Below are 48170 nucleotides of genomic sequence, written 5' to 3' on the forward strand. Positions count from 1 at the left end.
ATCTCGTGGCCAGAAAGCAGGGTTGGGCTTTCCCATTTGTCGTTTGGTAGGAATCATTTGCCTGTCCAGTGGTGCCGTTTTAGACGCCTCACTGGGGCGCTTTCGAGGCAAAGGTGGCGATGAGCAGACGTTACTCAGAACGATGCTCGATACACTGAATCGAGGCGATATTGTGCTGGGCGATGCCTACTACGCGACATACTTTTTGCTGTGCGAACTGCGACGTCGCGGGATTGACGGCGTGTTTGAACAATACGGCGCCAGACGGCGCAGTACGGACTTTCGGCTCGGGCAATCGCTTGGGTCGGAGGATCATTTGGTTGAGCTGAAAAAGCCCAAGAAGCGACCTTCTTGGATGAGCCAGGCTTCTTACGAAGAAGCGCCTGAAACACTGACAGTACGTGAACTGAAAACCGATGGAAAAATCCTGGTAACCACTTTGAACTGCCCGCAACAAGTGCCTAAAGCCGGGCTAAAATCATTGTACAAAGACCGTTGGCATGTTGAATTGGATCTGCGCAATATCAAGACAACGCTGGGTCTTGAAACGCTGAGCTGCAAGACGCCTGGCATGGCTGTAAAAGAATTATGGGTGTATCTGCTAGCGCATAATTTGATTCGGATGATCATGGCCCAATCAGCGCTGTTAGCGGATTGTTTGCCACGCGAGCTTAGCTTTAAACATAGCCTCCAATTATGCCTTGCGATGCAGCAGTACGGTGCCGACGAACAAGACGATGGGGTACCGAATTTACTCAGGTTGATCGCCAGGAAACGTGTCGGAAACCGGCCGGGACGGATTGAGCCTCGCGCCATAAAACGAAGGCCCAAGCCTTACCCGATGCTGATGCAGACGCGCTCGACGGCTAGGGCCGAGGTCAGGAGAAATGGACACCCGAAGAAGGTTAAGTAAGTGCCATTCGGGACAGATTTATTTAATAGGTTTTTTACTGCCACCTAAAATAAATTCGTACCATTTTCAGCCCCCTTTTCTGTTCCAAATTCATTCCAACAAATTATAAACAAACAAATAAAATGTATCACATAACTTTTTAACACTCATATCTGCAGAGTCTATTTCCACTACAGCCCATTTATCATTTTTATCAAAACCGACACATCGTCCCTGCATATCATCGCCAAAAATCATGACACCTTCAAATTGCGCCGCAGTCTCCTCATCAAAAATATCACTTGCCTCTATAAGGCCGTTGTAGAGCATGAATCCGACTGTTTCAATTTCCCCACTTCCGAACTCCTGCAAAAACTCTAAGTAATCATCAGGAGCATTTTTCTGCCCTGCCCTTATTGCATTAAGACTCGCATCATCTACAGCAGCCAAGCCATCGAGCAAATGCTCTTCTTTCTTACTCTTTAAAAAAGCTTTAATATCCATCTTCACCCCCTACTTTTTGTCGGAAAAAATCTCTCTGGCCACACCTCCGGCACGGTGTATTCCACCCTGATGCTGATCCGGAAATCTGGCAGGATGCATATTCCACCATTCGTTAGGTCCGCCAAAGCTATTTTCAATAATATGATGTGCGTCAAACGGCTGTCCGGCTTTTCGCGAAATTGTCACCCCGTTTTTTGCGACAACATCCTCCGTGTAGCGCGGCCACACTTGCCCAGTATTTACCTCCCATTGATTTATCAGATCATTTTTTACCTTGTTAAATTCCTTCCTATTGATGTCAGATAACTCTGGAGAAAGCTTGGAGAATTCCTGCTGACGCAGCGTGTTTGCTAAATTTGCTCTCTGCTCATCTGTAACTTTGAAACCCGTTTGCGCCTCGAGATCTTTCAAATAACGCCGAGCCTGACTCGAAAGATCCGTAAATCCTTGTGCCGCTGTATTATCAGGACGTAAAGGATTATCACCGTTAAGCTGGGTTGGCTTTAGATTTGGCGGTTCAATATTGCCCGCGGTCCTACTTACCCAACGCCCACCAATCCACTCAACTGCCTTGCCGCCCACGCCCGCGGTAATTGCCCCCGTGGCTGCATCAAACACAATTCCGCCAAGCTTATCCGGGGTTGCAAAAATCAGCTCGTCGCCGGCCCGCTCGAGGCTCTGTGCTGGTATGGGGCTATTGATCCAATTGACGCCATCCTTACCAGCCTGAAGTAGATTTGCCGGGATGTCTGTCAGATGAGTGATCGTGTCATAGACCTTACTTGGCCAATCTACAGCCCTATCAACAAACCCAGACCCCATCTCGCCAGCGATATATCCCAACTCGTGAGCGGGTTCATAGCCAGTCCAGACTAGCTCGCTTCTATCGATTCCATTCCAATAAGAATCCAAGGCATCCTTGTACTCTCCAGGCGTCATTCCTTCTTGATAGTTGGCTAATTCCACCTGACGAATTTGATCAGCTCGCTCCATATCTCGAGCTTTATCAAGACTGTCCATCGCTTGCGTGATACTTCGCTTACAACCGGCGACGTCTCCTCCACGTGCATTACATCCTTCACGCGCTTTGTCCGCCGCTTCTATCTCCCCATGCAATAGCCAGTTGTACTGAGTAGCGTTGCCCGCCACCCATGCTCCAGTTTGCAAACTCTCACCGTCAGCATCACTGTCCACCGACGCCGCAAGCACACCAATCAACTGCGAGCTCATCACCAGCAAGCTCTTTCTCTTATCCTCCGGCATGCTGGCGTACTGTTTGGCGAGGCTGTCTACCAGGGCTTCGTTCACACCTGCTGCCAACGCACCAGTACGGAAATCGCCGCCAGCAGCTTCAGCTGCCAGCCCGCCCATCAACGCATGCAGCCCAATCTTGGTGATACCGCCGTCGGCGAACCGATTCTTGGAGACATCACCAATCATGTTGAAGCCATAGGCAGCAAATGCATTGGCAAGGCTGCTTTGCAATGCATCCCCGAAGCTGGCTTCTCCTCCCAGCGCTTTAGTCAGGATGGCCGATGTGCCGTTTTGCAGAACCTGATTCGCAGTAAATTGACCAACACCTTGCCAGGTACTCAATGGGCTCGCAGATGTCACTGCGCCCGAGTTAGGCAGCGCAGTAGTAGTGCCTGTCTGCGTGCTGGTCCAGTCGTCGTAGAACCCTGCGGTCAGCCCCGCGGTAACACCCGAGACAACATAGCCCCGCATCGCATCGCTGGAGGTTACGTCCTTGACCACTGCGCCTAAATTGCCACGGTTATTGATTGTGCTGATAGCACCATTGCTGGCCATGCCGGCAAGCACAACGCTGCCCGCAGCATTGGCCCAGCCTGCGGCAGATGTGGCTGTGGCAGCAGCCGTCGCCCCAGCCATCGAGGTACCCGTCCCAGCGGCGGCGATTGCGCCGCTTGCTGCCCCCATCGTGAAGTAGGTAACAATGATCGCTATGACAATTTGCGCGCCGGCGCCCAGGCCGGAATTACTGTATTTGAAGCTGTCGTGCAGCTCTTTGACCTCGCGCCAGTCAACATCGCCACGCTGCTCCATTTGCTTGATCCAGGCGAGGCTTGGGTCCGCCTGGACCATCGCGTCGATGGTCTGGCTTACCGTGTTCTGGTTAACCTGCCTTACATCAATCTTCAAGCCGTCCACGGCCTTGATCGCCAGCTCGCCCTGCGCCACCAACTCACTCTGACGCAATGTCTCGTCGGTATTCCCCTTACCCTTGGCGCTGGTCCACGCCAAGTCACCCTTGCTCTTCTCGTGGCTCTCCTGGTGCAGGTCTTTGACCGCCTCGAAGGTCACTGCGCCGCCACTGGTGATGGCCAGGTCCTTACCACTCTCAAGCTTGGCCCGCTGATACAACTGATCACCGCCACTGACCAGCGACAGATCACCACCAGTCTTGATCTCAGTCCCCACATTCGTGACGTGGGTCACCTCATCACGTTTGGTCTTCTTCGCGCCCCAGCCACCCTTCTCCTTCATGTCGTAAAGGCTGTAGGTGCTGTTCTGCGCCGCCAACAGACTCAACTTATCCCCGCTATACAGATAAGCCTCATTCCCCGCACTGATCCTGCTCGCCACAATCGTGGTATCACGCCCCGCCTGGCTGACAAAATCCCCACCCGCCGTCAGCACGCTCGCCACTTGAGTGGTCTGGTCGTCCGAGGTCTTGATGCGTTTTTTGCCGTCCTTTTCCTTGCCCTCGACGTTGTGCATGTCGCTGACCGAGGCGACGTTGAGGTCGCGGCCGGCAGCGATGGTGAGGTCTTTGCCGGCGGTGGCATTGCTGCCAATGATGTTGACGTCTTGGCCGGCCTGCATGTTGAGGTTGCCGCCCGCCGTGACGCTGGCGGCGAGGTTTTTGACGTCGGTGGTGATGCTGGATTTCTCGCCGCCGTCGCGGCTCTCGTGTTTGACGCTGGTGTCGCTGGCGGCGATGAGGTTGAGGTCGCGGCCGGCGGTTAAGTTAGCGTCCTTGCCAGCGGTGAGGGCGCCTCGGTTGGTGAGGTCGCGGCCGGCGTCGATGGCGAGGTTTTCGCGGGCGACGATGGTGCCGGCGCTGGTGTCGGTGAGGGTGCGCATACCGGCGCCGTCACGCACCTGGATGGCGGTGGTTTCGTTGGTGATGTCGCCTTTGAGCGCCGTAAGGCTGACTTGTTTGCCGCGGATTTCGCCGGCCATGGCGTTGCGGATGCTGTCCTGGGCCAGCAGGTTGAGGTTGTTGCCGGCTTCGACCAGGCCACCGGTGTAGATACTGCCGCTGCTGATGGCGGAGAGGTTGTTGCTGGCGCGCAGGGTGCCGACGTTGATCAGGTCGCCGCCGGTGACCAGGTTGAGGTCGCGGCCCTGGATGAGGCTGTTGCCGCGCACGTTGCGCGAGTCGGCCTGGGCCAGGTACAGCACCGGCACGAGCACGGTCTGGCCGTCGATGACGCGGTTTTCCATCCACACGATGTCGTGGGTCAGGGCGCCGACTTGCTGGTCGGTGAGGGCCACGCCCAGGCTCAGGCGCAGGGCGTCTTTGCTGGCAAGGCCGTTGTCCATCAGGTAGCGGAACTGGTCGGCGTCGCTGTACAGGCCGCCGGCGAGGAAGCGTTGGCCGGTTTGCGCGAGGACGGCGTCGCGGATCAGGCGGGTTTCGTACTGGCCGTCACCGAGGCGGCGCCAGGCATTGTCGGAATTGAAACCGAGTTTGCCGAGCATGTAGTCGGAGCTGAAGAAGCCCGACGTCGAGGTGAATTCGGGGTTGGTCTCGATCAGGTAGTGGCTGGTGGGGTCGGCGTTTTTGACGAACAGGCCGTACTCGCCCTTGGGCAGTTGGAAGGTCGGCGAGCTGGTGGGGTCGACCGGCGCGAAGGCGGTGCCGGTGTAGTCCACCGGTACGAAGCCGCCACCGGGGGCCACGCCCACCACGGGCAGTACGCTGCCGGGCGCCTGGGCGCTCGGGTCGTTGGCGTGTTTGCTCAGGTTGATGTTGATGCCGCCGACGGGGATGCCGGTCTGGTCGTCGCCGAGGGTGCCGGTCAACTGCGCCAGGGTGTTGTTGTGCAGCGTGCCGTTTTGCAGGGTGCGGGCGACGTTGAGGTTGACCGTGCCGCCGGCTTGCAGGGTGGCGTCGTAGCCGGGGCCGCTGTTGTTGGTCCAGGTGGTGACGTCACTTGCGTAGGCGAACGGCAGGCTATTGGGTGAGCGGCTTTTGAGTTCTTCGAAGCGCGCCTTGTCGAAATTCCCGGCCGCCGTGGCCGCATTGAACGCGGGCACGTCGACATATTGCATGCGTTCAAACAAATCGTCGGAGACGTGACCTGGGGTGCCGATGACAAGCTTGCGCTGGCCCGTGCGCGTGGCGGCGCCCTGATTGAGCAGGTCACCGGCAGTAATGCTCAGGTCGCCATTGGCGGCCATCAGGCTGTAGCGGTTCTGCACATTGTCGCCTTGCAGCAACATGTTTTTGCCAGCCACCAGGCGTGCCGCTACCGAGTCCTTGGTCGCCGCCTCAAGGTACGTTTCGTAGATGGTGATCTCGCCGCGTTCCCAGTTGTCGCTCTCGCCGCAGTGCTGGCCACAGATCCAACTCAAGCTGCCGGTGGTCAGCGTTTGCCCGAGTTCGAATGCGTCTTTGGCGTTTTCGATAAAGCCTGCATTGATGCCGATCGAGCCTTCGCTTTCCACGGTGCCGGAACGGTTGCTGAACAGCACGGCACGCCCGCCATCGCGGGCGGCGAAGCTCAGGTTGCCTTTGCTGTAGACATCGCCATAGCTGTTGCTGAAGCCATTGCTGCGCAAGGTCATGTCGCCGCCGCTGAACAGCAGCGTATCGGCAGCATTGGTAATGCCGTTGACCGCCGTGAGGTTCACCGCGCCCTGGGCACCGAGGGTGCCACGGTTGTTGATTTGCGCGGCGGCGATATCCAGTTGCTGGCGGGCGGTGAGGAAGCCGAGGTTGTCCAGAGTGCCGCCTAGGGTCAGGCGGGTATTGTTGGCCGCCAGGCGGCCGCCGTTCTGGCTGAGGTTGTTGGCGGCGACGGTGAGTGTTTGCAGGGCCGAGACGCGGCCGCTGTTGGTGATATCGCCGGTGGTGATGCTGATGTCACCGTCGCTGAGCAGTTCGCCGCCGTTGTCCAGGCTGGCCACGTTGAGGATCAAGCCCTTGGCGCTGGCCATGCGGTCGCCGGCCTTGAGGGCCAGCCCCTGGTCGCTCTTGTAGGTGAGCACGTCGTTGAGTTGCACACGGCCCAGGCCATCGACGTTGCCGAATGCCCAGTCGGCGCTGCCCATGCCCTGGATATTGCCCTGGCTGCCGGAGAGGCTGGCGGTGTTGAGGTGGAACAGGCCGGTGCCGGCGTGTTGCAGCATGCCGTTCTGGTTGTTGACGCTGGCGGCGTCAAGGCTGAAGGCCTGGCTGCCGAATTCGAGGGTGCCGTTCTGGTTGTTCAACGCACCGCTGAGGTTGACGCGGCTGCTGGCGCCGCCCAGGGCACGCAGTTGCCCGTTGGCGCTGTTATCGAGGTTGCCGCCAGTGAGGGCCAGGCCCTGGTTGGCTTCGACCAAACCGCCCTGGTTGGTGAGGGTGTCGCGTGAGGTCAGGTTGATCTGATTGCCGCTGATCTGGCCCGCGCTGTTGTCGAGGGTGGCGCCGCTGACGGTCACTTGTTCTTTGCCGAACAGTTTGCCGCCACGGTTGGCCAGGGCTTCGACGGTCAGTTGCAGGTTGCCGACCAGGCTTGCCATCAGGCCGCCGCTGGCGTTGTCGACGCTGTTGGCGGTGACGGTCAGGCTGTCGCCTTGCACGGTGCCGCCCTGGTTATCCAGGCGGGTGGTATTCAACTCGGTGAGGGCGCCGCCGCTGAGGATCAGGCCCTTGCGGTTGCTCACATCCTGGCCGCTGTAGCTCAGGCCTTCGGCGCCGGCCAGCAGTTGGCCGTTGTCGTTGTTCAGGTGCTGGGCGGCGATGTCCAGGCGCTTGCCGCGCAGGGTGCCGCCGTCGTTGTTGAGGGTGGTGAGTTGCTTGACCAGCACGCTGCGTTCGCCCGCGTCGATCTGGCCGCCGACGTTGGTCAGCAGGTCGCTGACCTTGAGCACCACGTCGCCGCCATCGCTGACCAGCGCGCCTTTGTTGCTGTTGGTGAAGGTCTGCGCGGTGACGTCGACGGTCTGCCCCAGCAGGATGCCGGCGCTGTTGTCGAAGCGCTCGCCTTGCAATTGCAGCAGGCCCTCGCTCTGGATGCGGCCCTGGGCGTTGAGCAACTGACCCGGGCCCTTGAGCAGCAGGCTTACGCCCTGGGCGCCACCGGCGAGCAGGCCGGCGTTGCGATTGTCGAGGCCCGAGGCGCGCACGTCGAGGTGGTCGCCCAACACGCGCCCGGCGCGGTTGTCGATATCGCCGCCGGCCACGTCGAGCAGCAGTTGCTTGCCGACAATCGTGCCGCTCTGGTTATCCAGGTTGGCGGCGTGCAGTTCGATATCGCCCTGCCCGGCCTGCAAGCGGCCCTGGGCGTTGTTGAGCTGTTGCGCGGCGGTGAGGGTGAGCTTGCCGGTGTCGGCGCTCAGTACGCCGCCTGCGTTGCTGCTGAGGGTACCGGCAGTAACGTTCAGATCGGTGCTGGCCTGGGCGAAACCCTGATTGTTGTTGAAGGTGTTGGAAACGGCTAGGTTGAGTGCGCCACCGTCGGCCTGGATCAAGCCCTTGAGGCTGTTGTCGAGTTCGCTGGCATTGACGGTGGCGGTCTTGGCCACCAGCACGCCGTTCTGGTTATTGAGCTTGCCAGCGTTGACCGTCAGGTCGTTGGCGATAACTTGCCCGCCGCTGTTGTTCAGATCGGCACTGGCGAGCACCAGGCTGCCGCCGGCCATTTCGATACGGCCCTGGCGGTTGTCCAGCGATGCGCTGTTGAGCGTGGCGGCCTGGCCTTCGCCGAAGCGGATCAAGCCGCCGAGGTTGACGATGGCCGGCGAGTTGATCGCCAGGCTCTGCTCGCCGAACAGGCGGGCGCTGGCGCCCTGGTTAGTGAGTTTGGCACTGCCGACCTCGACGGTCTTGGCCTGGATGATCGCGCCCTGGTTGGTCAGCGCTTGCGCGGCGGTAATCGCCAGGGCACGGCTGGCCAGCAGGTTGCCGCTGGTGGTGACGGTTTGCGCGTTCACCACCAGATCGCCGGTGGTGTTGCGGCTGTTATCGGCGGCGACGCCGGCTTCGATGATGCCGGGGTTGTTTACGCTGGCCGCGTTGATCTCGATGCGCTGGCCGGCGGCGATGCTCTTGCGGTTGACCAGCGCCTGGGCACTGGTGACCTGCACATTGCCGTTGGCGTAGACCTTGTCGGTGAGGTCGATGTTTTGCGCGGTGACTTTGACGTTACCGGTCGCTGCCGCCTGCGCCATGCTCAGGCGCCCGTTGGCGTCGAGCTGAATATCGCCGCCACTGGCGGCCAGGGTGCCGTCGAGCTTCACGCCCACACCGGCTTCAGTGCCCACCAGTTTGATCGCGCCGGCATACATGCCACCCAGGGCTGAGGAGTCGATCGCCAGCTCGGGCTTGGCGCTGCCGTCATCGGCGCGGGCGGTGGTTTTCAGGCTTTGCGCATCGACCTCGTTGCGCCCGGCGATCACGTTGAGTTCGCGGGCGTTGATTTGTGCGTTGATCTTGGCCGAGCGGGTAATGATGTCGAAGCGTTCGACGTTGCTGGCGTTCAAGCCCTGGCCGTCGATGGTCACGGCGCCGCCGTCCACTTCATAGCGCTGCAACTGGCCGCTTGCGTCGAGCACCGGTTTGCCGGTGGTGAGGGTGACGTTGGGGGTGTTGATAAAGCCGCAACCGCTGCACGTCACGCCGTACGGGTTGGCCACGATGACCTTGGCCGACTGCCCCGCCACTTCGGTGTAGCCGCGCAACTGGCTGGGGCTGCCGCCGTTGACTTCGTTGAGGATGACGTTCGCCGCGCCGCCCTTGAGGTTGGGGTTGCCGACAATGATCCCGCCCAGTTGGGTGTTGACCATGGCGCCGTTGCCGTTGTTGAGGATCACGCCGTTGGGCCCGACGTTGTAGTCCTTGAACTGGTTATGAGACAAGCCCGCGCCATTGGGGGTGGCGATGTTCACCACCGGCACGCCATTGCCCGCCGCGCCTACGGTGGTGCCCGGCGCACTGACCACAATGCCCTCGGCCTGGGCCAGCAGCGGCTGCCAGAACAATGCGTTGGCGAGGATCAACGCCAGCCCGCGCTTGGGCAGGCCGAAGAACGCGTCCCGGCGCTTCAGGGCGGCAGAAGGTTGGCGGGCCAGGAAGGCGAATTGGCGAACATCCATTGTCAGGCTCTCATGCAGCGGGGCGTTGAATTACAGGAAAAAATCCATGCGGAAGTAGATCGGCGCTTCGCGCTCGGTGACTACACCGGGTCTTTCTAACGAATGAGCAAAGGTCACGCTGGTGCTCACGTGTTTGCCACGGGCGAACAGCTCCAGGGAGTTGCTGGACACCCGGCCATGAACGTTGTCGTTGTAGCGGTCGTTGCGGATCACGCCCTGGTCGTAGCCAACGCTGGCGCCGTATTCGAAGAAGGCCGGGCGCATCCAGTCGAGGGTCACCGGGCGTGCCCAGCGCACTTCGTTGCGCCAGTAGCCGCCGCTGTCGCCGGTCAGCAATTGGTCCTTGAAACCGCGCACCGAGGCCGAGCCGCCGAGGCTCATGCGTTGCGGCGAAAACAGCGGGTCTTCACTGCGCTGCCCGGTGGCCAGGCTGCTGAAGCTGAACGACTCGCCCCACAGGCTGAACGGTTGCAGGTAGCTGACCGTGGCGGTGTATTTGCGGTAGCGCGAGTTCGGTTGGCGACGGCCCGCAGGGTCACGCTCGTCTTGGGCCTGGGCGTCGAGCAGGCCGATGCCGCTTTGCATGCCCAGGTCCAGGTTGACGAAGGCACTGCCAATGCGCCGCCCGTGGTTGACGCCCAGTTGCAGTTCGCTGAGGCGGTTGCTGCTGGGTGCGGTGCGCACGTCGAGGATGTAGTTGTTGGTGCGCAGGTGCGCCAGGCCGACGTTGACCGAGGTCTTGCTGACGTCGTCGCGATGGATCACCCGCTCGGCGCGCAGTTGGTGGTTCTGGTTGTCGCCGTCCTGCTTGTATTTGAAGCCGTCGGCGATGCCGTAGGTGCGGTAGTCGCTCTCGCTGTAGGTGTAGCTGAAGTTCCACCAGCCCCAGGGCACGTTGTAGTAGAGCATGGTGTTCTTCGAGGTTTTCTGGTGGTCGCTGATGGCGTCGTGGCCGCCGCGCAGCATCAGTTGGTCGCCCAGGCCGAGTGGGCTGTCCCACTCCAGGCCAGCGCCCCATTGCTGTTCGCCGGTGCTTTTCTGCCCGTCGTTGTTGCGCGACAGGCTGGCGCGCCAGGGCTTTTGCGCGGAGTTCTTGACCACCACGTCGCTACCGCCGATCTGCTTGCCGGGGGTGAGCTCCATCTGTGCTTGTTTGGACGGCAGGCGGTTGAGCTGGTCCACCAATTGCTCGATTTCACGCAGGTTCAGCGCTTCACCGACCTTGCCGGGAAAGGCCATGGCCAGTTCGCGGTCGGTCACTGTGCTGCCTTCGGCGCTGCGCAAGGCTTCGAGTTTGCCTTCCACCACCAGCACTTGCAGGTGGCCGGTGGAAAGGTCCTGTTGCGGCAGGTAGGCACGGCTGGTAACGCGGCCTTTGCCGAGGTAGTAGTCGGTGATGGTTTTGAGCAAATCGTTAAGCTGCGACACGCCCAGGCATTGGCCGATGTAGGGCTTGAGCAGGCGCTCGCGCTCGGGCGCCGGCAGGCTGTCGGCGCCTTTGAGTTCGATGGTTTTGATCGGGAAGCACCGAGTGTCGGCAGGGCTTGCCGGGGCTTGGGGCTTTTCCGCTTTGCCGGGCAGGTCCTGGAGTTCCTGCAGACGCCGCTGTTGCTCTTCAAGCAAGCGATTCTGCCGGTCGCGGATCAAGTCCTGATCGCCAGGCGTGGGGGCGGCGGATGCACTGTTCAGGCTCAGGCAGGTGAGCAGGAACGTGCAGAGAAGAAACCGAGTCCGTGGCAATAACGAAGACATGTTCGATCCATCGAAAATCAAGGGCCGCGAAACTAACATCGAACTTCCAGCTAGCCTAGAAACGGGCGAAGTTGGGCCGTTCGCTGAAATAGTCTTCAAGCTATTGATTAATAGAGATAAATTTTCATCAAAAGGGCCAAGCCTTTTCACCGGAAGTGATTATTCCGACAAGTGGCAGCGATTTTGATGGCAATTCGACGAAGGGTTTTTTGATTGCCATTATTTAGCCATCAAGTTTCGTCGAGTTAGGTTAGTACCGAGGAAAGGAGAAAAGTTCGCGGGGGTTTTGTGAATTGGATCCCATTTATCGGAATTCCAAGGAGAGGGTTGAACCACTGCAATCTAAAGGATGGGAAATAACCAATGTGGGAGCAAGCCCCCTCCCACATTGTGTACTCGCAGCATTGAGGATGTCAGCCAATGCCCTTGTCTTTGTCGGCCCCGGGCACCAGGGCCAGGCCAGGGCGTTCGACATCGCGGGAGACGTGGGACTTCACTTCTTCGACGCCGCCCTCTTCATCGTTGTGGATCACCAGTACGCCAGGGCGGCGCAGTTGTTCCAGGTCGCCATCGCCCAGGTTGAAGCTTTCACTCAGGTGCTTGTCACTCAGGGCATTGGCCTCTGCGCGGCGCTGGGCAAACTGGCGGCCGCGGCGCTGTTGATAGCGCGCCCAGCCGATCAGGATCAACGCGTTGAACAAGGCGATCCACAGGTAGATCTGCAAGGTGTTGAGCGCGGCAAAGATCGGCGCCTCGATGCGTGGGCCGCCATGGGTCTCGAGCATGGCGCCGATGCCACGTGCCAGCAGCCAGACCAGCCCGCCCCAGGCCAGCAGGGTCAGCAACACATCGATGATCCACATCACAGGGCTCTGGCGAGTTCTGACCAGTTTCATGCTCACGCCTCCTCTCCGGCAGGTTTAATTCCGCGATCCGGGCTGACCCAGCGTGCGCGCTTCTGATGCTGGTTGAACAACACCTTGGGAAAGCTCACCAGCGTGGTGAACAGGCTCACCAGCCAGAACACCATCGGGTACCACACGGTCCAGAACAGGGTTTTCCACAGGTCTTTTTCGTAGCGCCGGTCAATCAGGATGCTGACCGCAAACTGCAGCAGGCACACCATCGCCAGCACCAGGCCGGTAAACGCGGGTGGCACCAACGAGTCCACGGTAATCGCCGCCGGCAGCGTGACGAATTTACCCACGGCCCAGAAGATCACCGACAGCAGGAAGGTGAAGGCCCAACCGGTGGACAGGCAGTATTCGAACAGCAGCGGCCACAGGTAGCGATGGCGCCATTGCCAGATGCCGCGAATATTCTTGAACAGCACTTCGGCGCCGCCCTGGGCCCAGCGCAGGCGCTGTTTCCACAGGCCGCCGACGGTCTCGGGCATGAGGATCCAGCACAGGGCACGCGGCTCGTAGAAGATCGACCAATGATCCAGTTGCAGCTTCCAACTGACATCGATGTCTTCGGTGATCATGTCGGTGCTCCAGTAGTCGATGCGGTCCAGCGCCTTCTTGCGAAACGCCACCACCACACCCGAGACCGTGAAGATCCGTCCGAACCCCCGCTGGGTGCGCTTGATCAAGCCGATGATCGAGGAGAACTCGCCGACTTGAACCCGCCCGATCAGGGTGGAGCGGGTACGGATGCGCGGGTTGCCGGTGACGGCGCCCAGGCGCGGGTTGTCGAGCATCGGCGCGACCATGTAGGCCGCCGCGTTCTTGTCGAGCAACGCATCGCCGTCTATGCACACCAGGTATTCGCTGCGGGCGGCCACCGCCCCCATGCGCAGGGCCACGGCCTTGCCCTGGTTCTGCGCCAGGTGCAGCACGCGCAGGCGTGGGTGTTGCAGTGCCAGGGCATCGAGTACCGCTGCGGTGTTGTCGCTGGAGCCGTCGTTGACCGCGATCACTTCGATGTTTGTGTACACCTGGGCCAATGCGGCCGCCATGGTGTCAGCGACGTTATCGCCTTCGTTGTAGCAAGGGATGATGATCGAAATCAGCGGGTTACCGGCCAGGGTCGGCGCCGGGGTGTCTTCCTCCCACGGCCAATGGCGCTCCCAGTGCAGCCAGAAGTACAGGCCGCCGGCGATCCACAGCGCCGACATGAACAGCGGGTAGAAGAACACGAAGTCCATCAGGAACTGCCCGGTGATCAGGAAGATCAGGCCCAGAGGCAAGCCCAATACCAGCGCCAACACGAATAGAGCCAGGATTCTGTCGAACATGATCAAGGATTCCATTGGTTGGAGAGGGCCGGACGTATCGTCTTCAAGTCCGGGGAGTTTTCCAGGAAGTTGTCCGGGTAGTAGCCGAAACTGGTGACGCCCTGGCGTTTGAGTACACCCATCCACTCTGCCAATTGCTCAGCGCTGATATCCGGCGCGGCTTGGGTGCGCCAGTCTTTGGCTTGCAGTTCGAAGACGGTCTTTTCAAGTGCGCCGGGGCGTGCCTTGACCGTGGCCACCAGCTTTTCCAGCCAGGCATTGGAGTCTTTCAGCGACTGGCCTTCCATCAGCGGCATGGCCATGGGCGCCGTCCAGTCGTAGGTCTTGAGGAAGTCATCGAGGTTCTGCGCAAACCAGGCTTCGCTGCCGGGGTTGAGCATCGGCTCGGCGAAGATATTGCGAGCGGTGAGGATCTGCGGGCCGCGAATGGCGCGCACCTTCACGGTCAGCTCGTTGGTGAAATCGGTCAGGTAGCGGCTCTTGAAGCGAGTCCAACGCTGCATCACCGCAGGGTCGGCACGCAACGCAGCGATATTGTCCGGCAAGCCCTGGGCAGCATAGGCCTTGAGTGCGGCGGGGCTGGCGTCTTCAAAGTCGCTTAGCAGCGCATCGTCGTGATACAGCACGCCGTCGATGGCACTGTTGCTGGTACGCGCCAGGTCTTCGTAGATCTCGCCGATGAGCTGCCGTACTTTGGGATCAAAGGGCGACAGGCGATTGTATTGATCCGGATCGGTAGCAACCTTGCCGGTCTGCGGGTCCCAGCGGGTCACGCGTGGCAGCTTGGCGTCGAGGGCAAAACTGAGCACCGGCATCCACGCAAACACGCTGGCGTGGGCACGGGTATGCAACTGCCAGGAAACGCGGTTGAACAGGTCGGCGCGCATCGGCAGGTGGCGGTTGGGGAAGTACACCGAATGCACCAGGCCATCACCCTTGGGGTCGGCGTAGGCTTGCAGGAACACCGTGACGGCGCCCATGTCCACTACGCGCTGCACCAGCACATCGAGGTTGTGCGCCTGTTGAACCGGGTCGGGGTCATAGACGTGATCCAGGTCCACATGCACGACGCGCAACGGAGCCTTGGCCTGAACCGAAACCATGCTGCTGGCGAAGTGTTCCCCATCCGGGTCGGAGGCCACCAAAAAGCGCGGGCTGTTCATCAGCTTGTTGGAATCATCCAACCCGTCGTCCAGCGTAAGCGCCATCTCATAGCCGTGTTCACCGACCACCGCCAGGGTGGTGCCATCGGCCGCGCCATACGGCCATACCCATACCCGGGGAGCCTTGCCAGTGACGGTACGAATTTTATTGGAAATGGCTGCTACGTCAGTACGCATCCGCGCCTGGAACTGCGCTTCGGTTTCATAGCGACCGGTCGCCGGATCATAGCGGCGCGTGGTGGCCGCCGGTTCGAGGTTGCCCTGGGGATTGGCGAGTATGCCTTTGTGATTGGCGTCGGTATGGGCGGCGATTTCCACCAGGCCCGATCGGGACACTTCGCGAATCTGCTGCCAGGTCAGGAAGTCGCCCCGTGGGCGCGGTGTACCGGCGAAGTCCACCGGCTGGTTCAGCGGCGTGTCGATCCAACTGCCCACCGGCGCCAGCACGGCCGGCCAATTGTAGGCCCGCAAGATCGGCATCACGCGGGTGTAGAAGCTGGAATAGCCGTCATCGAAGCTGAGCATCACGGCCTTGGGCGGCAGTGTCGGCCCGCCCCGGCGCGCAGCAAGGACTTGATCCACGCTGACCGCCTGGTAACCGTTCTCGCGCAGCCAGGCCAATTGCTCGATCAAGCGCTCGGTACGCACCGCCACCACGGCCTGGTCAGGGTCGTTGTCCGAGACGTCGTGGTAGGCAATGCCCAGGAAATGGTTCTTCGGCCACGGCGCTTCGCTGGCCAGTGTCGGCCGCTCGGCAGGTGGAACGAATGGCGCGGGTTGCTGGGCGCATGCGGCGGCCAGCATTACACCCAGGACCAGAAAAAAACGGCTGAGGAGGGTCATGGTCGGGCTCTTCTAGAAACGGTAAGTGAGGTCCAGGAGCAGGCGCAAATCGCGTTCGCGCTCGCCGTCGTAAGGTCGGCTGACCAGGCTCAGGTTGGCGCCGGCTTCCAGCACGTCATTCCAGCGAAAGCGTTGGCCGTACCCGATCAAGCCGACGCCGCCGGTGGAGTAATCCTTTTGGCTATAGGTACCCGCACCGAGCTGGAACTGCTGACTCCACTGGGTTTCGTAGCGGTGATAAAGCACATGGTTGACGTTGACGGTGGGCAACACACTGAAGTCGGACTTGGGGTTGAAGTAGATCGTGTCTTCCTTGCTGTTGCGGCTGGCACCGACTTCCAGGCCCAGCTCTACTTGCACTTTGGGCGAGCTGTAGATGCCTTCGCGACCGGTGAGCAAGGCTTCGACGCGGTCGTTGCCATCGCTGAAATGCGACGGGCTGACGGCCAGTTTCCACTCGCGGCTTTCGTTGGCGCGCCAGCGGATAAAACCGCTGCCGCCGTTGGCCGTGACACCTTCATTCAACGCCCGTAACGGTGTGGTGTTAAGTAGGTAGCCAAGGCTGCCGCCGTACTGCCAGTGGTCGTTGATGTCGCGGGCGATCGACACGCTCGCGCCTTGTTTGGCGCCATCGCCATAGGAATGGTTGGACACTTCGGCTTCGATGGTCATATCGCGGGTGCGCCGCTCCACGCCCACACGCTGCCAACGGTGATGGCCGGTACCTTCGGCGAAATCGGCAGTGCCATAACCGACACCGGCGAACAGGCGCCAGTCCTCGTCGATGGGTGGGGTGTAGATCACGCTTTCTATGCCCCAGTCACGGCTACCCGACACGGCGCCGGCCTCTTGGTTGTTGCCGCCTCCGAAGCTTTTACCGGTGTAGGCTTCCACCCGCACTTCGGCCATGTCGTGCACGTCGCGCAGGCGTTTGAGGCGCTGTACCTGGCGGTTGTCCGGGTTACGGGCGACGACGTCATCGGTGAGCAGGTCGAGTTGCCGCCATTCCTGCAAGTCCAAGGCCGTGAAGCCTTGGGACATTTCCACCCCGATGTCACGAGGGCTCTGGTTTTCGGTCTCCTTGAGGGAGTCTTCAGCGCGTCTGGGCCATTCACGGGCACGGTACATTTCTGCCTGTGCCAAACGTACACCGATGCTGCCGGGAGCTTTGCTCCCCAGGTCTTCCAGCGCTTGTTCGCTGGCATTCAGGTCGGCGCCATAGGTACCGGCCTGGGCCGCCAATTGCTGGGCGTCCATCCATTCGTCGTTAGGGTTGCCGATAGGCAAACCCTTGAGTTCAACCCGAGGTTTCTCGGTGCTGGCCAGCTGTGTGGCGACCGCACGCGCCTCATCCACCTGATCGTTTTCCAACAAGGCGTAGAACAGGGCGGTGCTGTCTTTGACATGATCACCGACGTCGGCATCCGCTGCAGTCAGCGCCTGGCGATACAGCGGCGCGGCTTTTTCCGGCAGGCGCTGGTCGAGGTAGGATGCGGCGACCCAGCGCACGGCGTAGGTCGGCAACTGCACGCCTTGGGCGGTGAGCACTTCGTATTCGCGAATCACCTCAGCGGTGCGTGCACGGGCCTTGAGTGCCCCAAGCCGGTCGATACGCCAGCGCACGACGTCGTCGTGGGCAGTGGCGTCCGGAGCCCAGCGGCTGATCAGCTTGTCGTAATCCTGCAGGGCGCGATCGGCGATGACGTAGCGTTCTTTTTCGGTACGCGTAGCGAACTCGGCCATGCGCACGCGCTCGGCGGCAAGGTCGCCTTCCAGGCGGCGCTGGGTGACCGCGTCCACCAGGCCCGGGCGCTTGGCCGACAGGCGCAGGGCGGCTTCGGGCAAGCGAGCCTTTTGCAGGGCGACGATGTATTCACGGGCCACTTCCGGTTTGTCGCCGGCACGGATAAAGGCTTGGTCGAACTCGAACAAGGCGTCGTAATTCAAGCCGGCGCGTGTCAGCGCATAACCCAGGGCCATGCGGCGGTTCGGGTCATTGGGTTGCGCCGCCACCATCGTGCGCAAGCGTTGCACCGCTTCGTTGGCCTTGCCGCCATCGGCCTGGGTCAGGGCCTGGCCCAGTTGCAAGTCGACGTTATTCGGTTCACGCAGCAGAGCCTGGCGATAGACCGCTTCGGCCTGAGCCCATTGTTTTTGATTGCGATAGGTGCGCGCCACCGTGGCAAGTGCCTGGGTGGTGAGGTTGCGGTGCTTGCCTTGTGCTTCGTACACCTTGAGCACTTCGTCGTCTTGCCCGGCCCAACCGGCAATCACCAGGTGGTCACTGACCTGGCCTGGGGTTTGGCGTTCGGCAGACAGTTGGCGCAGTTGCGTCAACGCCGGCGTGAAGTGACCGTTGCGGGCCTGGATGATCAGGGCATCGTAGGCGGGATCGGCAAACACGAGGCCAGGAACCAGCAATTGGCTGCACAGGGCGGCCCCGATAAGCAGACGCAACCGGCCTGAAGCACTGTAGGGGAGGTTTCGCAGCATATCGTGAGCTTCCTTACACACGGAAAGCCCTAACGATAGATGGTCCTGAGCAAAACGCATCAGGGTGTCGGCGTCTCGGGACCCGACCTAGCTTTCCTGTAAGAACTATCTCTTAGCGAAGTAGGGGGAAGTACAATTCAGAACAATTGTTCAGAATTGTGCGATCGCGATTTTTTGCCCTCAAACAAAACGAATGTGGGAGCCGGGTTTGTGTGGGAGCCGGGCTTGCCCGCGATGCAGGCACCGCGGTCGTTCAGCCAGACCGGGGCGATGCTATCGCAGGCAAGCCAGCTCCCACACAAGCCTGCTCCCACATTTTTTTACTGCATTTTCAGCGCTTACTGGGCGCCGCTCACCGCACCGACTTTCGACATCACAAAGCCAATGAACTGCTCAACGGTCATCTTCTGGCCGTTGAAGGTCACTTCGTTGTTGGCGTAGTGCAGCTTGGAAACTACATCGGTGCCCACCAGGGTTGCCAGTTGCGTGCCGACTGCCATGCCGCTGACCATCTCGGCCGCCATCTGCGATTGCTGCTCGATGGCTTTGGGGTCAGTCACACCACCGACCTGGGCTTGCAGGGCCGCTACGTCGCTGATCATTGGCTTGGACAGGGTCAGGTTGGCATCCAGCAGCGCAATCATCTGCTTGCCCAGTTCAACCGGCGGCAGCTCCATGGACGTCGGCTTGGCCAGGTCCACAACCAGGTTGAACTTGCTTTCGCCGTGGGTGGTTTTAAGCGACAGGTTTTCCACCGCCAGTTGCGGCTTGGCAGCCAGTACCTGGTTGACGTTGGCTTCGGCCAGGGCCTGCTCGGCTTCGGTCAATTGCAGTTCCGGCACCGGTTGGCCAGCGGCGGCCGCGGCTTGCACCGGTTGCATCTTGTCCTGGTAGAGCTTGGTCAGCACCAGCATCGCCGGGATATCGACGTTCTTCATGCTCACGGCCATGGCAGCCGAGCCGACTGGTTTGCCCTGATAACCGATCTCGTCGATCTTGTAGTCGACGCGACCGGCCAGGTTGTTGTCCTTGGCTTGGGTAGAGTCTTTCTGCTCGAAGCCCTTGAGGGTCAGCACGGCTTTCTGCGGGCCGAAGGTGACCTTGGTATCGGTCAGTTCCACGGTGTTCTGGCCGGTGTAGAAGCCAAAGGTGGATTTCTCCAGGTTGCTGGCAACAGTCAGGCCAGCCAGTTCCGCTTCGAACGGTGCGCCATTGGCATCGATCGCCGCGACCTTGAGGCTGTTCATGAAGCCATCAGCCTTGACCTTCTGGCCTTCGGCGCTGCTGTCGAATTCCAGGTTGGCGCCGGAGAAGCTCACCGAGGAGGTGTCGTCCTTGAACTCCAGCGGCAGCAATTCGATGTTGCCGCTGACCGAACGGCTGTAGCCGATGTTCGCCACGCCTTTGAGCGGCGACACGTCTTTGCTGGCGGCGAACCATTTTTCAGTGGTGGGGTTCTTTTCCAGTTCGTAGTGACTGGTGGCCATGACCGGCAACCACTTGAGGGTCACCAGGCGCGAGAACGGCAGCGGGCCGTGCTCGATATGGTCGACGAACAGCAACTCAGGGTTCGGGTTGTCTTCACCGAACACGCTGCCCTGGCCCTTGAGGCGATAGTGCGCCGTGCTGCTGAACACGCCACGGTCCAGAGACACCAGCTCCAGAGCCACGCTGCCGTCGACGCCGGCCATAGAGGTCTGCAACTCTTTGTTGGCGTTCTGGATGGCGGTTTGCAGGACCGGCTCCAGTTGTTTACCGGTGTACCAGGCGCCGCCCGCACTGACGGCGCCGATGGCGACAACAAAACCCAAGAAAACAACGGCTGGCTTATTCATGAAGTGACCTGATCAAATCCTGTGAGAAGTGGGCTGTCTTCCTTGAACCCCGAAGGGGTTGGCTCAAGCCCGCCGAAAACGGGGGAAGATTAGCACTGGCGAGCGCAAACGGCCCAGCCTTTCAGAGGGATCAGTTCCGTAGGAGTTCAGGAGTACTCCAGCTCGATTTCGTCCAACTGGTGATCAAAACTCTTCAAGCGGGCGGTCCAGGTGTACACCAACACCTCAAACTCGCGGTGGATCACGGCATTGCCGGGGGTGTCGGCCTTGGGGTCGCAAAAATCCAACTGGTAGCGCTCGCGGGCCATTTGCGTGGCCACGTCGGACAATTCCCGCGCGTTATCGAGCCAGTGCCTACCGTCTGCGACCTGTCGATCCAGCAGCACGCACTGCTTTTTCAGGACTTCGAGGCTTTTTTCCAGCGGCGTGCCGGTGAGGTCGCCCATGACCTCCTGGAAGGTGCGCCCGGGCTGCCAGTAGCTGCCCCAGAAATAGCGGTCGAATACGGTTTCGACGCGGCGCAGGGCAACCTTGGTGTCCCAGATCGCGACGCGGGTCTTGCCTTGCTCGAGGAGCTTTTTCTTCACTCGCTGGTTTTGATAAGACGCCCAGGCCACCACGCCGATGGACAAGGTGCCGATCACCAGGCAGGCGCTGTCCAGGAACACCATGGCCTTGTCGAGTTGATGGGCGAGCATGACACCGTAGAAATACGCGGCCGATAACAATACCAGTGCGAAGAGCACGCACCAGAAAGCGGGAGCATAAGGGTTTTTCATTATTGGAATCCCCATGAGCAAACGCGAGCTTTGTCGGGTGAGACGTCACGGCGCCTCACCTGACAAAGCATAGCAATCACCTCACGGTTTGCCGGGTTTTACCCCTTGCGTTCGTCCGCTTTCCCAGCCGCCGCCCAGGGCCAGGAACAGATCGATCTGGCTCATGGCAACCTGGGTGTTGGCCGTCGCCAATTGCGCGCGCATATCGGTGTAGGTGCGCGTGGCTTGCAGGTCGGCCAGGAACGATTCGCGGCCGGCCTGGAAGAAGCGATGGGTCTGGCCGGCAGCTTCTCGCGCCGACTGTTCGGCTTCGGCCAGGGCGTCGCGGCGCTGCAACACCGCAGTGTATTGCGCCAGGCCGGTCTGGGTTTCGCGGATGGCATTGAGCACCACGCCGTCGAAGTGCGCCAAAGCGCCCTGGGTCGCAGCTTCGGCTTCATGGATACGCGCACGGGCGCCGTTGGTCGGCACGGTCCAACTGATCATCGGGCCAAAGCCCCAGCGGTTGGTGGCCGGTGTGCCGAGGTTTTCCAGCAGGCCCACGGTGCCTACCGTGGCGCCGATGCTGATATCCGGATACAGCGCGCCGGTGGCCACGCCGATACGTGCGGTCGCGGCAGCCAACTGGCGCTCAGCCTGGCGCACATCAGGGCGACGTTTGAGCAGCGTGGCACCGTCGCCCACCGGCAGCAACTGGGCGATGTGTGGCAGCTCGGCGCAGGTGCCAGTGCCGGCCGGCAGTTGGTCTACGGGCTTGGCCAGCAGCATCGACAGGCGGAACAGTGCGGCCTGGCGCGAGGCTTCATAGCGCGGAATGTCGGCGCGCAGGGATTTGTATTGGGTTTGCGAGCGGGTCACCTGGGTTTCGTCGCCGCGCCCGGCATCCCGCAGGCGCTGAGTCAGCTTGGTGCTCTGCGCTTGCAGGTCGAGGGATTCGTTGGCAATCGCCAGCTCTTCGTTGGCCGCGCACACCTGGGTGTAGGAACGCACCACATCGGCCACCAGGGTGATGCGAGCGATATCGGCTGCCGCCTGGGTTGCATCGGCGCTGGCCTTGGCGCTTTCGATGCCGCGCTGCAAGGTGCCGAACAGGTCGAACTGATAGGACGTGGTGATGCCGACGCTGCCGATGTTGCCGACCGGGACTTTGTCCGGCAGCAAAAATGCTTCGCCAGATTCCTGCAAGCGCTGGGCCTCGGCCTTGGCGCCGGCACTCCAGCCTCCGGCGGATTCAGCCTGCTGCACTTGGTAACGCGAACGCTGCAAGTTGGCGGCGGCCACGCGCAGATCGGTATTGGAGGCCATGGCCTGCTGCACCAGCTGGTCCAGGCGCGGGTCTTTATACAGCTTCCACCAATCGGCCGGCACCGGCGCCGAGACCACGTTGCTGCCCTCGCCCATGATCGGCCCTTGCAGGTCGCCACGGTTGACTGCGGCCTGCTCCGGCAGTTTGTAATCCGGGCCCACTACTTGGCAGGCCGACAGCAACAACCCCAGGGAAGCGGTTGCCAGAAGCCGCTTCATGGTTTGTCCCCGTCTTTAACCTTGTCGTCGATGATCGACACCGTCGCCGTGCGCCCGGCGATCATGCGAAAGTCCGCCGGCACATCGTCAAAGGCAATGCGCACGGGGATCCGCTGGGCCAGGCGCACCCAGCTGAACGCCGGGTTGACGTTGGGCAGCAGGTTGGAGCCGCTGCTGCGGTCGCGGTCTTCGATACCGGCGACGATGCTCTGCACATGCCCGTGCAGTCGAGCGTTGTCGCCGATCACGCGGATGTCCACGCCCATACCGACGTGGATGCCGTCGAGCTTGGTTTCTTCGAAGTAGCCGTCGATGTGGAAGGAATTGCTGTCCACCACCGACAGCACCGGGCGCCCGGCAGTGACGAACTCCTGGGTGCGCGGTGCGCGGTCGTTGACGTAGCCGTCCACGGGGCTGCGGATCACCGAGCGGTCGAGGTTGAGTTGGGCGGAGTCCACCGTCACTTGCGCTTCGGCCAGGGCGGACTGGGCGCGAGCCACGCGGGACTGGCTTTCTTCCAACTGCTCGCTGGGCACCAGGTTGCCGAGGCCACGGTTACGCTTGTACTCGCGCTGGGCCTGGGCCAGGGTTTCCTGGCGGTCAGCCACGGCGGCCTGGGCTTGGCGCAGGGCCAGCTTGAAGCGGTCCTGGTCGACGGCAAAGAGCACCTGGCCCTTGGTCACCAATTGGTTGTCGCGCACGTCGACGCGTTGGATCAGCCCGGACACGTCCGGGGCGATCTGCACGATGTCGGCGCGGATGTGGCCGTCACGAGTCCAGGGGGCAAACATGTAGTACATGACCATGCGCCACACAACGACGACCGCGAAACTCACGATCAACAACGTCAGGACGACACGGCCGATAATCAAAAAAGGTTTTTTCATGTCATCAAATATCGACTGAGTGAGTCCACCGCGCCCAGCAACAGCGCGTAAAGCCCCACATTGAACAATGCCCGGTGCCAGACCAGGCGATAGAAGTGCATGCGCGTCAACAGCCCGTGCACCACCAGAAACAACACATAGGTAATGCCCATCAGCACCAGCAGCGTGGGCAGGAACACCCCGCTGATATCCAGATCACCGATCATAAAGGCGCTCCATCGGGTAGCGGCGCTTCCATTTCCGTGCCGCCAATGAATTCCACACCGGGCAACAACGCCAGGCGCAGGCCGGCCAAGGCGTGCAGCAGGTGCAGGCGGGTGTCGTCTTCGTCTTGCAGGCCCTGGCCGTTGAGGGCGCGGCGCGTACGGTCCAGGGTCATCAGCAGACCGCTGGGTGCGGGCAAGCGTTCACCGGCCTTGAGGCACGCTTTGAAGTAACCGCCCACCCCTTCCACCACCTGGTTGAGCAACACCCGTGGCACACCGAGGATGCGCGGCGAGTAGGCCAGCAGGTCGAGCAGGTTCAGCGCTACGCGCAGGTCGCGCAGGGCGCTGCCGGTGTCTTGGCCGGTAAGGGCCAGGCGCGGCAGGTGTTGCATCAGGCGGTCGAGCATTTGTGCGGCCATGTGCCGGTGTTCGTTCAGGGTTGCGGGCTCGGTCAGGCCAACGATGTCACGCCAGCTGAAACGGGTCAGGCGCTTGGCCGCCAGTTCGGCGCCGAAGGGCCGGGCGATCAAGGTCCACACAAATGCGAACAGCAGGCCCACGGGCCCAGCCAGGTTGACGTTGGCGAAGTTGAGAAAATCCGCGTCATAGGCGCCCTGGATGCTGATGAACGACGAGGTGTTGACCAGCGTCAGCAACATGCCCAGGTAGAATCGTGGCTGTACCGTGAGGGTGCCGATACAGATAAACGGCACGGCAAAAGCCAGCACCAGCATGGGGAAGTCATGCAGGTTGGGCAGCACCAGAAACAGATACAGGCTGGCGAACAGCACCGACATGGCGGTCCAGAAAAAGAACCGGTAGATCTGCGGCGCCGGGTCGTCCATCGAAGCGAAGAAGCTGCAGGCGACGGCGGCCAGGATCACGGCGCTGCCGCCATCGGTCCAGCCCAGCAGGATCCACAGCACCGAGGCGACGATGATCGCGGTAACGGTGGAAAACGCCGAGTAGAACATCAGCCCACGGTCGAGAAATGGCGTGAGCCGGCCCAGGCGCCAGTGGCGGTAGACGGCGCGCCAGGTGTCCTGGCTTTCGCACTGAATGGCGGCTTGCAGGCTGCGACAGTCTTGCCACAGGTCGACCCATTCGCCCAGGCGGTACAGGGCGTTGGAGAACAGCAACGTGTGGCGGTCATCCAGCGCTTCGCCTTGGGGTTGGGCGGCGTCGATCTGGTCACGCAGCACACGCCAGCGTTCCAGGGGCGCTTGTTCAGTGGTGCTTTGCAGCCAGGCGTTGGCTTCCTCCAGCAACGGTTTGAGCCGGTCGAGAAACTCCGGTGCGCGATGCTCGATGGCGTACACCGCGTCATCCAGCGCGTCGATTACCGGCAGCAGATGAATCATGCGCCCGCGCAGTTCTTTGGTGTTGCGCACCGTTTGCGGCCGCGCGCCTTCGTGGGGCAACTGGCCGATCATCAACTCAAGGGTGTTGAAGGTGGCAACCATGCCGCCGCGCAGGTTGCTGACCGCTTCAGGGTCAATCTGGCGGGTGAGGAAGCGTTGGCTATAGACCTGAGCATCGCTGAACCACTTGGCCACCGAGCCATCGAACACCGGCATCAGGCGCCGTGGCCAGAACATTGCGCCCACCACCGCTGCGACCGCGATGCCAAGGAAGATTTCTTCGGTACGCGCTTCAGCCACGTCCCACACCGCCAGGGGGTTATCCACCACTGGCAGGGCGATCAGCGGCAAGGTATAGCCGGCCAGCATCAGGGCGTAATTATTGGCCGTGCGCAGGTGCATGGAGAGGAACAGCAAGGTGCCCGTCCATAACGCAATCACTACCACCAACAGGTAAGGCGACTGCACGAACATCGGCACAAACAGCACCGCCGCCGCTGCCCCCATAAAGGTGCCAATGGCGCGGTACAAAGCCTTGGAACTGGTGGGCCCGACAAACGGGCTGGAGACGATATACACGGTAGCCATCGCCCAGTACGGACGCGGCATTTGCATCAGCATGGCGATGTACAGCGCAATCATCGACGCGGCGAACGTGCGGACCCCGTAGAACCAGTCGCGGGCGGGCGGGAAGCCGGTAAAAAATCCGTTCAAGGCGCCACAGCCTCGGCCGCTTCGAAGGCGCGCAGCACGCGCAGTGCGGCTTCCAGGTCGGTGGGCGCGATATCCACAAGGACTTCCTTGCGCAGGCGAACCAGTTGGGCTTCTACCGCCTGCACCAGTTCACGGCCGCGCTCGGTGAGGCTCAGGGCCTTGGCGCGGCGGTCGTGGATGTCTTCGGTGCGGCATACGTAGCCGTCGCCGCACAGCCGATCGAGCAGGCGCACCAATGACGGGCTTTCCATACCGGAGGCCTGGGCTACTTTGACCTGGTGCACACCGTCACCCAAGCGACCGATCATCAACAACGGCACGGCGCAGGCTTCGGAGATGCCATAGCTGACCAGCGTGGTCTGGCAGATTTTGCGCCAGTTACGGGCGCCCACCACCATGCTGCTGCTCAGGTTCATCTGAAGTTGTTCGAGGGATTGGGACACTGGATAGTTCGCATACAGTTAGTTTGCTAACTATTAATATGGTGGAGGGAGGAAGAGCCGTCAAGTTTTGAAACAATTTCTCGATGGATGGAGCGATTCAGCGGCCACACCGCCGGGCGAATGTGGGAGGGGGCTTGCTCCCGATGGCGAGGGGTCAGCCACTGATGCATTTACTGACACGCCCTCATCGGGAGCAAGCCCCGTCCCACATTTGGATCAGCGTCGGATGCCCGGGCTATTTTTCAGCCTGACCATCGAGGCGACGCTGGATCTCGCCCAGCATGTCCAGGCCATCGCGCAGTGAAACCAATGCGGCAGTGACCAAGTGATGGAGGTTTGGGTTGTCGCTTGTTGAGACGAGGGTCTCCAAAAGCTCAGTGCCGATACGTATGCGGCTTCGCGCCGTTTCGTGGAGCAGGTGCGATGGGGCAAAGGTGTTGAAAGCCAGGACGGGAACGCCGGTGGGGTTGGTTTGAAGCGGCTTGTATTGGTCCATCGATAAACCTCACAGATAAGGATTTGAACCACCTTCTCCCGTCGCCAAACGAATAAGGGTGGCAGCTGTACGCAGGTTGGCGAACCGGTTATCTGTGAAACCCGGCAGATCCGAAGATCTCCCGCGCACAGCCGCCATAGAACCCAATGCCTTCATCCAAGGAAAAACGCACGGGGTAGGAACGCTGTAACGCGTCACAGAATTTCGGATCGCCAAATCCGATCGCCGATGTGCGGCGACGGGGCGAACTATAGGGGGGATGGTTGAGGCTGTGCAACCAACATATTGATCTCTACCGTCAGTCGTCTCAGCTTTTTCCAAACGCCATTCGGTAATGACGATGTATATACTTTGTGCATACCATTGCGGAGGAATCGCTGATGTCCAAATTAGCCGTTTTTACAATGAAGCTTGAACCAGAGCTTCGCGACCAGTTCATGGCTGAATGCGAAGCCTCCCATCGTCCTGCATCGCAAATCGTACGCGAAATGATGCGTGAATTCGTTCAGGCCCAGCAGCACTCGCGAGAGTACGATGAGTTTTTGCAACGCAAAGTTGATGCTTCTCGTGCATCCATTCGCGCAGGCCGAGAGGTTTCCAATGAAGATTTGGAAGCTGAATTCGCAGCCAGGCGCGCTCAAGTAGATAGTCAGGGATGAGGGTCGCGTGGACGCCCGAGGCAGGGCAGGATCGTAGAGATATCTGGGATTTTCTGTTTGAGAAAAATCCACAAGCCGCAGCCGACATGGACCGGCGCTTCAGCATGGCAGCACTTGGATTAGCACATAACCCCGAAATTGGCCCAATAGGCCGGATTGCGGGAACACGCGAAATCATTCCGCACCCGAGCTACCGCCTTGTTTATCAAGTTGAGCCCGAAGTAGTGAGGATTGTGGCTCTGGTGCATACAGCTCGCCACTGGCCACCAGAAAGTTAAATCCCACATTGATGCCTCAGATCGGCGAGGGCTGATTGCCACATTCCTCAATCACCCGCCCCACCTCCTCCTCAATAAACCCAAACACCTCCTCCGCCACGCTGTACTGAAACTGCTTGCGCCGATGCTTGGAAAGCTTGCCCTCGTTATCCAGGCACATCATCACCAGCTTCGACAAATCACTGCCACGCACGTCGTAGCGTTGATTCACGGCCTTGATCACGCGGTCGTAGCGGTCGAGGAATTCGGTTTCTTCGCGCAGTTCGACTTCCAGTGCGCGGCGGGCCATTTGCAGGGTGAATTCGACGCAGCGGGTGGCGTCCCAGTAGCGGTAGATCGAGGGGTGGCCGATGAAGTCGAACGCCATGTGGTCGCCGTCCAGCCAAGTAACGCTCCAGAATTCCCGCGTCGGCTGGGAGAAGGTCTTGAGCGCCTCCAGATAGGCTTGTTCCTCGTGCTTCATGGCGACGGAGACTGGTAGCAACAAGCCATTTCCCAGTGCGCCGTAATGACAAAGCGTCTGGTGGATCAGGAAGCGAGACAGGCGGCCATTACCGTCCATGAACGGGTGCAGGAACACGAAGCCGAAAGCAGTGACGGCAGCCGCGACCAAGGGATCAACGTCTCGCACGGGTTGGTTGGCGAAGGCCATCAGCTCTTCCATCAGTTCCTGGCAAAGCTCTGGTGCTGGCGGCACGTAGCTCACACCGGCGCCGCCGCGCAGGCCGTTGTGCAGATGATTTTGTTCGTGGCGAAACGCAACGGCTTTGTCGAAGGGATTGGAGACGGTGCTGTTTTGCAGTTCGACCAAGTAGTCTTCGGTGAGCAAACGGCCTTCATGGGACTGGCGCAGTAGTTGGACGAAACGGCGGGATTTTTCTTCGCTGGGGTGTTCTTTTTCGATGGCAAATGAATCGCGGGTTTCGTGCAGGTACGCCCACTGGATGGCGCGGTCCATCATTTCGGGTGGGAGGCTGGCCATGAAGGATTTGGCGCGGGCCAATACATCAAGCGCCAACAACGCTTCTAGCTCAGGCGTTCGCTCTACGGTGGCGCAATAATGCAAAGAGCCCAAACCGTTGAAATCCACTCGCCAACGACTGTTGCGAATACTCGGACCGGTTACATAGCGCTGGGGATCGAACAAGGGAACAACGCGACCACGAACAGGAAGGGTGTGATCCAGCATTTTCCCGGTAAAGCCTTCCCAAAGAAAACAGGCTTTTCGGATAAACGCACCGTTGGGCGAGTCGGCCAGCGCCTCCAAAAACGGTTCTGGGCCAAGCTGTTCAAACACCTGGGCAAGTATCGCCAGGTTCACGCCTTCATGCTTAAGCGCAAACAGCACATGTTCAAACAGCGCATGTTGGGCAGGCGCCACAGAATGGGGCACCGCCAGGCAGTCACCGATCAGGGTAATCCTGGTCACCGGCTTGATCATCGCAGCGCGCAACGGTGCGATAACCTTTAGATCCAGCGCCTCACACAGATGAGCGTATCCGACTGTTGGCATGGCGAGCTTTTCCAGAAAAAATTCACTTAAGCGATTAAAGCCCAGTTTTTTTTACCGCTCACCATTTTTTTTTACATGCTCGCCTTTATTGGGATATTTTTTTACACCCGTCGTCCACCCCGCAACATCAGATTCAACTCATCCACCACCTCCGCCCAATCCGCATCTTCCAGAATCTCCTCGCGCAAAAATGCCTTTTGGGCGTCGCTCCAAAAAAAAGCATCGGCGAGTTTCAAATCTGGCTTGAGCGGCGAATGAGAGGCGACAAATTGCTCAATGCTGACCGGGTCATTCGGCAACCCAAGCTGTTTGAACAACGACGGCAAGCTATGCACTGGCGATTCCATGATGAGCTCCTGATAGAGAAGGGTTAATCGAGTCTAGCGGCAACCCTCAGGTTGCGGCGCCGGCACCTTGCACAGCACGAACAGACGCGCCCGTGCGCCACCGCCGTCCTGGCGGCTGAGCTCGCGCCAACCTTCGGGGAGCGGGGCGAAGTCGTCCGGTGCTTCATTGCTGCTGATCAGCCATACGCGCCGGGTATTGGCCGGTAATGCCGATAAAGAATCCAGATAGATGCGCCCGCCATCCTGATCTACCAGGGTGCCGAAGCCGTAGGCATTTGGCCGGGTCGACGTGCCGTCGGGTTTGGGCGGGGTGTAGAGCTGCAACTGGGCGTCAGTTTCGTCGTAGTACACGTAGCTCAGATACCACATCATATCGCTGAGGACGATGCGGTCGTCTTACTGGTAATTGCGATTGACGAACTCCACCGGCACGTTGAATTGGTCGTGCTCATCCACTTCGAAGTTGTTCTTCAGGCCCAGCAGTTCCATGCCCACAAACAGCACCCACAGCGCTGCGCCCAGCCATGACAAGCGTGACGGCAAGCGGTCGATGGCAAGCGCCAGGACGATCGGCAAACCCAGGGCATACACCGTAAGGTAGCGCTCGATAAAGACCGGCGAGATAAACGACACGCCATACACCAACAGCAACGGCAACAAGAAAAACAACGCCGGCAAACGAGCTCCCGGGTGGCGCCAGGCCGTCATCCACACCACCGCAATCAGCAGCAGCGGAAATATCCAGAACAGCGGCGTCCACAAATCATCGCCGGCATCCTGCAACACGAACTGCCAGATCATCGAGGGCACAGACAGCAGGTTGACCGGCTCTTCCCAGCCGATGTCGCCGCCCACCTTGAGCTGGTCGACATGCTGCACCAGGTCCAACAGGTTCGGCAGCCAAGGCAGGTACAACAACACGATCACCACGTTGGCCGCCCACCATGCAGGCCGCGTTATCAAACGTTGGCCTGGCGCCTGCATCCCCAGATAAGCCCAATGCACCAGCACGCACAGCGCGGTGAAGTAATGCGTGTAGAAACCGGCACTCATCAACAGCACATACGCGGCCAAATAGCGCGTGCGTTCGGGCTGACGCATCCAGTACACCAGCGCCAGCGTGGCGCCCAGCAGCCACACGCCCAGCAGCGAATACATGCGCACTTCCTGGCTGTAGCGCACCGCCGTCGGCAACAGCGCCAGCAGGATGCCCGCCAGCACTGCCGCGCGCCGAGTGGACAGTTGCCGCGTCAGCCAGATGCCCAAGCCAACCACGGCTACGCCCGGCAGCGCGCTCATGCTGCGAATGGACCCGATGCTGTCGCCGAACACTTCGATCCAGCCGCGCAGCAGGAAGAAATACAGCGGCGGATGCACATCATGGGCCGCGTGAAACCACAGGTCGGCCACGGCGTATTCACTGAGCAACAGGCTCGACCCTTCATCGCCCCAGATCGCCGCCGAGGTGAGGTGGTAAAACCGCAGGGCCATGGCCAGCGCCAGGATCGGTACCCACCAGAGACGGCTGAGTCGACCAGCACCTTGCCAGGTCAGGCGCTGCAAGGCTGGCAGCGCTCCGGCTTTTTCGTTTTGCTCAACCACAGACCGACGCACTTCAATACCCCTGGCATTAGCTCGCTTGCCTGAGCGCAAACACCGCCACTCTAGGACAAAAGCCCAGGCTTCGCCGCTGGAATCGGACAAATCGGTATTTTGCGTAGGACCTCACCGAAGCACAGCTCAGAACAGGCTATTATTGGGGCCCTCCAAGGACTCAGGATCAAGGACACGTCATGCGCATCGGTTTTTTGTCACCTCTGGCACTGGCTCTCCTGGCCAGTATTTCCCTACAGGCTCAGGCCAGCTCCGACGATTCATGCTACCCCGACTGGCGTGTCTCGCGTGACAGCCTCGAACCTTGCAGCAACCAGCCCTTTCTCAGCCCGGGCAACGACAGCCGGGTCAACCTGCGCCTGTTGCTGGCCGACAAAAAAGCCGCGCCGCTGACGCCCAATGCCTTGGGCGAAGACGATTTGGCCCAGGGTTTCGGCCCGGTGCCGTTTCCGGTGTATCGCCTGGTGCCAGCGCCGGCCGCGAATGATGAGCCCGATAACAAAGCGGACGATTCACGCACGGCCGAACTCGACACCCTGCTCCAACCGCTGGGCATCAAGCGCGAGGAATACAAGACTGCCGGTGAAGCGTTCCTGAATGGCGAAGGCAGCCGCTGCCGCAGCAACAGCGATGACAGCGCCACGGCGTTTATCAGTCAGGTGATCAAAGCCGATATGCCGCCAGCCGAGCGCGACGTGCTGGTGAAAGCGCGGTTGCAGTTGCTGACCACCTGTGACTTCACAGGCCAGGTGGTGGACGCGCAGTTGACGCCCTCGGCCAATGCCCAGCTGTTTCGCACTTACCTGCAGGCCGCCGCCGATTTCTACGGCGGTCGCTTCGTTTACGCCGAGCGCGGTTTCGCCGCCGCCTCGACCAGCGAGGTGCCCTGGCTGAAAGAAACCGCACTGTACATGACCGCACGCACCTCGTTGAACCGGGCCCAGGCCGAAGCCTTCGATGAGTACGGGATGCCGCAACGCGAGCATGTGGATAAGTCTGCCTTGAGCGACGCTGAAGAAGGCTTTCTCGGTTACCTGAAACATTATCCACAAGGCGATTACGTTGCGTCCGCCCGTGGCCTGTTGCGCCGCGTGCATTGGCTGGCGAACGACGACGCCAAGCTCGCCGAAGACTTCACCTGGCAATTCACCGAGGCCACTGACGCCCAGCGTAACGTGAGCGTCGACGAGTTGGTCGAAGAAGCCGACCTCAAGTTGCTCATGGTCGGCAACAACTCGGCGAACAGCCCGATGCTGCAAGTGGTCAGCGACCTGATGGCGATGCGCGCCCATACGCCGCCGCTGTTGAGCCGCGAAGACCTCGACAAGCAAAAGAGCACATTCGCCAACGAACCGGCATTGTTCGACTACCTGCAAGCGGCGTATGCCCTGTACGTTGAGCATCAACCTGATGCTGCCCTCAAGCATTTGCCTGCGGATATGCCGTCGAACCTCGACTACTTTGCCTTCAGCCAGCAGACCTTGCGCGCCTTGGCACTGGAGGCCAAGCAAGATTGGAAGGGCGCCGAGAGCCTGTGGCTGCAAATGCTACCGCTGGCCAAGCAACCGCTGCAACGCGACCAACTGGAGTTGGCCCTGGCGATGAACTATGAGCGCAGCGGCCAACTGGCCAAGGTGTTCGCAACCGATTCGCCGATCAGCGCCAAGCAAGTGCGCTACATCCTGCTGCGCAACGTCGCCGGGCCCGACCTGCTGCGCCAGCAGATCGCCAACGCCAGCGACCCGACCGAACGCCAGAGCGCGCAATTCGTGCTGCTCTACAAAGACCTGCTGCACCGCCAGTTCGCGACCTTTGCCGATGACCTCAAGCAGGCCTCGCTCTCTGATGACAAGCTCGGCACCAGCCTGGGCTACACCTACACCAGCGGCCAGACCTTGAAGCTGTTCCAGTGGAATGGTGACAAGGCCGAATCCGGCTACGCCTGCCCAAGCATCGCGCAAACCGCCGCGACCTTGCAGGATGAGGCCAAAAACCCCCACGCCTTGAACTGCTTCGGTGAGTTCATCCTGCGCAACGGCCTGGACGGCATGCCACTGGAACAACCCCGCGCCGCCGGCAGCCTGGGCAGCACCGAATCGCAGTTCAAGGGTGAAACCTTCTCGCGGCTGGACGGCTACAAACAGGTGATCGCCAACGCCAAAGCACCGAAAACCGACAAGGCGTACGCGTTGTTCCGCGCCATCAACTGCTACGCGCCGGCCGGTTACAACAGCTGCGGGGGTGAAGACGTTGCGCCAGCGGTGCGCAAAGCCTGGTTCCGCCAACTCAAGACCGGTTTTGCCGATACCCAGTGGGGCAAGTCGCTGCAGTACTACTGGTGAAGTCGCTGTGGCTGGGCTTGTTGTTGCTGGCAAGCCCGGCTTTCGGCGCCGTCGAAGCCCGCGACTATGACGCTTTCTGGCTGTGGAGTGGTGTCACGCCGCAGCCTGTGATCAAGCAGGCAAAAACCCTGTACATCCTGCAAGGCCAGATCAACTCCACCCGCCGCGCCCCCCAGCGCGGCGTGCAATTGATCGCCCAAGGCATCAGCGTGCCACGCATTAGCCAAGGCGAAATCTGGGTGGTCTATCGCGCCCACACCTTGCACTGGCCGGAACAGGTCTACACCCAACTGCTCGGCCAGGTGCAACGCTGGCGCGACGCGGGTAACCCTGTGATCGGCATCCAGATCGACTTCGACGCCCGCACCCAGTACCTGCACGAATACGCTGATTTTCTGCGCGACCTGCGCCGGCGTCTGCCTGCCGACCTGCGGTTAAGCATCACCGGCCTGATGGACTGGAGCAGCAACGCCAACCCGGCCGCCATCGCCCAGCTCAAAGGCGTGGTGGACGAAGTGGTGGTGCAGACGTATCAAGGGCGGCACAGCATCCCGGATTACGCGGCGTACCTGCCACGGATGAACCGAATGGGAGTTCCGTTCAAGATCGGTTTGATTCAAGGCGGCGAGTGGGAGGCGCCAGGGTATTTGCAAGGGAATGAGTGGTTTCGGGGGTATGTGGTGTTTTTGCAGAACCCTTGAATCTTCCAAACATGGAAAAAAACCGTCTATCAAACCGGTTTTTTTGCGTGTGGCCTTAGCAACTTGAATGATATAAGTTGCCCTTACTGCCTTAAGGGGTGATATATCATGCATGAAACAGGCAAGCCATACCCCCACAAAGGGTATATCTCAGAGAGAAGCGCTGAACTGATGAGAGGTATCGGGAACGGTATCGAAATAGCCCGTATTCGTCGCCGTTTGAAAATCTCGACCATATGCAGCCGGGCGGGCATTACACGACAGACGTATCAGCGGCTGAGACAGGGAGAAGCAGGCGTATCCCTCGGCGTGCTGATGAATGTGCTTAGCGCGATGGACCTGGAAGAAGGTATGGCGAGCATTGCGTCACCAGAACTTGACCAGGTTGGGATTACCATGAGCCTCGCCCGTGAGCCCGACCGAATTCGCACAGAAGGGGAACCTGATGTCTTGGAAGCCGATTGGTAACGCATTCGTTTTTTCAGCTCACTCAGTCGGTGATCCGGTCCCTGTTGGTGAGGTGGCCATGCACGCAAGCGGATTCGTTTTTCGCTACGCCAACAGCTGGCTTGCGCGCCCCAAGGCATTTGCGATTGACCCGCTTAGCCTGCCACTGACCCCTAACCAGTATTCCTCGACACGCATGTTTGGTGTGCTCGACGACGCAACGCCCGACAATTGGGGTCGGCGTGTTCTACTGGCGACCCAAAAACAGCATCCACAAAACGAAGTTGAATGGCTCCTTGCTTCGCGGGGTGCGGGAGTGGGCTGCCTGCTGTTCAGTGCGTCAAGAAACCTGTTGCCGACTCTGCACCAACCGCCGCAATTTGAAGACCTTGAGAAAATCATGGTGGGCCTTGATCAGGTCGAAAAAGGTAATGTCGACCTGCCTGCGGAAATCGCACGACTATTCGAATTCGGCAGTTCCATGGGCGGCGCCAGGCCGAAGGTCACCGTGACTCACGAAGGTAAGGAATGGATTGCTAAATTCGGCCGTAGCGACGATGTTTTCGATCAACCACGTGCTGAATTCGCCAGCCTTCAAATGGCGGATGCGGCAGGTCTACCCGCAGCCGGGCACAAGTTGGTAGAGGTCGCCGGCAAACCGGTTTTGATGGTCGAACGTTTTGACCGGCATGAGGGGGCTGGACGCGAGCACTATGTCAGCTGCAATTCGTTGGTCAGCACTGAGAAGCCGCGAATGCGAGTTGACGCGGTTGAGAGTGCCGTTTCCTATTCCAGGATCGCCGACGTGTTGAAGAAGGTCTGCGACGATGCCACCTTTGACATGCGTGAGCTTTACAAGCGTATGGCCTTCAATGTGCTGATCGGCAATAGCGACGACCACCTGAAACAAACCGGGCTTCTGCTGACCAGCGCCTCGGGCTATTCCCTTGCGCCAGTATTTGACGTGTTGCCCCACCCCACGCAACTAGGCTTGCAGGCGTTGATCATCGGGAATGAGGGCAGGGTATCGTCTGTCAGCAATTTGCTGAGTACGCCTGAACGCTTTGGGTTGGGGGCGGATGAAGCAAGGTCCATCGTCACGGATATGTATGCCGTCGTGCGAGAAGCCTCCGGCTTTTTCGAAGCGGCAGGCTGTAGCGGTGCCGATGTGCGCATGCTTTCCAATGTGTGTACCCGGTTTGCAGCAGACCTCGCTTAGGATCAAGGATCTCGGGCTGCAACAAAGCGCACCCTCATTACTGAGCGACTGGCAACGGATACACCGACTCCCACCCTCCTCCCAGCGCCTTGTACAACCCGACCATGGCCAATGACACGCCGGTGGAGCTTTCCACCCACTGCTCTTGAGTTGCCAGCAATGCGCTTTGCACGGTGAGTACATTGACGAAATCCGCCACACCTTCGACGTACTGGTGTTGCGCGGTGGTCAGCGCGATCTGGTTCTGGCGCACCGCTTCGGCCAGGCTGTCGCGACGCAATTGGCTGGCGTTGTAGCGGGTCAGTTGGTCGTCGATTTCATGCCAGGCGCGCAGCACGGTTTGCTGGTAGGCAAGGGCCGCTTCCTGTTGCTGGGCTTCGCGCAAATCCACCATGCCTTGCAGGCGCCCACCGTTGAACAGTGGCAGGCTTAATTGCGGGCCGAGGGCAAATGCGCGGGAGCCCCAGGAGCCGAAGTCCGACAGTTGCATGGCTTGGGAGCCGAGGCTGCCGGACAGGGTGATGCGCGGGTAAAATTCGCCCTTGGCCACGCCGATGCTGGCAGTGGCGGCGTGCAAGCGCGCTTCTGCCTGGCGGATGTCGGGACGGCGTTCGGCCAGCTCCGAGGGCAGGCCAATGGCGACCTGACGCTGGGTTTGCGGCACGGCGGCGTCCTTGGACAGCTGCGCGTGCAAGGCCTGGGGCGGTTCGCCCATCAGCAGGCTCAGGGCGTTGATCAGTTGGTCCTGGCGTTGCTGCAAATCCGGCAGACGCGCTTCGATGGCCGCGACCTGGGCGGCGGCTTCGGCCACGTCGAGGTCGGTCGCTACGCCATCAGCCAGACGCAGTTGCGAGAGCTTGAGGCTGTGGCGGGCCACGTCGAGGTTTTGCTCGGTAACGGCACGGGTGTTCTGCACGCCGCGCAGTTGGATATAGTCCTGGGCGGTCTCGGCCAACACCGACAACAGCACGGCACGACGGTCGTTTTCGGCGACTTCCAGCGTGGCGTCGGCTGCTTCGGTTTCACGCTTGACCCGGCCCCAGAAATCCAGCTCCCAAGAGGCCGAGAAGCCCATGTCCCATTGGTTGAAGGCCGAACGGCCGTTCTCGCCGGAAGGGTCGTTCAAGCCTTTGCCACTGTTACGTTTGCGCTGGTAGCCGCCACCCGCATCGACATTGGGGTAACGCTCGGCGGTGGTCACCTGGCGTACGGCGCGGCTCTGTTGCAGGCGGCTGCTGGCCAGTTTCAAGTCGAGGTTATCGCTGAGGGCCCGGCGTGTCAGGGCGGAAAGCTGCGCGTCGTGGAACACGTCCCACCAGCGCTCCTGCAAGGGATCGCTAACGGCACGGCTGGCAGCTTGTCGGCCCTGGGGTTCGCTCCACTGATTGATCTGCGGGCTCTCGGGCCGCTGGAAGTCGGGACCGACCGTGCAGGCACTCAGGCTGATCAGGCTTAAGGTGAGCCAGGCGACGTGTTTCATTGCTGGGCCACCTCACGCTGTTGCGCGACCGGCCGCGTATCGACGCTGGCTTCCACCGACATGCCGACGCGCAGGCGCTCGGTCAATGGCTGGTTCGGCTCAAGCACGATCTTCACCGGAATACGCTGCACCACCTTGGTGAAGTTGCCGGTGGCGTTGTCCGGTTTGACCGAGGCAAAGGTCACCCCCGTGGCCGGCGCCAGGCTTTCCAGATGGCCTTTGAGCAGTTCGCCGTCAAGGCTGTCGACGCTGACCTGCACCGCTTGCCCCGCGTGCATATGCGACAGTTGCGTCTCCTGGAAGTTGGCTACCACATAGGCCTCGGCCAGCGGCACGACCGCGAGGATCTTGCTGCCCGGGGTCACATAGGCGCCGACCCGCACCGCTCGCTCGCCGACCATGCCATCGACCGGCGCGACAATGCGCGTGTAGGACAGCTGATAACTGGCCATTTCCAACGCCGCCTGGGCGCGCTTGAGCCCACCTTCGGCGGCGTCACGCTGGGCGGTGAGGATTTCCACCTGCTTGCGTTCGGCGGCCAGCACTGCGGTGGATTTGGCCAGGCGTGCGGTGGCCTGGTCGATACGGGTCTTGGCTTGTTGGGCGTTCTGCACGGTACCTGCGCCGACGCCAGCGAGGTGGTTGTAGCGGTTCAGTTCGTGTTCGGCGAAGGCGACTTCGGCGCGATCCGCCGCGACAGTGGCCTGGGCCTGGGCGATCACCGAGCTCTGGCGCTCCAGGGTCGCGCTGGCGTTTTTCAACTGGGCCTGGGCGACCAAGGTGTCGGCATCGGCGGCCTGGGCGGCGGCGCGAAAGTCGCGGTCGTCGATCAAAGCCAACAGTTGGCCGGCCTTGACGCGCTGGTTGTCTTCTACCAGCACTTCCTTGATGAAGCCCGCCACCCGCGGCGCCACCAGGGTGAAGTCGGCGGCGACGAAGGCGTCGTTGGTGGTCTGGTGCTTGCTGCCCAGTACGCCCGGCGCAACCAGATAAACCAGTACGCCAACGGCAAATACAGCAATAACGGAGACGGCAATTTTGTCTTTGCGTTTCATGGAAAGTCCTTGTGGTCAGGCCGGAGCGCGAGGCGGATAGATCCGCGTGGGCATCCAGAAAATCAGCAGGATCAACGCCACCGCGACACCGGCCATGACGACGTAAAGATCCGAAGAGGTCAGCACCACGGTCTGCTCGTGCAAGCGGTGGGCGAGGCCCGGAGCCTCAGTGTCGGCCAGGGGCGAATTGCCCAGGCGGTCCACCAACATGGTTGAATGGAAATGCCCGCGCTGGGTGGTCAATGTATCCAGCACCGCAGTGGCGATCACAGCGGCCAGGCCCTTGACGGTATTGAACCAGGCCGAAGCGAACGGCCCTTCGATGGGTTGAATACTGCCGGTGGACAACATCAGCAGTGGCAACACGGCCATCGGCTGGCCGAAAATCTGCAACAGGTACCAGCCATAAAAATCGTCGCGGATCCACGCCGAAGTCAGGTGCGAACTGCCGATGCAGCACAGCACCAACATGCCAAGGCCAATCCCCAGCACCCAGCGGCAATCGACCCAGCGCAGGTTGCACAGCGCCGCCACCAACGGCAACGCGATCAATTGCGGCAACGCCATCAGCAGCATCACCGGCGCAGTTTGCAACGGCCGGTACCCCTGGACCTGGGCAAGGAAACTGGAGGGGATGATGATCACCGAGGTCAGCACCATCAGCACGCCTGCCAGCACGATCAGGGCGAAGGCCAGGTTGCGCAGGCCGAGCATCTGCAATTTGAAGAAGGGTATTGGCTGCGACCATTCGTTGAGCATGAACAACACCAGCAAGAGCGTGCCACCACACAACAGGAAGGTGATCAGGCCCGACTCGAACCAATCCAGGCGATTGCCCTGCAACAGCCCGATCACCAACATGCAGATCGCCGGAAAGCCCAGCAGCAGGCCGCGCCAGTTGAACTGTTTGAAACGCTCCAGGCGCAGCGGGTCCTGCGGTATGCCATAGGCCACGGCGACCATCGCCAGCAGGCACGGCCCGACGATTTGCCAGAACGCCCACTGCCAGCCGACGTATTCGGTCCACAACGCCGCCAGCGGAGTACCCAGGCTCGGGCCGAAGGTGGCGGTCAGGGCGTAGCCGGCCAGGCCATACAGCTTGACGTTGGCCGGCAGAAAACGCAGTGCCACGGTCATCAGCATCGGGGGCAGCGCGCCACCGGCCAGGCCTTGCACGGTACGCAGCAGCAGCAGGCTTTCGTAGTTGGGTGCGAACGGGCAGAGAATGCCCAACACGGTGAACAAGCCGATGGCGCACAGCGTGAAACGGCGCAGGGAAAACGTCACCGAACACCACGGCGCAAAGGCCATGGCCGCCACGGAAGTGGCCGTGTAGGCGGCGACCAGCCAGGTGCCTTCATCAAAGCCGATGTACAGCGCACCGCGGATATCGGCAAGCGCCACCTTGGTGACCATCTCGTTGAGACCGGACACCAGCACCGCCAACAACACGCCGACCAGGCCGATGATGATGCGCGGGCCGAACACGGGCGGGGCCGGGGCAACAGGTTTGGCTGCGGCCTGAAAAGCGGGGGCAGCGAGGGATGTCATGAACAGGTAACTCGGAATGAGAAATACCTGAGCAGTTTAATCAGGCTATAGCATGACAAAAAGTTACTTATCGGAAGTTTATAAGTGCGCCAGGCGCAATCCATAGGTGGGAGGGGGCTTGCTCCCGATGGCGGTATGACAGCCACCTGATGTGAAGCTGATACACCTCTATCGGGAGCAAGCCCCCTCCCACATTTGATTGTGCATGGCTTGAGGTTTTTAGTTGGGTTGGGCTTCCAGCCAGGTGGCGTGGCAACTCTCGCGCATGGTTTCACGCAGCCATTTGTGCGCGGGGTCTTTGTCGAAGCGCGGGTGCCAGGATTGGGCCAATACCAGGGTCGGCAAGGAGATCGGCAGCGGGAATGCACGCAATGGCAAGTTCAGGCGTTTGGCGCTCAGGAGCGCTTCCTTGGGCACCGGCATGATCAGGTCGGATTCCGGCAACATGAACATGGCACCGTGGAAGCCCGGCGCGATCATCGCCACGCGGCGCTCCAGGCCCTGCTCGTTCAGCGCGGTGTCGATCGGCCCGCGGGCGATGCCGCGGCGCGAGATGCTGATATGGGAATAGCTGGCAAAGCGTGCGGCGGTGATCTCTTCGTCGAACAGTGGGTGATCTTGTCGCGCCAGGCCGACGAAGGTGGTGGAGAACAGGTTCTGCACCTTCACTTCGGGGCTGACCGGCATGGTGTTGCTCACACGCAGATCCAGGCGCCCTTCGCGCAGAGCTTCGTCGTCGGTGTCGCCTTCAGGCACAAAGCGCAGCTCGCACAGCGGGGCCACACGCTCCATGGTGTCGAACAAGCGACCGCCATATACGCCAATAAAAAAGTCATTGGCGCGTACGCTGAAACGGCGGCGCAAGGTACTCAAATCGACTTGATCCGCCGAGCGAAACAGCAACGCCGCCTGCTCCACCACGTTGCGTACCTGGCCTTGCAGCTCAAGCGCCTTGGGCGTCGGCACCAGGCCGCGACCGGCACGTACCAGGATCGGGTCACCGACAGCTTCACGGATACGCGTGAGGGTACGGCTCATGGCCGCCGGGCTGAGGCTCATCCGCCGTGCGGCGCCGACCACACTGCCCTCATCGAGCAACGCGTCGAGGGCGACCAGCAGGTTCATGTCTGGTAATTGCATGCCAAGCACTCGTGATCTGTGGGGAGTGAACTGGGCGCAATCGTAGCAGGCTTTACCGGTTCAGAAAGGCGCATCGCCCTGGATGGTGGTGCGATACAACTTGCGGCGCAGGTGGCTTGGGCAACCGGCGGCCAAGTGGATCAGCGAGCGGTTGTCCCAGAACACCAGGTCGTGGGGCTGCCACTGGTGGCGGTAGATGTTTTCCGGCAGCACGCTGTGGGCATAGAGCTGGGCCAGCAACTCACGACTTTCGTCATCGGGCAGGCCGACGATACGGGTGGTGAAGCCTTCGCTGACGAACAACGCCTGGCGGCCGTTTTCAGGGTGGGTGCGCACGACGGGGTGCACCACTTCGGCGACCTGGGCGAGTTGTTCGGGGGTGAGGGTCGGGCGCCAGTTGCCTTCGAATTTGGTTTCGCTGTAGCGCGCCGTGTAGGAGTGCGCAGCACTGCGGCCTGCAACGGCTTTGCGCAGGTGCTCGGGCAGTTGCTCCCAGGCTTTGTGCATATCGGCGAACAGGGTGTCACCGCCTTCGGCAGGCAGTTCCTGGGCGTGCAGCATCGAGCCGAGGCTGGGCAGTTCCTTGTACGACAGGTCCGAGTGCCAGAACTTGCCCGCGTCCCCCAGGCCGATGGATTGGCCGTTCTCGATGATGTTGGAGACGATCAGGATTTGCGGGTGATTGGCCAGCAGGAATTGTTTGAGCACGTGGATCTGCAGCACACCGAAACGGCGGCTGAACGCGATTTGTTGTTCGGGGGTGATGCGTTGGTCGCGGAACACCACGACGTGGTGGTCCAGATGTGCGCGGTGGATACGGGCAAAGTCCTGGTCATTGACCGGGCGGGATAAGTCCAGGCCGATGATCTCGGCGCCTACACTGCCGGGGAAGGGCCGGACATCGAAGGTTTGGGCAGTGGTGGGGGCAGCAGCGGTGGCGGACATTGGTTTCACTCCCGGCGGACAGGGGAGTGAATTTATAGGTATAAGAATGGAAGTTTAAATACTGTTAGGGCATATCGATATGGCGTTTGGTTTGAGGTGCTGGGGGATGCTGAGGGCCTCATCGGGGGCAAGCCCCCTCCCACATTTTGATTTGTGAACACATTCAAATGTGGGAGCTGGCTTGCCTGCGATGAGGTCGGTACAGGCGCTGAAGATCAACGCTCGTGCAACGCCTCGGCCCGCGCCTTGATGATCGGTTTGAGCAGGTAGCTGAGGATGCTTTTCTTGCCGGTGATGATGTCCACCGAGGCAACCATGCCCGGGATGATCAGCAACGGCTTCTCATCGGTGCCCAAGTGGCTGCGGTCGGTACGCAGGGTGATCATGTAGTAAGTGGTTTTCTTGTCTTCATCGGTGATGGTGTCGGCACCGATGCGTTCGAGCTTGGCCTTCAGCCCGCCGTAGACGGTGTAGTCATAGGCGGTGAACTTGACCACCGCTTCTTGCCCCGGGTGCAGGAAAGCGATGTCTTGCGGACGGATTTTGGCTTCCACCAGCAGGGTGTCGTTCAGCGGTACGATTTCGACCATGTCGCTGCCCGGCTGGATCACGCCGCCGACCGTGTTGACCAATAGTTGCTTGACGATCCCGCGCACCGGCGAGGTGACCAGGGTACGGCTGACCCGGTCGTCCAACGCGCGGCCCGTGGACTCGGCCTTGTTCAGTTCAGTGCGAGCCTCGTTGAGCTGGGTCAGGGCTTCACTGCGGAACTTGCCACGGGTTTCGTCGATCTTGCGCTGCACTTCCTTGATCGCCGATTCGGCGCGGGGGATTGCCAGGGTGGTGGCATCCAGTTGGCCGCGGGTTTCCATTTCGGCGCGCTTGAGGCGCAGCACTTCCACCGGCGATACCGCGCCTTGCGCCACCAGTGGCTCGGACATGTTGATTTCCTGGCGTTGCAGGGACAACTGGCTGCGGTACTGGCCTTGCTTGGAGGTGAATTCACGCAGTTCCTGCTGGCGCTGTACCAGTTGCTCTTGCAGGCCGCCGACTTCGTCTTTCAGTTGCTGGCGTCGGCTCTCATACAATGAGCGCTCGTTGGCAGCCTGGCTCGGCGCGGCCTTGAGTACGTCGTCGGGGATGTTCAGTGGGCGATCATCCACCTGCGCACTCAGGCGCTCGACGCGCAGTTGCATGGCCAGGCGCAAGGCTTCGGTTTCTCCGGCGTTGGAAACGAACCGGGTGTCGTCGAGGCGAATCAACGGGGCACCGGCCTCTACGATCTGGCCTTCCTTGACGTACAGCTCGGCAACGATACCGCCTTCCAGGTTCTGGATTTTCTGCAATTTGGACGACGGAATCGCCTTGCCGTCGCCACGGGTCACTTCGTCGATCTGGGAGAAACCCGCCCAAACCACCAGGAACACGAAAAAACCGATGATCGCCCAGATGGTCAGGCGAATGACGCGCGGGGCATCTTCGATCAGCGCTTTGTTGACCTCGGGCAGCGGCTGGCCCTGCAGCGAGTCGGTGCCTTTGAAATAGCGGCCGACCGCACTCTTGATGGACTTAAGCAACACTGATCTGCCCCTTCTTCAACGCTTCCATGACCACGGCTTTCGGGCCGTCCGCGAGAATCTGCCCACGGTCGACCACCAGCAGGCGGTCCACCAGCGAGAGCAGTGAGGCTCGGTGCGTGACCAGCACCACGGTCTTGTTTTGCACCACGGCTTGCAGGCGTTGTTTCAAGCGTTCTTCACCGGTGTTGTCCATGGCGCTGGTGGGTTCGTCCAGCAGCAGGATGGGCGGGTTGAGCAACAGCGCGCGGGCCAGGGCGACGTTCTGACGCTGGCCGCCGGAGAGGTTCTGACCACGCTCGCCCACTTGCAGCTCGTAGCCCTGAGGGTGCAGACGGGCGAATTCGTGTACACCGGCCAGCTCGGCGGCTTGCAGCACCATTTCGTCTTCGACGTAGCGCGCACCGCTGACCAGGTTGTCGCGCAGGGTGCCAGCAAGCAACTGAATGTCCTGGGCGACGTAGCCGATGTTATGGCGCAACTCGCTGACGTCGATCTGGCGCACGTCCACGCCGTCCACCAGCAGGGCGCCGGAGTCAGGCTGATACAGGCCGACAATCAGTTTGGCCAGGGAGCTTTTGCCCGAGCCGCTACGACCGATGATGCCGATTTTTTCCCCTGGCTTGATCACCAGGTTGATGTTCTTCAGCGCCAGGTTCTGCTGGTTGGGGTAGGTGAAGTTCAGGCCCCGGCATTCGATGGCGCCTTGCAGGGTGCGGCGGCTCATGGGGCGCTCTTCGAAATTGCGCTCTTGAGGCAGCTCCATCATCTGGTCCACCGAGGTCATGGTGACCTTGGCCTGCTGGTAGCGCGTGAGCAGGCCCGACAGCGAAGCCAGCGGGCTCAAGGCGCGGCCACTGAGCATGTAGCAGGCAATCAGGCCGCCCATGCTCAGGTTGCCGTCGATGATCTGGTACACGCCGAATACGATCATGATCACGCCGGCCAATTGCTGGATCAGCAGGGTCATGTTCATCGACAGGCCCGACAGCAACTTTACCCGCAGCTCAAGCCGGCTCAGGGTGCCGATGGTCTGCTCCCAGCCATACTGGCGCTCGCTCTCGGCATTGTTGACCTTGACCGCATCGAGCCCGGCGAGGGTTTCGATCAGGCTCGACTGGCGTTCAGCGGCCAGGGCCATGGTGCGTTCCATGGTGGCTACCAAGGGCTTTTGCAGGGCATAGCCGATGCCCAGGGCAAGCGGAAACGCCAGCACCGGGATCCACACCAGGTGCCCGCCGAGGATGGCGATCACCATAAAGATCAGCAGCGTGAACGGCAGGTCGATCAGGCTGGTGAGGGTCAGCGACGCGAGAAAATCGCGCAGGCTTTGAAACTCATGGATGTTCTGGGCGAAGCTGCCGACCCGCGCCGGGCGGTACTTCATGGACATGCCGACGATGCGTTCGAACAGCGTGGCCGAGATGATCAGGTCGGTTTTTTTACCGGCCAGGTCCAGGCACAGGCTGCGCAGGCTTTTGAGGATCAGGTCGAACAGGTATGCGCCACAGATGCCCACGGCCAGCACCCACAGGGTGGCGGTGGCCTGGTTCGGTACGACGCGGTCGTACACGTTCATCACGAACAGCGGCGCGGCCATGGCGATGATGTTGATCAGGAAGCTGGCGGCGATGGCGTCGGTGTAGAGCCAGCGCGAACGCATGAGGGTGTCACGGAACCACGAACGCGCCCGTGGAATCAGGCTGCCGTGGTTGACGTCGAATTTGTGTTGCGGCTGGGCGAAGAAGACCTTGCCGATGTAGTCGTCGGCCAATGCTTCGCGCTTGATCAGCACTTCGCCGCCGTCACTTTCGCTGAGCAGCACCCGCGCCTCATCGTCGCCCTGCCAACCCACCAGCACGGTGCTGCGACCGTCCTTGAGCAACAGCAGGGCCGGCAATGCAATCGTGGGGATCTGCTCCAGCTTGCGTTGCAGCAGCCGGCCTTGCAGCCCGGCCCGCGCAGCAGCACGCGGCAGCAGTTCGGCACTCAAGCGTTGCGAGGGCAGCGGCAGGCCGGTGGTGAGCATGGCCGCGCTGGCAGGCTTCTGGTGCAGTGCGCAGAGTGCCAGCAACCCGTCGAGCAAAGGGTCGTCGTGCAAAGCGCGTGGATCATGACTGAGATGAACTCGACCGATTTCAGATTCCACGCGGTGCACTCTCGACTAACAGATGGGGCTATTGGGGGTGGCTCAATTCATCCCAGGCAGTTGGACTTTAGGTTTCACGTCGTTCTGCACGACGGAGGCCATCGGTGCGACCACTCCCTGGCTCTTGAGCAATTCGCCCATGGTCGCCTTGATTCGGTACTGAGTAAATAACTGAATGTTCTTGATTTCTTCCAGGCGGCGGGAAGCGGTGAACAATTCATTCTCGCTGTCGAGCAAATCCAACAGGGTACGTTGGCCAAGGCTGAACTGCTGCTGGTAAGACGTGCGTACGCGGGTGCTGTGATCCACATACTGCTGGGCGACCGGCAATTGCGCGTTGGCGTTACTCAAGGCGTTCCAAGCCAAGCCTAGCTCTTCGTTGAGTTGGCGCAAGGCGTTGTTGCGAATATCCAAGGCCTGGTTGGCCTGGTAGGACTTCGATTGCAGGTCAGCCTTGTTGCTGCCACCGGCAAACAGGTTGAAGCGCATGCGCACCATGGCTTCCCAGCCGTTGCTGTGGTTGGGATCACCGGAGACGTTGTTGTCGGCGTTGGTGCCAAGCTCGGCGTCAAAGCGCGGGTAGAAGGTGGACTTGGCGGCTTCGTACTGCTTCTCGGCGGCGGAGATATCCGACTCGGCCGAGCGCAGGACCGGGCTGTTGTCGAGCATCTGGCGACGGGCTTCATTCAGGTCGGCCGGCAGCATGGCCATGAACGGGGCCGGGCGCTCGAGTTGGTCTGGCATCTGGCCTACGGCGCTGAGGTAGTTGACCTGCGCGTCGGCCAGGTTGGTTTGCTCGGTGATCAAGTTGTTGCGGGCCTGGGCCAGACGCGCTTCGGCCTGGTCCTGGTCGGCACCGTTGCCGACGCCACGCTGGGTGCGCAACTTGATCTGATCGTAGATGCGCTCGTGGTTGCGCAGGTTGTCTTCGGCCAGGCGCACAAACTCACGACGGGTCAGCACTTCCAGGTAAACCTGGGCAACGGTCAGCGCTGTGCGTTCGGACGTACCGAGCAAGGAATAGGCACGGGAATTAACGTTGGCTTGTTGACGCCCGACTTCGCTGGAGGTAGCGAAACCGTCAAAAATCATTTGCTGCAGACGCAGGCTGGATTCACCGCGGTTGAGCGTGTCCCAGTGGTTGCCGCTGGGGTTGTTGGCGCGGGTAGTGGCGTTGTCAGTCCCTTGACGACCGTAACCGGCGTTCAGGTCGACACGCGGCAGATAACCACCTTGGGCGGCGCGCAATTGGTAATCGGCGGCGATACGGCTGTTTACACCCGCCTGGATTTCCGGGTGTACATCCAATGCCTGCTGCATGGCTTGGGGCAGTGTCTGGGCTTGTACGAAACTGGCGGCGAGAACGAACGGTATTGCCTTGAACAGGTGCAGACGCATTAAAAAATTCCCCAGGACTTCTTGTCTCAAATCACAGCGATGAGTACCGCTGCGTCGGATAATGGCTACCGTAATGACCGTACGTCGGAAAGTTCAAAAAGCGGAACTGCTTCACACATGTAGGACGGTTCGCCGCATAAATATCAATGTGACATTACAGAGGCGATTGTTTAGGATGGCGACCATAAGGTCAATACTTTGGCACAAACTAGATCGCTAAAAAATCTAGCCAAATATTTGACGTCAATACATATATAGACTACGCCCTCCCAATTGGCAGCGCTAATAGCGCGCTGCGAAATGGAATTTGTCGAAACGGATCGCCGGAGAAAATTTTAATGAGCAGTGTTGTTGCCATCGTCAAAAGCATTGTTGGTCAAGTTTTCGTTATTTCTCCGGAAGGAACACGTCGCGTCCTTGTAGAAGGTGACCGCCTGTTTGCAGGCGACCAGATCGACACAGGCATGTCGGGCGCAGTCAGCCTGGAACTGGCCGACGGCCGCATCCTGGACCTGGGCCGGGACACCCAGTGGAGCGCCGATATGCCGGACTCCACTGCCGATCTGGCCGCGGCCAGCGAACAAGCCGCGCCATCGGTTGCCGAGCTGCAACAAGCCATCGCCGCCGGCGCCGACCCGACCACCGAACTGGAAGCCACCGCCGCAGGCGCAAACGCTACCGGTAATGGTGCCGCCGGGGGTGGCCACAGCTTTGTGGTGCTGGACGCGACCGCCGGCCGTGTCGACCCGACCATCGGCTTCCCCACCGCGCCTATCGGCCAAGGCACTTCGGCACTCAACGCCCTGAGCGGAGCGCCAGGCTCGGCGGACTCGGGCAACCAGGTGCTGCAGCCTTCGACCCTGACCCTGAGCGCGACGCCAACCATCACCGAAGCGGGCGGCGTGCTGACCTACACCGCCACCGTGACGCGGCCCTCCACCAGCGACCTGACCGTCACCTTGACCAATGGCGCGGTGATTACCATCCCGTCGGGCCAGTTGACCGGCACCGTCAATGTGCCTCTGGCCCCTAACGACAGCCCGTACATCGACCCGGGCCAGATCAGCGTCGGCGTTACCGGTACCACCGGCGGCGGCAACCTGGTATTGACCATCGACCCTAACCCGGCCGTAACGCAGATCACCGACACCATCGACACCACCACCGTCACGCTGACGGCGGGCAATACCGTGACGGAAGGCGGCCAGATCACCTACACCGCCACCCTGACCAACCCGGCGCAAACCCCGGTGAATGTCACCTTGAGCAATGGCTCGGTGATCACCATCAAGGCCG

At 60.7% G+C, this 48170-nt stretch carries 33 protein-coding genes and 1 pseudogene; 8 read left to right on the plus strand and 26 right to left on the minus strand.

Features of this window, described 5'->3' with window-relative positions:
* The coding region (locus tag E4O98_RS11620) for an IS4 family transposase (RefSeq protein WP_248135089.1) at positions 1-913 on the plus strand (913 nt) is incomplete at its 5' end.
* A gap of 90 nt (positions 914-1003) precedes the next feature.
* On the opposite strand, the gene E4O98_RS11625 is transcribed toward E4O98_RS11620, so the two are convergent.
* The 15 genes from E4O98_RS11625 to E4O98_RS11695 form a co-directional block, all read right to left on the minus strand.
* The gene (locus E4O98_RS11625) at positions 1004-1396 is read right to left on the minus strand and encodes an SMI1/KNR4 family protein (RefSeq protein ID WP_177464438.1); all 393 of its coding nucleotides are present in this window, start codon (positions 1394-1396) and stop codon (positions 1004-1006) included.
* A 9-nt stretch (positions 1397-1405) separates the two neighbouring features.
* The gene (locus tag E4O98_RS11630) at positions 1406-9724 is read right to left on the minus strand and encodes a DUF637 domain-containing protein (RefSeq protein ID WP_248135092.1); all 8319 of its coding nucleotides are present in this window, start codon (positions 9722-9724) and stop codon (positions 1406-1408) included.
* Between the two features lie 30 nt (positions 9725-9754).
* Positions 9755-11476 carry a ShlB/FhaC/HecB family hemolysin secretion/activation protein gene (locus E4O98_RS11635; RefSeq protein WP_248135094.1) on the minus strand — a complete coding sequence of 574 codons (1722 nt, stop codon included), beginning with the start codon at positions 11474-11476 and terminating at the stop codon, positions 9755-9757.
* Between the two features lie 413 nt (positions 11477-11889).
* Positions 11890-12372 (minus strand): poly-beta-1,6-N-acetyl-D-glucosamine biosynthesis protein PgaD, encoded by a 483-nt coding sequence (gene pgaD, locus E4O98_RS11640; protein ID WP_032878490.1) that lies wholly within the window; start codon positions 12370-12372, stop codon positions 11890-11892.
* A gap of 2 nt (positions 12373-12374) precedes the next feature.
* Positions 12375-13715 carry a poly-beta-1,6-N-acetyl-D-glucosamine synthase gene (pgaC, locus tag E4O98_RS11645; protein ID WP_248135107.1) on the minus strand — a complete coding sequence of 447 codons (1341 nt, stop codon included), beginning with the start codon at positions 13713-13715 and terminating at the stop codon, positions 12375-12377.
* A 2-nt stretch (positions 13716-13717) separates the two neighbouring features.
* Entirely contained in the window at positions 13718-15721 is a 2004-nt protein-coding gene (gene pgaB, locus E4O98_RS11650) for a poly-beta-1,6-N-acetyl-D-glucosamine N-deacetylase PgaB (protein WP_248135110.1), read from the minus strand.
* A gap of 12 nt (positions 15722-15733) precedes the next feature.
* Positions 15734-18214: a poly-beta-1,6 N-acetyl-D-glucosamine export porin PgaA gene (gene pgaA, locus E4O98_RS11655; protein ID WP_248135113.1), complete on the minus strand. Its 2481-nt coding sequence runs from the start codon at positions 18212-18214 to the stop codon at positions 15734-15736.
* A 338-nt stretch (positions 18215-18552) separates the two neighbouring features.
* Positions 18553-20049, minus strand: coding sequence for a YdgA family protein (locus E4O98_RS11660; protein WP_032878495.1), 1497 nt, complete (start codon positions 20047-20049; stop codon positions 18553-18555).
* A 146-nt stretch (positions 20050-20195) separates the two neighbouring features.
* Positions 20196-20828, minus strand: a complete 633-nt coding sequence (locus E4O98_RS11665) for a hypothetical protein (RefSeq protein ID WP_032878496.1) — start codon at positions 20826-20828, stop codon at positions 20196-20198.
* 81 nt (positions 20829-20909) lie between these two features.
* Positions 20910-22352: an efflux transporter outer membrane subunit gene (locus E4O98_RS11670; RefSeq protein ID WP_103734049.1), complete on the minus strand. Its 1443-nt coding sequence runs from the start codon at positions 22350-22352 to the stop codon at positions 20910-20912.
* Positions 22349-23239 (minus strand): efflux RND transporter periplasmic adaptor subunit, encoded by an 891-nt coding sequence (locus tag E4O98_RS11675; protein WP_248135115.1) that lies wholly within the window; start codon positions 23237-23239, stop codon positions 22349-22351. The genes E4O98_RS11670 and E4O98_RS11675 overlap by 4 nt, the downstream gene beginning before the upstream one ends.
* Positions 23236-23445, minus strand: coding sequence for a DUF1656 domain-containing protein (locus E4O98_RS11680; RefSeq protein ID WP_003187469.1), 210 nt, complete (start codon positions 23443-23445; stop codon positions 23236-23238). The genes E4O98_RS11675 and E4O98_RS11680 overlap by 4 nt, the downstream gene beginning before the upstream one ends.
* Positions 23442-25520, minus strand: coding sequence for an FUSC family protein (locus E4O98_RS11685; RefSeq protein ID WP_005783581.1), 2079 nt, complete (start codon positions 25518-25520; stop codon positions 23442-23444). The genes E4O98_RS11680 and E4O98_RS11685 overlap by 4 nt, the downstream gene beginning before the upstream one ends.
* A complete protein-coding gene (locus E4O98_RS11690; RefSeq protein ID WP_005783580.1) occupies positions 25517-25936 on the minus strand; it encodes a MarR family transcriptional regulator in 420 nt (139 codons plus the stop codon). Before E4O98_RS11690 ends, E4O98_RS11685 begins: the two co-directional genes overlap by 4 nt.
* A gap of 262 nt (positions 25937-26198) precedes the next feature.
* Complete coding sequence (locus E4O98_RS11695) at positions 26199-26459, minus strand: short-chain dehydrogenase (RefSeq protein WP_103734050.1); 261 nt, start codon at positions 26457-26459, stop codon at positions 26199-26201.
* Between the two features lie 380 nt (positions 26460-26839).
* Between E4O98_RS11695 and E4O98_RS11700 the strand changes: the two genes are divergently transcribed.
* On the plus strand, positions 26840-27118 hold the full coding sequence (locus E4O98_RS11700) for an antitoxin (protein ID WP_032878500.1): 279 nt from the start codon (positions 26840-26842) through the stop codon (positions 27116-27118).
* On the plus strand, positions 27115-27396 hold the full coding sequence (locus E4O98_RS11705) for a type II toxin-antitoxin system RelE/ParE family toxin (RefSeq protein ID WP_103734051.1): 282 nt from the start codon (positions 27115-27117) through the stop codon (positions 27394-27396). Before E4O98_RS11700 ends, E4O98_RS11705 begins: the two co-directional genes overlap by 4 nt.
* Positions 27397-27412: 16 nt before the next feature.
* Here E4O98_RS11705 and E4O98_RS11710 read toward each other — a convergent pair whose 3' ends face one another.
* From E4O98_RS11710 to E4O98_RS11720, 3 genes and pseudogenes are all read right to left on the minus strand, one after another.
* Positions 27413-28909, minus strand: a complete 1497-nt coding sequence (locus E4O98_RS11710) for a Fic family protein (protein WP_248135118.1) — start codon at positions 28907-28909, stop codon at positions 27413-27415.
* A gap of 101 nt (positions 28910-29010) precedes the next feature.
* A complete protein-coding gene (locus E4O98_RS11715) occupies positions 29011-29256 on the minus strand; it encodes a DUF2789 domain-containing protein (protein WP_032878502.1) in 246 nt (81 codons plus the stop codon).
* A gap of 33 nt (positions 29257-29289) precedes the next feature.
* Positions 29290-30870, minus strand: a pseudogene (locus tag E4O98_RS11720) (glycosyltransferase family 39 protein).
* Between the two features lie 179 nt (positions 30871-31049).
* Here E4O98_RS11720 and E4O98_RS11725 point away from each other — a divergent pair.
* The 4 genes from E4O98_RS11725 to E4O98_RS11740 all read left to right on the plus strand — a co-directional run bounded on the left by E4O98_RS11725 (position 31050) and on the right by E4O98_RS11740 (position 35579).
* Positions 31050-33212 (plus strand): outer membrane assembly lipoprotein YfiO, encoded by a 2163-nt coding sequence (locus tag E4O98_RS11725; RefSeq protein ID WP_248135120.1) that lies wholly within the window; start codon positions 31050-31052, stop codon positions 33210-33212.
* Positions 33209-33913, plus strand: a complete 705-nt coding sequence (locus E4O98_RS11730; RefSeq protein WP_248135123.1) for a DUF3142 domain-containing protein — start codon at positions 33209-33211, stop codon at positions 33911-33913. The genes E4O98_RS11725 and E4O98_RS11730 overlap by 4 nt, the downstream gene beginning before the upstream one ends.
* A 108-nt stretch (positions 33914-34021) precedes the next feature.
* A complete protein-coding gene (locus tag E4O98_RS11735; protein ID WP_032878508.1) occupies positions 34022-34381 on the plus strand; it encodes a helix-turn-helix transcriptional regulator in 360 nt (119 codons plus the stop codon).
* Positions 34323-35579: a type II toxin-antitoxin system HipA family toxin gene (locus E4O98_RS11740; RefSeq protein WP_248135126.1), complete on the plus strand. Its 1257-nt coding sequence runs from the start codon at positions 34323-34325 to the stop codon at positions 35577-35579. Before E4O98_RS11735 ends, E4O98_RS11740 begins: the two co-directional genes overlap by 59 nt.
* Positions 35580-35616: 37 nt before the next feature.
* Here E4O98_RS11740 and E4O98_RS11745 read toward each other — a convergent pair whose 3' ends face one another.
* From E4O98_RS11745 to E4O98_RS11780, 8 genes are all read right to left on the minus strand, one after another.
* Positions 35617-37059, minus strand: coding sequence for an efflux transporter outer membrane subunit (locus tag E4O98_RS11745; RefSeq protein ID WP_248135129.1), 1443 nt, complete (start codon positions 37057-37059; stop codon positions 35617-35619).
* Positions 37056-38114 carry an HlyD family secretion protein gene (locus E4O98_RS11750; RefSeq protein WP_032878511.1) on the minus strand — a complete coding sequence of 353 codons (1059 nt, stop codon included), beginning with the start codon at positions 38112-38114 and terminating at the stop codon, positions 37056-37058. Before E4O98_RS11750 ends, E4O98_RS11745 begins: the two co-directional genes overlap by 4 nt.
* A 15-nt stretch (positions 38115-38129) precedes the next feature.
* Positions 38130-39665, minus strand: a complete 1536-nt coding sequence (locus tag E4O98_RS11755; RefSeq protein ID WP_248135132.1) for an MFS transporter — start codon at positions 39663-39665, stop codon at positions 38130-38132.
* A gap of 219 nt (positions 39666-39884) precedes the next feature.
* The gene (locus E4O98_RS11760; protein WP_032878513.1) at positions 39885-40805 is read right to left on the minus strand and encodes a LysR family transcriptional regulator; all 921 of its coding nucleotides are present in this window, start codon (positions 40803-40805) and stop codon (positions 39885-39887) included.
* A gap of 60 nt (positions 40806-40865) precedes the next feature.
* Complete coding sequence (locus E4O98_RS11765; RefSeq protein WP_248135135.1) at positions 40866-41750, minus strand: TauD/TfdA family dioxygenase; 885 nt, start codon at positions 41748-41750, stop codon at positions 40866-40868.
* 215 nt (positions 41751-41965) lie between these two features.
* Positions 41966-43330, minus strand: coding sequence for an HlyD family type I secretion periplasmic adaptor subunit (locus tag E4O98_RS11770; RefSeq protein WP_032878516.1), 1365 nt, complete (start codon positions 43328-43330; stop codon positions 41966-41968).
* Entirely contained in the window at positions 43320-45476 is a 2157-nt protein-coding gene (locus E4O98_RS11775; RefSeq protein ID WP_005783538.1) for a type I secretion system permease/ATPase, read from the minus strand. The genes E4O98_RS11770 and E4O98_RS11775 overlap by 11 nt, the downstream gene beginning before the upstream one ends.
* Before the next feature lie 42 nt (positions 45477-45518).
* Positions 45519-46874, minus strand: a complete 1356-nt coding sequence (locus tag E4O98_RS11780) for a TolC family outer membrane protein (RefSeq protein ID WP_228309178.1) — start codon at positions 46872-46874, stop codon at positions 45519-45521.
* 338 nt (positions 46875-47212) lie between these two features.
* Between E4O98_RS11780 and E4O98_RS11785 the strand changes: the two genes are divergently transcribed.
* Positions 47213-48170, plus strand: a 958-nt coding sequence (locus E4O98_RS11785; protein WP_248135137.1) for a retention module-containing protein, incomplete at its 3' end; no start/stop codon positions are given.

Origin of the sequence: Pseudomonas sp. W2Jun17 (genome assembly GCF_023127795.1) — a bacterium.
Taxonomy (GTDB): domain Bacteria; phylum Pseudomonadota; class Gammaproteobacteria; order Pseudomonadales; family Pseudomonadaceae; genus Aquipseudomonas; species Aquipseudomonas synxantha_A.

Excerpts from the sequence above, each read along its gene's own strand:
- E4O98_RS11745 (WP_248135129.1), bottom strand. The coding sequence starts at position 37,059 with ATGAAACACGTCGCCTGGCTCACCTTAAGCCTGATCAGCCTGAGTGCC.
- E4O98_RS11765 (WP_248135135.1), bottom strand. The coding sequence starts at position 41,750 with ATGTCCGCCACCGCTGCTGCCCCCACCACTGCCCAAACCTTCGATGTC.
- E4O98_RS11760 (WP_032878513.1), bottom strand. The coding sequence starts at position 40,805 with ATGCAATTACCAGACATGAACCTGCTGGTCGCCCTCGACGCGTTGCTC.
- E4O98_RS11715 (WP_032878502.1), bottom strand. The coding sequence starts at position 29,256 with ATGGAATCGCCAGTGCATAGCTTGCCGTCGTTGTTCAAACAGCTTGGG.
- pgaD (WP_032878490.1), bottom strand. The coding sequence starts at position 12,372 with ATGAAACTGGTCAGAACTCGCCAGAGCCCTGTGATGTGGATCATCGAT.
- E4O98_RS11635 (WP_248135094.1), bottom strand. The coding sequence starts at position 11,476 with ATGTCTTCGTTATTGCCACGGACTCGGTTTCTTCTCTGCACGTTCCTG.
- E4O98_RS11695 (WP_103734050.1), bottom strand. The coding sequence starts at position 26,459 with ATGGACCAATACAAGCCGCTTCAAACCAACCCCACCGGCGTTCCCGTC.
- pgaB (WP_248135110.1), bottom strand. The coding sequence starts at position 15,721 with ATGACCCTCCTCAGCCGTTTTTTTCTGGTCCTGGGTGTAATGCTGGCC.
- E4O98_RS11780 (WP_228309178.1), bottom strand. The coding sequence starts at position 46,874 with ATGCGTCTGCACCTGTTCAAGGCAATACCGTTCGTTCTCGCCGCCAGT.
- E4O98_RS11725 (WP_248135120.1), top strand. The coding sequence starts at position 31,050 with ATGCGCATCGGTTTTTTGTCACCTCTGGCACTGGCTCTCCTGGCCAGT.
- E4O98_RS11625 (WP_177464438.1), bottom strand. The coding sequence starts at position 1,396 with ATGGATATTAAAGCTTTTTTAAAGAGTAAGAAAGAAGAGCATTTGCTC.
- E4O98_RS11630 (WP_248135092.1), bottom strand. The coding sequence starts at position 9,724 with ATGGATGTTCGCCAATTCGCCTTCCTGGCCCGCCAACCTTCTGCCGCC.
- E4O98_RS11660 (WP_032878495.1), bottom strand. The coding sequence starts at position 20,049 with ATGAATAAGCCAGCCGTTGTTTTCTTGGGTTTTGTTGTCGCCATCGGC.
- E4O98_RS11680 (WP_003187469.1), bottom strand. The coding sequence starts at position 23,445 with ATGATCGGTGATCTGGATATCAGCGGGGTGTTCCTGCCCACGCTGCTG.
- pgaA (WP_248135113.1), bottom strand. The coding sequence starts at position 18,214 with ATGCTGCGAAACCTCCCCTACAGTGCTTCAGGCCGGTTGCGTCTGCTT.
- E4O98_RS11755 (WP_248135132.1), bottom strand. The coding sequence starts at position 39,665 with ATGACATCCCTCGCTGCCCCCGCTTTTCAGGCCGCAGCCAAACCTGTT.
- E4O98_RS11690 (WP_005783580.1), bottom strand. The coding sequence starts at position 25,936 with ATGAACCTGAGCAGCAGCATGGTGGTGGGCGCCCGTAACTGGCGCAAA.
- pgaC (WP_248135107.1), bottom strand. The coding sequence starts at position 13,715 with ATGTTCGACAGAATCCTGGCTCTATTCGTGTTGGCGCTGGTATTGGGC.
- E4O98_RS11750 (WP_032878511.1), bottom strand. The coding sequence starts at position 38,114 with ATGAAACGCAAAGACAAAATTGCCGTCTCCGTTATTGCTGTATTTGCC.
- E4O98_RS11705 (WP_103734051.1), top strand. The coding sequence starts at position 27,115 with ATGAGGGTCGCGTGGACGCCCGAGGCAGGGCAGGATCGTAGAGATATC.
- E4O98_RS11670 (WP_103734049.1), bottom strand. The coding sequence starts at position 22,352 with ATGAAGCGGCTTCTGGCAACCGCTTCCCTGGGGTTGTTGCTGTCGGCC.
- E4O98_RS11700 (WP_032878500.1), top strand. The coding sequence starts at position 26,840 with ATGTCCAAATTAGCCGTTTTTACAATGAAGCTTGAACCAGAGCTTCGC.
- E4O98_RS11665 (WP_032878496.1), bottom strand. The coding sequence starts at position 20,828 with ATGAAAAACCCTTATGCTCCCGCTTTCTGGTGCGTGCTCTTCGCACTG.
- E4O98_RS11675 (WP_248135115.1), bottom strand. The coding sequence starts at position 23,239 with ATGAAAAAACCTTTTTTGATTATCGGCCGTGTCGTCCTGACGTTGTTG.
- E4O98_RS11735 (WP_032878508.1), top strand. The coding sequence starts at position 34,022 with ATGCATGAAACAGGCAAGCCATACCCCCACAAAGGGTATATCTCAGAG.
- E4O98_RS11710 (WP_248135118.1), bottom strand. The coding sequence starts at position 28,909 with ATGCCAACAGTCGGATACGCTCATCTGTGTGAGGCGCTGGATCTAAAG.